Annotated in this window: 43 protein-coding genes; 14 read left to right on the top strand and 29 right to left on the bottom strand. The window is 70.7% G+C overall.

Annotated elements, in window-relative coordinates; translation table 11 throughout:
• Positions 1-143: 143 nt before the first annotated feature.
• The 3 genes from ACFV1J_RS33095 to thyX form a co-directional block, all read right to left on the bottom strand.
• On the bottom strand, positions 144-1829 hold the full coding sequence (locus ACFV1J_RS33095; RefSeq protein WP_385864356.1) for a ribonuclease J: 1686 nt from the start codon (positions 1827-1829) through the stop codon (positions 144-146).
• A 113-nt stretch (positions 1830-1942) separates the two neighbouring features.
• Positions 1943-2842, bottom strand: coding sequence for a 4-hydroxy-tetrahydrodipicolinate synthase (gene dapA, locus ACFV1J_RS33090; RefSeq protein WP_030417239.1), 900 nt, complete (start codon positions 2840-2842; stop codon positions 1943-1945).
• Between the two features lie 197 nt (positions 2843-3039).
• On the bottom strand, positions 3040-3798 hold the full coding sequence (thyX, locus tag ACFV1J_RS33085; RefSeq protein ID WP_385864355.1) for an FAD-dependent thymidylate synthase: 759 nt from the start codon (positions 3796-3798) through the stop codon (positions 3040-3042).
• Positions 3799-4030: 232 nt separating this feature from the next.
• Between thyX and ACFV1J_RS33080 the strand changes: the two genes are divergently transcribed.
• Both ACFV1J_RS33080 and ACFV1J_RS33075 read left to right on the top strand, forming a co-directional pair.
• A complete protein-coding gene (locus tag ACFV1J_RS33080; RefSeq protein WP_261955360.1) occupies positions 4031-4270 on the top strand; it encodes a hypothetical protein in 240 nt (79 codons plus the stop codon).
• Between the two features lie 116 nt (positions 4271-4386).
• Positions 4387-4941 carry a PH domain-containing protein gene (locus ACFV1J_RS33075; RefSeq protein WP_385864352.1) on the top strand — a complete coding sequence of 185 codons (555 nt, stop codon included), beginning with the start codon at positions 4387-4389 and terminating at the stop codon, positions 4939-4941.
• 306 nt (positions 4942-5247) lie between these two features.
• Here the strand turns inward: ACFV1J_RS33075 and ACFV1J_RS33070 are convergent, their stop codons facing one another.
• The 6 genes from ACFV1J_RS33070 to eccD all read right to left on the bottom strand — a co-directional run bounded on the left by ACFV1J_RS33070 (position 5248) and on the right by eccD (position 12336).
• Positions 5248-5697 carry a hypothetical protein gene (locus ACFV1J_RS33070; protein ID WP_385864350.1) on the bottom strand — a complete coding sequence of 150 codons (450 nt, stop codon included), beginning with the start codon at positions 5695-5697 and terminating at the stop codon, positions 5248-5250.
• An 11-nt stretch (positions 5698-5708) separates the two neighbouring features.
• Positions 5709-6461: a 4-hydroxy-tetrahydrodipicolinate reductase gene (gene dapB / locus ACFV1J_RS33065; RefSeq protein WP_261955363.1), complete on the bottom strand. Its 753-nt coding sequence runs from the start codon at positions 6459-6461 to the stop codon at positions 5709-5711.
• A 79-nt stretch (positions 6462-6540) separates the two neighbouring features.
• Positions 6541-7920: a M16 family metallopeptidase gene (locus tag ACFV1J_RS33060; RefSeq protein WP_385864348.1), complete on the bottom strand. Its 1380-nt coding sequence runs from the start codon at positions 7918-7920 to the stop codon at positions 6541-6543.
• Positions 7917-10139: a polyribonucleotide nucleotidyltransferase gene (locus ACFV1J_RS33055; RefSeq protein WP_385864346.1), complete on the bottom strand. Its 2223-nt coding sequence runs from the start codon at positions 10137-10139 to the stop codon at positions 7917-7919. Before ACFV1J_RS33055 ends, ACFV1J_RS33060 begins: the two co-directional genes overlap by 4 nt.
• A 293-nt stretch (positions 10140-10432) precedes the next feature.
• Complete coding sequence (gene rpsO / locus ACFV1J_RS33050; RefSeq protein WP_385864344.1) at positions 10433-10720, bottom strand: 30S ribosomal protein S15; 288 nt, start codon at positions 10718-10720, stop codon at positions 10433-10435.
• A 152-nt stretch (positions 10721-10872) separates the two neighbouring features.
• Positions 10873-12336: a type VII secretion integral membrane protein EccD gene (gene eccD / locus ACFV1J_RS33045; protein ID WP_385864342.1), complete on the bottom strand. Its 1464-nt coding sequence runs from the start codon at positions 12334-12336 to the stop codon at positions 10873-10875.
• A gap of 255 nt (positions 12337-12591) precedes the next feature.
• Between eccD and eccCa the strand changes: the two genes are divergently transcribed.
• The gene (gene eccCa / locus ACFV1J_RS33040; RefSeq protein WP_385864341.1) at positions 12592-16548 is read left to right on the top strand and encodes a type VII secretion protein EccCa; all 3957 of its coding nucleotides are present in this window, start codon (positions 12592-12594) and stop codon (positions 16546-16548) included.
• 154 nt (positions 16549-16702) lie between these two features.
• Here eccCa and ACFV1J_RS33035 read toward each other — a convergent pair whose 3' ends face one another.
• Together ACFV1J_RS33035 and ACFV1J_RS33030 are read right to left on the bottom strand one after the other, a co-directional pair.
• Entirely contained in the window at positions 16703-17443 is a 741-nt protein-coding gene (locus tag ACFV1J_RS33035; RefSeq protein WP_385864338.1) for a WXG100 family type VII secretion target, read from the bottom strand.
• Positions 17440-17772: a hypothetical protein gene (locus ACFV1J_RS33030; protein ID WP_385864337.1), complete on the bottom strand. Its 333-nt coding sequence runs from the start codon at positions 17770-17772 to the stop codon at positions 17440-17442. The genes ACFV1J_RS33035 and ACFV1J_RS33030 overlap by 4 nt, the downstream gene beginning before the upstream one ends.
• 234 nt (positions 17773-18006) lie before the next feature.
• On the opposite strand from ACFV1J_RS33030, the gene ACFV1J_RS33025 reads away from it, so the two are divergent.
• The 3 genes from ACFV1J_RS33025 to ACFV1J_RS33015 all read left to right on the top strand — a co-directional run bounded on the left by ACFV1J_RS33025 (position 18007) and on the right by ACFV1J_RS33015 (position 22580).
• Entirely contained in the window at positions 18007-18408 is a 402-nt protein-coding gene (locus ACFV1J_RS33025; RefSeq protein ID WP_385864336.1) for a hypothetical protein, read from the top strand.
• A gap of 516 nt (positions 18409-18924) precedes the next feature.
• A complete protein-coding gene (locus ACFV1J_RS33020) occupies positions 18925-21249 on the top strand; it encodes an ATP-binding protein (RefSeq protein WP_385864334.1) in 2325 nt (774 codons plus the stop codon).
• The gene (locus ACFV1J_RS33015) at positions 21246-22580 is read left to right on the top strand and encodes an SUKH-4 family immunity protein (protein ID WP_385864332.1); all 1335 of its coding nucleotides are present in this window, start codon (positions 21246-21248) and stop codon (positions 22578-22580) included. Before ACFV1J_RS33020 ends, ACFV1J_RS33015 begins: the two co-directional genes overlap by 4 nt.
• A 247-nt stretch (positions 22581-22827) precedes the next feature.
• On the opposite strand, the gene ACFV1J_RS33010 is transcribed toward ACFV1J_RS33015, so the two are convergent.
• Together ACFV1J_RS33010 and ACFV1J_RS33005 are read right to left on the bottom strand one after the other, a co-directional pair.
• On the bottom strand, positions 22828-23388 hold the full coding sequence (locus ACFV1J_RS33010) for a hypothetical protein (protein WP_385864331.1): 561 nt from the start codon (positions 23386-23388) through the stop codon (positions 22828-22830).
• The gene (locus ACFV1J_RS33005; protein WP_385864329.1) at positions 23366-24040 is read right to left on the bottom strand and encodes a hypothetical protein; all 675 of its coding nucleotides are present in this window, start codon (positions 24038-24040) and stop codon (positions 23366-23368) included. The genes ACFV1J_RS33010 and ACFV1J_RS33005 overlap by 23 nt, the downstream gene beginning before the upstream one ends.
• A 564-nt stretch (positions 24041-24604) precedes the next feature.
• Between ACFV1J_RS33005 and ACFV1J_RS33000 the strand changes: the two genes are divergently transcribed.
• Both ACFV1J_RS33000 and ACFV1J_RS32995 read left to right on the top strand, forming a co-directional pair.
• Positions 24605-24934 (top strand): WXG100 family type VII secretion target, encoded by a 330-nt coding sequence (locus ACFV1J_RS33000; RefSeq protein WP_385864327.1) that lies wholly within the window; start codon positions 24605-24607, stop codon positions 24932-24934.
• Between the two features lie 164 nt (positions 24935-25098).
• Positions 25099-26106, top strand: coding sequence for a PE-PGRS family protein (locus ACFV1J_RS32995; protein WP_385864325.1), 1008 nt, complete (start codon positions 25099-25101; stop codon positions 26104-26106).
• A 236-nt stretch (positions 26107-26342) separates the two neighbouring features.
• Here ACFV1J_RS32995 and ACFV1J_RS32990 read toward each other — a convergent pair whose 3' ends face one another.
• The 7 genes from ACFV1J_RS32990 to ACFV1J_RS32960 form a co-directional block, all read right to left on the bottom strand.
• Positions 26343-27695 (bottom strand): S8 family serine peptidase, encoded by a 1353-nt coding sequence (locus tag ACFV1J_RS32990; protein WP_385864323.1) that lies wholly within the window; start codon positions 27693-27695, stop codon positions 26343-26345.
• An 89-nt stretch (positions 27696-27784) separates the two neighbouring features.
• On the bottom strand, positions 27785-29320 hold the full coding sequence (locus ACFV1J_RS32985) for a WXG100 family type VII secretion target (RefSeq protein ID WP_385864322.1): 1536 nt from the start codon (positions 29318-29320) through the stop codon (positions 27785-27787).
• A 48-nt stretch (positions 29321-29368) separates the two neighbouring features.
• Positions 29369-29677, bottom strand: coding sequence for a hypothetical protein (locus tag ACFV1J_RS32980; RefSeq protein ID WP_385864321.1), 309 nt, complete (start codon positions 29675-29677; stop codon positions 29369-29371).
• Positions 29670-30941, bottom strand: coding sequence for a type VII secretion-associated serine protease mycosin (gene mycP / locus ACFV1J_RS32975; RefSeq protein WP_385864318.1), 1272 nt, complete (start codon positions 30939-30941; stop codon positions 29670-29672). The genes ACFV1J_RS32980 and mycP overlap by 8 nt, the downstream gene beginning before the upstream one ends.
• A gap of 226 nt (positions 30942-31167) precedes the next feature.
• Positions 31168-31461, bottom strand: coding sequence for a WXG100 family type VII secretion target (locus tag ACFV1J_RS32970; protein ID WP_030414182.1), 294 nt, complete (start codon positions 31459-31461; stop codon positions 31168-31170).
• 117 nt (positions 31462-31578) lie between these two features.
• Positions 31579-31902, bottom strand: coding sequence for a WXG100 family type VII secretion target (locus tag ACFV1J_RS32965; protein WP_030414183.1), 324 nt, complete (start codon positions 31900-31902; stop codon positions 31579-31581).
• A gap of 413 nt (positions 31903-32315) precedes the next feature.
• The gene (locus tag ACFV1J_RS32960; RefSeq protein ID WP_385864315.1) at positions 32316-33974 is read right to left on the bottom strand and encodes a type VII secretion protein EccB; all 1659 of its coding nucleotides are present in this window, start codon (positions 33972-33974) and stop codon (positions 32316-32318) included.
• A 350-nt stretch (positions 33975-34324) separates the two neighbouring features.
• On the opposite strand from ACFV1J_RS32960, the gene eccE reads away from it, so the two are divergent.
• The 3 genes from eccE (at position 34325) to ACFV1J_RS32945 (ending at position 39495) form a co-directional block, all read left to right on the top strand.
• Positions 34325-35551, top strand: a complete 1227-nt coding sequence (gene eccE / locus ACFV1J_RS32955; protein WP_385864312.1) for a type VII secretion protein EccE — start codon at positions 34325-34327, stop codon at positions 35549-35551.
• Positions 35551-36405: a hypothetical protein gene (locus ACFV1J_RS32950; RefSeq protein WP_385864310.1), complete on the top strand. Its 855-nt coding sequence runs from the start codon at positions 35551-35553 to the stop codon at positions 36403-36405. Before eccE ends, ACFV1J_RS32950 begins: the two co-directional genes overlap by 1 nt.
• Before the next feature lie 306 nt (positions 36406-36711).
• Positions 36712-39495, top strand: a complete 2784-nt coding sequence (locus ACFV1J_RS32945; protein WP_385864309.1) for an SCO5717 family growth-regulating ATPase — start codon at positions 36712-36714, stop codon at positions 39493-39495.
• 873 nt (positions 39496-40368) lie between these two features.
• Here the strand turns inward: ACFV1J_RS32945 and ACFV1J_RS32940 are convergent.
• From ACFV1J_RS32940 to rimP, 9 genes are all read right to left on the bottom strand, one after another.
• The gene (locus ACFV1J_RS32940; RefSeq protein ID WP_385864307.1) at positions 40369-41316 is read right to left on the bottom strand and encodes a bifunctional riboflavin kinase/FAD synthetase; all 948 of its coding nucleotides are present in this window, start codon (positions 41314-41316) and stop codon (positions 40369-40371) included.
• Between the two features lie 524 nt (positions 41317-41840).
• The gene (locus tag ACFV1J_RS32935; protein ID WP_385864305.1) at positions 41841-46187 is read right to left on the bottom strand and encodes a serine protease; all 4347 of its coding nucleotides are present in this window, start codon (positions 46185-46187) and stop codon (positions 41841-41843) included.
• A gap of 329 nt (positions 46188-46516) precedes the next feature.
• A complete protein-coding gene (gene truB, locus ACFV1J_RS32930) occupies positions 46517-47446 on the bottom strand; it encodes a tRNA pseudouridine(55) synthase TruB (protein ID WP_385864303.1) in 930 nt (309 codons plus the stop codon).
• Between the two features lie 2 nt (positions 47447-47448).
• On the bottom strand, positions 47449-47898 hold the full coding sequence (gene rbfA, locus ACFV1J_RS32925) for a 30S ribosome-binding factor RbfA (RefSeq protein WP_385864301.1): 450 nt from the start codon (positions 47896-47898) through the stop codon (positions 47449-47451).
• Positions 47899-47964: 66 nt separating this feature from the next.
• Positions 47965-48258 (bottom strand): DUF503 domain-containing protein, encoded by a 294-nt coding sequence (locus ACFV1J_RS32920; protein WP_385864300.1) that lies wholly within the window; start codon positions 48256-48258, stop codon positions 47965-47967.
• 149 nt (positions 48259-48407) lie between these two features.
• Positions 48408-51470: a translation initiation factor IF-2 gene (infB, locus tag ACFV1J_RS32915; RefSeq protein ID WP_385864299.1), complete on the bottom strand. Its 3063-nt coding sequence runs from the start codon at positions 51468-51470 to the stop codon at positions 48408-48410.
• Between the two features lie 176 nt (positions 51471-51646).
• Complete coding sequence (locus ACFV1J_RS32910; protein WP_265360860.1) at positions 51647-51925, bottom strand: YlxR family protein; 279 nt, start codon at positions 51923-51925, stop codon at positions 51647-51649.
• A 122-nt stretch (positions 51926-52047) separates the two neighbouring features.
• Positions 52048-53055, bottom strand: coding sequence for a transcription termination factor NusA (nusA, locus tag ACFV1J_RS32905; protein ID WP_385864295.1), 1008 nt, complete (start codon positions 53053-53055; stop codon positions 52048-52050).
• 2 nt (positions 53056-53057) lie between these two features.
• A complete protein-coding gene (rimP, locus tag ACFV1J_RS32900; RefSeq protein WP_385864294.1) occupies positions 53058-53606 on the bottom strand; it encodes a ribosome maturation factor RimP in 549 nt (182 codons plus the stop codon).
• Positions 53607-53766: 160 nt separating this feature from the next.
• On the opposite strand from rimP, the gene ACFV1J_RS32895 reads away from it, so the two are divergent.
• Genes ACFV1J_RS32895 through ACFV1J_RS32885 form a run of 3 tightly spaced genes read left to right on the top strand, consistent with a single transcriptional unit; the run spans position 53767 to position 55737 of the window.
• On the top strand, positions 53767-54270 hold the full coding sequence (locus ACFV1J_RS32895) for a hypothetical protein (protein WP_385864291.1): 504 nt from the start codon (positions 53767-53769) through the stop codon (positions 54268-54270).
• On the top strand, positions 54267-54773 hold the full coding sequence (locus tag ACFV1J_RS32890) for a ferritin-like domain-containing protein (RefSeq protein WP_385864288.1): 507 nt from the start codon (positions 54267-54269) through the stop codon (positions 54771-54773). The genes ACFV1J_RS32895 and ACFV1J_RS32890 overlap by 4 nt, the downstream gene beginning before the upstream one ends.
• A gap of 52 nt (positions 54774-54825) precedes the next feature.
• Entirely contained in the window at positions 54826-55737 is a 912-nt protein-coding gene (locus ACFV1J_RS32885; RefSeq protein WP_385864286.1) for an aminoglycoside phosphotransferase family protein, read from the top strand.
• Positions 55738-55879: the final 142 nt, after the last annotated feature.

Genomic DNA, 55879 nt, shown 5'->3' with positions numbered 1-55879 from the left:
TTTCACCTTGTTGTCTGTTGTTGGGTTTTTTTTCATTCAACCTCATCGCTACCTTCGGGGGCGGGGCCGGCCCCCACCACCCCCCCCCCCCCCCCCCCGCTCCGACTTGAGGCCCTTCGTACGACTTCGTACGGGCCCGTGCGTCAGACCTCGACGACCACGGGGAGGATCATCGGGCGGCGGCGGTAGTTGTCCGACACCCACTTGCCGACCGCACGGCGGACCAGCTGCTGGAGCTGGTGCGGCTCGGCGATGCCGTCCTGGGCGGACTTGGCCAGCGCTTCGTCGATCTTGGGGACCACGCCCGCGAGGGACGCGTCATCGATGCCGGAGCCACGGGCGTGCAGGTCCGGGCCGCCGACGATCTTGCCGGTGCTGGAGTCCACGACCACGAAGACCGAGATGATGCCCTCGTCGCCGAGGATGCGGCGGTCCTTGAGGGAGGTCTCGGTGACATCGCCGACCGACAGGCCGTCGACGTAGACATAGCCGGCCTGGACCTTGCCGGCGATCTTGGCGACGCCGTCGATCAGGTCGACTGCGACACCGTCCTCGGCGATGACGATGCGGTCCTTCGGAACGCCGGTCAGGGCGCCCAGTTCTGCGTTGGCGCGCAGATGGCGCCACTCGCCGTGCACCGGCATGAGGTTCCGGGGCTTGCAGATGTTGTAGAAGTACAGCAGCTCGCCGGCCGAGGCGTGGCCCGAGACGTGGACCTTGGCGTTGCCCTTGTGGACGACGTCGGCGCCCCAGCGGGTGAGGCCGTTGATGACGCGGTAGACCGCGTTCTCGTTCCCGGGGATCAGGGACGAGGCCAGGATGACGGTGTCGCCCTGGACGATGCGGATCTGGTGGTCCCGGTTGGCCATGCGGGAGAGCGCCGCCATCGGCTCGCCCTGGGAGCCGGTGCACACCAGCACGACCTCGTCGTCCGGGAGGTCGTCGAGGGTCTTGACGTCGACGACCAGGCCGGCCGGGACCTTCAGATAGCCCAGCTCGCGGGCGATGCCCATGTTGCGGACCATCGAACGGCCGACGAAGGCGACCCGGCGGCCGTACTCGTGCGCCGCGTCGAGGATCTGCTGGATGCGGTGCACATGGCTGGCGAAGCTGGCGACGATGATGCGCTTCTGGGCGTTGGCGAACACCTGGCGCAGCACGTTGGAGATGTCGCGCTCCGGCGGGACGAAGCCGGGGACCTCGGCGTTCGTGGAGTCCACGAGGAGGAGGTCGATGCCTTCCTCGCCGAGCCGGGCGAACGCCGGGAGGTCGGTGAGGCGGCGGTCCAGCGGGAGCTGGTCCATCTTGAAGTCGCCGGTGTGCACGACCATGCCCGCGGGGGTGCGGATGGCGACGGCCAGGGCGTCCGGGATGGAGTGGTTGACCGCGACGAACTCGCAGTCGAAGGGGCCCAGACGCTCGCGCTCGCCCTCGGCGACCTCGAGCGTGTACGGGCGGATGCGGTGCTCCTGGAGCTTGGCCTCGATCAGGGCCAGGGTCAGCTTGGAGCCGATGAGGGGGATGTCCGGCTTCTCGCGCAGGAGATAGGGGACGCCGCCGATGTGGTCCTCGTGGCCGTGCGTGAGCACGATGCCGTCGATGTCGTCGAGGCGGTCCCTGATGGACGAGAAGTCCGGCAGGATCAGGTCGATTCCGGGCTGCTCCTCCTCGGGGAAGAGCACTCCGCAGTCGACGATCAGCAGCCGGCCGCCGTACTCGAAGACCGTCATGTTGCGGCCGATTTCACCCAGGCCGCCGAGGGGGGTGACGCGCAGGCCGCCCTTGGGAAGCTTCGGCGGGGCGCCGAGCTCAGGATGCGGATGACTCAAAAGACTCTCCTCACCACACGCGCCACGCTGCCGTAGAGGCACGTGGCGCGCATGACATTCGTGCACTTGCTAAAAGGCGGTTGTTGGTCCGTATTCACTTGTGAAGTCTTTGATCAGAGCTGTACCCCGCCGGCGGCGAGATCGCGCGTGAGCTGCTCGGTCTCCTCGGGGGAGAGCTCGACGAGCGGCAGCCGCAGCGGTCCGCCGGGCAGGCCCTGGAGACCGAGGGCGGCCTTGGTCGTGATGACGCCCTGGGTGCGGAACATGCCGGTGAAGACGGGCAGCAGCTTCTGGTGGATCTCGGTGGCCTTGGTGACGTCGCCGTTGAGATGGGCGTCCAGGAGGGCGCGCAGCTCGGGGGTGACGACGTGGCCGACCACGGAGACGAAGCCGATGGCTCCGACCGAGAGCAGCGGGAGGTTGAGCATGTCGTCGCCGCTGTACCAGGCGAGGCCGGAGCGGGCGATGGCCCAGCTGGCGCGGCCGAGGTCGCCCTTGGCGTCCTTGTTGGCGACGATCCGGGGGTGCTCGGCGAGCCGGACGATGGTCTCGGTGTTGATCGGGACGCCGCTGCGGCCGGGGATGTCGTAGAGCATCACCGGCAGGTCGGTGGCGTCCGCGATGGCCGTGAAGTGGCGCAGCAGGCCCTCCTGCGGGGGCTTGCTGTAGTACGGCGTCACGGCGAGCAGGCCGTGGGCGCCGGCGTCCTGGGCGGCGCGGGCCAGTTCCAGGCTGTGGTGGGTGTCGTTCGTACCGGCTCCGGCGACGACGAACGCACGGTCGCCGACTGCATCGACCACGGCGCGGACCAGCTGGGCTTTCTCCGCGTCACTGGTGGTCGGGGACTCACCGGTGGTGCCGTTGACGACGAGGCCGTCATTGCCGGCGTCCACCAGATGGGCGGCGAGCCGCTGCGCGCCGTCGAGATCGAGAGCGCCATCCGCCGTGAACGGCGTGACCATGGCGGTCAGCACCCGCCCGAAGGGGGTCTGCGGTGTGGAAGTCGGAGCCATGGGTCCCACGCTACTCGTAGCTCACCGTGGGATGCGCCTCTGGGGAGCAGGGATGTGGACTCCGGCACTGCCTGCTCGGGGGTTCAAGCAGTGCCGGGTCCGTCTGTTCAGCGTAGATGAAGTTCTCAAAACGCCGCAATCCGGACACCTTGCCCGTCCGGTCCGCGCACCCCGGAATCCGGCCCGCGGCCTGGGCCTTACGGCGCGATCCGGCCGTTCGCATTGAATGCGCCGTACGTGAGCGGCATGAGCTTGGCCCAGTGGGCCTCCATCTGCTCGCCGACCATTTCGATCTCGCGCTGCGGGAAGGAGGGCACCTTCGCCTGCTCGTGTTGCGTCCGCAGCCCGAGGAAGTGCATCAGGGAGCGGGCGTTGCAGGTCGCGTACATGGAGGAGTACAGACCGACCGGGAGGACCGCGCGGGCGACCTCGCGGGCGACGCCGGCGGCGAGCATCTCCTGGTAGGCGACGTACGCCTGGCGGTAGGAGTCCTCCATGACGCGGCTGGTGAGCTCGTACTGCGCGGGGGTGCCGTCGACGAATTCGTACTTGCCCGGGCGGCCCTGCTGGACGAGCTTGCGGGACTCGCCGGGGACGTAGAAGACCGGCTCCAGCTGGCGGTAGCGGCCGGACTCCTCGTTGTACGACCAGCCGACGCGGTGGCGCATGAACTCGCGGAAGACGAAGATCGGCGCGCTGATGAAGAAGGTCATGGAGTTGTGCTCGAACGGGCTGCCGTGCCGGTCCCGCATCAGGAAGTTGATCAGGCCCTTGGAGCGCTCGGGGTCCTTCTGGAGCTCCTCGAGGGACTGCTCGCCGGCCGTGGAGACCCGGGCCGCCCAGAGCACGTCGCTGTCCGCGGCGCTGTGCTTGACCAGCTCGACCGTCACCTCGCTCCGGAAGCTGACGGCTGCAGCCTCGGGGCTCTCAGCGCTCTCGGCGGGGGTGTGCGACACCGGCGGTTCCTTCCGTTCGATCCTCGTGCGCGACCAGCCTACGACCCGCCACTGACAGTCCAGTAAATGCGGCGTGATGCCGCGTTAGCCGCAAAAGGGACGCTCTATAGCAGGGCGTCGCGCGGGAGTTGATATTTTTCACAGAAGTCTTGGAAAACGGGCACCAAACGGGCGGCACAGACGTCTAACCCTGTGACAGTGCCCACTACGAGGTTCCTAGGAGAGCCCCCTCATGTTCCGCCGGCGCGAGCCCGTCCCGTTCGCCTTCGTCGCAGAGGCAGACCGGTTCCGCAGCAATGTCACTCCCCCGCCGCGTGCACGTCTCTCACGTACGCAGCTCGTCGGCCAGTCTCTCATCACGCTGACAGTGGTGGGCGGCCTGGCCGGCGCCCTGCTGTTCGGCGTTCCCGCACTGCAGCAGGACAGCTCGGCCTCCAACCGGGTGCATCAGTCCGAGGCCGCCCACCGCTGAGCGGCAGGGGGCGGGGCGGACCAAGTGGTTCCGCCCCGCAGGGCCCGATAACCTCACCGGTCACAGCTTCCGTCGGTGCGCCCCCCGCGTGCCGCAGCCACCAGTGAGGACCAGCCGTGACCCTGCCCTTCCTGACGGCCGACCGCCACCTCGACAACGGTGCCGCCGAACAGGCCGCACTCCCACACGACGAGCCCGACCACTGGCGCCGTCCCTACCGCCCCGGACCGTGGCGGGTGGGGACGGCGGCGGTGTTTTTGCTGCTCGCGTCGTTCGTGCTGCTGTCCGCGATGATCATCGCGATGGCCGGCTCGCTGCCCGGAGCGGCCGCGGTGGTGGCGATCGGCGCCCTGCTGATCGCGCTCGCGCTGCGGCTGCTGCGGGTGGGCGTGTGGGTCAGCGCCCGGGGCCTGCGCCAGGTGAACCTGCTGCGGACGACCACGGAACCGTGGAGCGCCATCGCGTCGGTCCGTACGGTCCAGCAGCCGGTGCGCTGGCTCGGCCTGCCGCGGACCGTGCAGGGCCAGGCGCTCCTCGTCGAGCGGCGCCGGGGCGAAACACTGCGCACCCTGGTCACGGACCACAACGGCGACTTCCTCGGCCGCCCGGAATCCTTCGTACACGCCACGGACGTCCTGGAGGCCTGGGCGGCGGAGTACCGGCGGGCGTAGGGACGGCGGAGCAGGGAGGGGCGGGGCGGGCGGGGCCTTAGGGGGTGGGGGAACAGATCCCCTAGGGGGCGCGAGCGCCCCCTGCGGGGCCACAACGGGTTGGGGGCTGGGGATATTCCGTCGGAGTGGGGGCGGCGGGAGGCATGCGGCGGGGGCGGGACGGGGCGTTCCGGGCGCAGGGCGGGATTGGGGGCGGGAGGAGTCCGGCGGCGGGCGAGTGCGGGGCCGGGGGCGGGACGACGGGGCGGGCGGGGTTTTGGCGCTGGGGCCGGTTCGTCCCGCCTTGGCGTACCGGGGGTGGCTTTGTCAGGCCGTTGAGCCGGCCTTGTACAGGGTGATCGCGTGTTGCATGGCCTTGCGGGCGCGGGGGGTGTCGCGGGCGTCGTGGTAGGCGACGGCCAGGCGGAACCAGGTGCGCCAGTCGGCGGGGGCGGCTTCGGTTTCGGCCTGGCGGCGGGCGAAGACCGCGTCGGCGGAGTCCCGGTCGATGCGGCCGCCCGGGGTCCGCTTCAGTTCGTCGGCCGGCAGACCGCCCTCCGCCTCCAGGACGGCCGCGAGCCGGTGGGCGCTTCGCGCGAAGCGGGTGTTGTGCCACAGGAACCAGCCGCCGATGCAGGGCAGCACGAAGGCCACCGCGCCCATGCCCATGGCGGCCGGCTCGCCGGTCAGCAGGAGCAGTACGCCCTCCATGGCCACCACGCCGAAGACGAGCACCAACACGGTGGCGAGGAAGAAGTAGGTGATCTTTCCGCCCATGACTGCCGGCCTCAGCCCAGATCGAGGAAGTTTTCCAGGCCCACCGTCAGGCCCGGAGTGGTCACCACGCGGCGGACGCCGAGCAGGATGCCGGGCATGAAGCTGCTGTGGTGGAGGGAGTCGTGGCGGATGGTAAGGGTTTCGCCCTCGCCGCCGAGCAGGACCTCCTGGTGGGCCAACAGGCCGCGCAGGCGGACCGAGTGGACCGGGATGCCGTCGACGTCCGCGCCGCGGGCGCCGTCCAGCGCGGTGGCGGTGGCGTCCGGCTGCGGGGCGCAGCCGGCCTCCTCGCGGGCCTTGGCGATCAGCTGGGCGGTGCGCGCCGCCGTGCCGGAGGGGGCGTCGGCCTTGTTCGGGTGGTGCAGCTCGACGACCTCGACGGATTCGAAGAAACGGGCCGCCTGCTGGGCGAACCGCATGGTCAGCACGGCGCCGATGGAGAAGTTCGGGGCGATCAGCACGCCCGCCTGCGGGGCCGCGGCGAGCGAGGTGCGCAGCTGCGCGAGGCGGTCCTCGGTCCAGCCGGTGGTGCCGACGACGGCGTGGATGCCGTGCCGGACGCAGTAGTCGAGGTTGCCCATGACCGAGGCGGGGTTGGTCAGTTCGACCACGACCTGGGTGTCGTTCTCGACCAGCGTCTCCAGCTTGTCGCCCCGGCCCAGGGCGGCGACCAGCTCCATGTCCTCGGCGGCCTCGACGGCCCGTACGGCCTCGGAGCCGATGCGGCCCCGGGCTCCGAGTACGGCCACGCGCAGCTTGCTCATCGTTTCCTGTCTTTCTCTCGTGGTACGGCGAGGGCTCTCGGTGGTACGGCGGTGGGCGGCCCCGCCCGGCAGTGCGGCCCTAGGCGACGATGTCGTCCAGGCGTGCCGTCTGCCGGTCCTTCAGCGGGCCGATGACGGACAGCGAGGGGCGCCGGCCCAGGACATCGCGGGCCACCTCGCGCACCTCGTCGGGGGTGACGGCCGCTATCCGGGCGAGCATCTCGTCGACCGACATCTGCTCGCCCCAGCACAGCTCGCTCTTGCCGATGCGGTGCATCAGCGCGCCGGTGTCCTCCAGGCCGAGGACGGTGGAGCCGCGCAGCTGGCCGATGGCGCGGTGGATCTCGTCGTCGCTGAGGCCGTGCGCGGCCACCTGGTCGAGTTCGTCGCGGCAGATCTTGAGGACGTCGTCCACCTGGTTGGGGCGGCAGCCCGCGTAGACGCCGAACAGGCCGCAGTCGGCGAAGCCCGAGGTGTAGGAGTACACGCTGTAGGCCAGACCGCGCTTCTCCCGGATCTCCTGGAAGAGGCGGGAGGACATGCCGCCGCCGAGGGCGGTGTTCAGCACGCCCATGGCCCAGCGTCGGTCGTCGGTGCGGGCCATGCCGGGGACGCCGAGGACCACATGGGCCTGCTCGGTCCGGCGGTTGAGCAGTTCGACGCGGCCGGCGGTGCGGATCGCGCGGGCCCCGGAGCGCGGTGCGACCGGGACGGCGTCCGTCCGGTCGAGCGCGCCGGCCTGCTCGAAGGCGCGGCGGACCTGGCGGACGACCTTGGCGTGGTCGATGTTGCCGGCCGCGGTGACGACGAGGTGGGTGGGGTCGTAGTGCTTCCTGTAGAAGCGGCGGATGCGGTCGGCGGTGAGGGCGTTGACGGTGTCGACGGTGCCCAGGACGGGGCGGCCGAGCGGGGTGTCACCGAGCATCGTGTGCGCGAACAGGTCGTGCACGCAGTCGCCCGGGTCGTCCTCGGTCATCGCGATCTCCTCGAGGATGACGCCGCGCTCGGCGTCCACGTCCTCGGCCTCGATCAGCGAGCCGGTGAGCATGTCGCACACCACATCGATGGCGAGCGGCAGGTCGGCGTCGAGCACCCGCGCGTAGTAGCAGGTGTACTCCTTGGCGGTGAAGGCGTTCATCTCGCCGCCGACCGCGTCGATGGCCGAGGAGATGTCCAGCGCGCTGCGCTGCTCGGTGCCCTTGAACAGCAGGTGTTCGAGGTAGTGCGTGGCGCCGTTCAGGCTCGGGGTCTCGTCGCGGGAGCCGACGTGTGCCCAGATGCCGAAGGTGACGGAGCGGACCGAGGGCAGCGTCTCGGTGACGATGCGCAGGCCGCCGGGCAGGGTGGTGCGGCGGACCGTGCCGGCGCCCGCGGTGCCCTTGAGAAGCGTTTGGGTACGGGCGACGGCCCGCCCCTCCGTGGAGGGGCGGGCCGTCGTCCTGTGCGTACGGGACGTCACTTGTCGGCGTCGTCCTTCTTGTCTTCCTTGGCGGCGTCCTCTTCCTCGATCACGGGGATGAGGGAGAGCTTGCCGCGCTGGTCGATCTCGGCGATCTCGACCTGGACCTTGGCGCCGACCGCGAGCACGTCCTCGACGTTCTCCACGCGCTTGCCGCCGGCGAGCTTGCGGATCTGCGAGATGTGCAGCAGGCCGTCCTTGCCCGGGAGCAGGGAGACGAACGCACCGAAGGTGGTGGTCTTGACGACCGTGCCCAGGTAGCGCTCGCCGACCTCCGGCATGGTCGGGTTGGCGATGCCGTTGATCGTGGCGCGGGCGGCCTCGGCGGCCGGGCCGTCGGCGGCACCGATGTAGATGGTGCCGTCGTCCTCGATCGTGATCTCGGCGCCGGTGTCCTCCTGGATCTGGTTGATCATCTTGCCCTTGGGGCCGATGACCTCACCGATCTTGTCCACGGGGATCTTGACGGTGATGATCCGCGGGGCGTTCGGGGACATCTCGTCCGGGGTGTCGATCGCCTCCATCATCACGTCGAGGATGTGCAGACGGGCGTCGCGGGCCTGCTTGAGGGCCGCGGCCAGGACGGACGCCGGGATGCCGTCCAGCTTGGTGTCGAGCTGGAGGGCGGTGACGAACTGCTTGGTGCCGGCGACCTTGAAGTCCATGTCGCCGAAGGCGTCCTCCGCACCGAGGATGTCGGTGAGGGTGACGTAGTGGGTCTCGCCGTCGATCTCCTGGGAGATCAGGCCCATGGCGATACCGGCGACCGGGGCCTTGAGCGGCACACCGGCGTTCAGCAGCGACATGGTGGAGGCGCAGACCGAGCCCATGGACGTCGAACCGTTGGAGCCGAGGGCCTCGGACACCTGGCGGATCGCGTAGGGGAACTCCTCGCGGGTCGGCAGGACCGGCATCAGCGCGCGCTCGGCGAGCGCGCCGTGGCCGATCTCGCGACGCTTGGGGGAGCCGACGCGGCCGGTCTCGCCGGTGGAGTACGGCGGGAAGTTGTAGTTGTGCATGTAGCGCTTGCGGGTCACCGGGGAGAGGGTGTCCAGCTGCTGCTCCATGCGGAGCATGTTGAGGGTGGTGACGCCCAGGATCTGGGTCTCGCCACGCTCGAACAGGGCGGAGCCGTGCACCCGCGGGATGGCCTCGACCTCGGCGGCGAGCGTACGGATGTCCGTGACGCCGCGGCCGTCGATGCGCTTCTTCTCCTTGATGACGCGCTCACGGACCAGGGTCTTGGTCAGCGAGCGGTACGCGGCGGAGATCTCCTTCTCGCGGCCCTCGAACTCCGGCAGCAGCTTCTCGGCGGCCAGGCCCTTGACGCGGTCCAGCTCGGACTCGCGCTCCTGCTTGCCGGCGATGGTCAGCGCCTGGGCGAGCTCGTCCTTGACGGCCTTGGTGAGGGCCTGCAGGACGTCGTCCTGGTAGTCGAGGAAGATCGGGAACTCGCCGGTCGGCTTGGCGGCCTTGGCGGCCAGGTCCGACTGGGCCTTGCACAGGACCTTGATGAACGGCTTGGCGGCCTCCAGGCCGGCGGCGACGACCTCCTCGGTCGGGGCCTCGGCGCCGTCCTTGACCAGCTGGATGGTCTGGTCGGTGGCCTCGGCCTCGACCATCATGATCGCGACGTCGCCGTCCGGGAGGACCCGGCCGGCCACGACCATGTCGAAGACCGCGTCCTCGAGCTCGGTGTGCGTCGGGAAGGCGACCCACTGGCCCTTGATGAGGGCGACGCGGGTGCCGCCGATGGGGCCGGAGAAGGGCAGGCCGGCCAGCTGCGTGGAGCAGGAGGCGGCGTTGATGGCGACCACGTCGTAGAGGTGGTCGGGGTTGAGCGCCATGATCGTCTCGACGATCTGGATCTCGTTGCGCAGGCCCTTCTTGAAGGACGGGCGCAGCGGCCGGTCGATCAGGCGGCAGGTGAGGATGGCGTCCTCGGAGGGGCGGCCCTCACGGCGGAAGAAGGAGCCGGGGATCTTCCCGGCCGAGTACATCCGCTCCTCGACGTCGACGGTCAGCGGGAAGAAGTCCAGCTGGTCCTTCGGGGTCTTGGAGGCGGTGGTGGCCGACAGCACCATGGTGTCGTCGTCCAGGTACGCAACGGCGGAGCCGGCGGCCTGCTTGGCCAGGCGGCCCGTCTCGAAGCGGATGGTGCGGGTGCCGAAGGAACCGTTGTCGATCACGGCTTCGGCGTAGTGGGTCTCGTTCTCCACCAGGAATATCTCCTCGTCAGCGTCTGCTGCCCGTATGGCGGCAGACCGTCTTCGGTGGAGCGCCGGTGCGGGCCGGTCTTCGATCGAAGCACCCGGAGTGATGACGCATGGTGTCCATGGATCGTCCGGGGGCCACTACCGAGGACCGGCGGCCAGGTGGCGCTCCTACCGCGTTCACTTTTGCGATATGGCACCAGAGTACAAAGCTTCCGTCCACCATGAGGTGGCACGGACATCCGGTGCGTACGGCAAAGGGAGCGGCCCCCGGTGGGAACCGCTCCCTTTACGGCGTCTTACTTGGCGCCCGCCGCGCCGCGGCGGATGCCCAGGCGCTCGACCAGCGTACGGAAGCGCGTGATGTCCTTCTTCGCCAGGTACTGCAGCAGGCGACGGCGCTGGCCGACGAGCAGCAGCAGACCACGGCGGGAGTGGTGGTCGTGCTTGTGGGTCTTGAGGTGCTCGGTCAGGTCCGAGATACGGCGCGAGAGCATCGCGACCTGGACCTCGGGGGAACCGGTGTCACCCTCCTTGGTGGCGAACTCGGCCATGATCTGCTTCTTCGTAGCGGCGTCGAGCGACACGCGGTACTCCTCTTGGTTCCGATCCGTGAGCGCCCCTGGTTTGCCTCACAGGGAATCTTGGATGACTCGTCCGGACCGTCACACAGCGTACCAGCTGGAAACGGCCCCCCGACCGGGTGGTCGGGGGGCCGTGGCCGTGAGCGGGGGCCGTGCTAGCTGCCGGTGAGGCCGCGCACGGTGGTGTAGACGTCGAGGACCGCCAGGCACAGCGGCACCAGGGACAGCAGCACCAGGCCGTCGAAGATGTCGAAGATCCGGCCCCAGAAGGGGGTGACGCCCTTGCGGGGGACGACCAGGCCGACGCCGACGAGGATGGCCGCGCCGACCGCGATGCTGCTGGAGAACCAGACGGTGCGGATGTTGAGCGGTCCGGCGTCCTGGTACTGCAGGAGGTCGACGAAGATGTCCTGCGGCGGGTGCAGCGCGATGCCCAGGATGAGCAGGACGACGGTCAGGATGCCGGCGATGGTCAGGCAGGCGACCTGCGCGGTGTAGTCGAAGAGCCGGGCGCGCAGCATGATCGTGATGCCGGCGGCCAGGGCGAGCAGCTGGGCCCACATGTTGTCGGAGAAGCCGAGGACGACACCGGCGGAGCCGACGACGAGGGCGGAGCAGCCGGCGACGAGGCCGAGCAGCAGTTCGTGGCCGCGCTTGGCCTGGTTGCCGATCTTGATGAAGTCGACGGACTCGGTCTCGCCGCCGTTGTCCAGGGAGCCCTTGGCGATCTGGTCCGGGGAGCGGTAGCCGATGGGCAGCCGGGCGAAGCGGGCGGAGAGGCCGGGGAGCCAGGCGACCATGGCGATGGCGACGACGGCGGTGACGGCGGCGACCTCGCGGGGCTCGGCGTCGGTGAGGATCGCGGCGAAGACCGCGAGGGTGCCGATGGCGGAGAGGAAGGCGGCCGCGACGAAGGGGGCGTCACCGCGCGGCAGCAGCACCACCAGCAGGACGGACGCGATGAGGACGGTCACGCAGCCGACGAGGAGGTGCAGTCGGCCGGGGCCGGCGCCGTCGTCGACCGGGAAGATGCCGGAGCCGGCGATCAGCAGGTGCGGCAGCGCGGACAGGCCCAGGGCGATGGAGGAGCCGTGGTCGTCGTAGACCCGGGCGCGGACGCCGGCGAGGGCGACCAGGACGATGCCGACGACGCCGGCGATGATGCCGGGCAGGCGGTGCATGTCGCGGTTGATCGGGTTCGAGAACCACAGGGCGAACGCCATCATGACGAGCAGCAGCACACCGGCGCTGAGGCCGAGGGTGTGCATGAGGTCGTCGCTCCAGCGGTTGCGGTTGCGCTTGACCGCGGAGGCGACGGCGTCGGAGACGTCGTCGAAGACCGGGAGCGGCAGCGATTCGGCGAACGGCTTCAGGAGCAGGAGGTCGCCGTCGAGGATCTGCTGCTGCGCGAGCGACTGCCCGGCGTCGAGGACCGTTCCGTCGCGGCGTACGAGGTGATAGCCGGTGGGCGCGCCCTCCGCCTGGGACTGCCCGGAGAGCCGCAGGATCTCCGGATAAATGTCGACGAGTGCGACGTCCTCCGGCAGTGCCACGTCGATCCGTGCGTCCGGCGCGGCGACCGTGACCCGGCAAAAGCCGGTGCCAGTGCTCGTGCTCACCTGGCGGTTCCCCCTATCCGTTGGGCGTTTTGTCGCTTCGCGCGCCGTATATATAGAGCCGTCTCTGCGGGGCCGTGGCACGCTCGCGAGGCGTCAGCGTACCGTCCAATTCGGCGACCGCCCCACCCACCCCGAGACTTGACGCTTAACAGTAGGATCAACGCCTGGTTCGGGCCAAGGACTTGGCTCGGGGGGACCGTCGAATCCAACGGGGGCGGTCCGAGACTGCGAGATGCATGAAGGACTGATGCCTCGGTGAGCGTTGTCATCGTCAAGCGCCCGCCCCGCGCGCTGCCACCCGAAGTCCCCTCGGAGGAGGTGACACTTGAGGCTCCGCCTGAGCTGCCCCGCGAAGGTGAGCAGGAGAACCTCTTCATGACGTTTATGCCCATGATGGGTATGGCGTCCTCCGCGGGATTCCTGTTCATGGGCAACCAGCCGTTCATGAAAATCATGGGTGGCTTTATGGTGGCGTCCACCCTGGCAATGGCGATCATGCAGATCGTCAAGGCGCGGCAAGGCCCTTCGGGCCAAATGGTCCAAGAGCGCCAGGATTACCTCAAGTACCTGGCGCAGAAGCGGAAAGAGGTGCGGCGGACCGCGCGTAAACAGCGGGATGCGCAGCTTTTCATCCATCCCGATCCGAGCCAGTTGTGGTCGATCGTCGCGGAGGGCAAACGCGTCTGGGAACGGCGGTCGACCGATCCGGACTTCGGGCAGGTACGTCTCGGGCTCGGGCCGCAGCAGCTGGCCACCCCGCTGAGGGCTCCGGAGACCGCCCCGGTCGACGAGCTGGAGCCGCTCACCGCGCATGCGATGAAGGAATTCCTCGACAAGCACGGGCAGTTGGACAACCTGCCGCTCGCGGTCTCGCTGCGCGCCTTCTACCACCTGACCGTCTCCGGTGACCCGGACACCGTCTACGGCTCGGCCCGGTCCATCCTCGCCCAGCTGTGCACCCTGCACTCCCCCGAGGACCTGGTGGTCGCGGTCGTCGCGGCGCCCGGTGCGCAGGCGGAGTGGGAGTGGACGAAGTGGCTGCCGCAGGTGCAGGACAAGACCACGGACGGCGCGGGCAGCCGCCGGCTGGTGGTCGGTGACCTCGGCGAGGTCGAGGAGCTGCTGGCGGACGAGCTGGAGGGCCGCGGGCGGTTCAACCCGCAGGGCACGCCGGTGACCGACACCCCGCACGTCGTCATCGTCCTGGACGGCGGCGAGGTCCCGATGGACTCGGTGATCGCCGGTGCCGAGGGTCTGCAGGGCGTCACCATCATCGAGGTCGTCCCCGGCGACCTGGACGAGATCCGCGGTGGTCTGGCCGTCCAGGTGTGGCCGGGCAAGCTGGTGCTGGAGTCGGCCAGCGGCGCGGTCTACCACGGTGTCTGCGACACCCTGTCGATCGCCGAGTCGGAGGCGCTGGCGCGTCAGCTGGCCCCGCTGCGGGCCGGTTCGGGTGCGGACGGCGAGGAACCGCTGCTGTCCGCCCTGGACTTCACCGATCTGCTCAACATCGGTGACGCCGGGTCCCTGGACGTGTCGCGCACCTGGCGGCCCCGGACGCTGGCCGAGCGGCTGCGCGTCCCGATCGGTGTCGACCGCGACGGCCAGCCGGTCATGCTGGACATCAAGGAAGCCTCGCAGCAGGGCATGGGCCCGCACGGCCTCTGTGTCGGTGCGACCGGTTCCGGTAAGTCCGAGGTGCTGCGCACCCTGGTGCTCGCCCTCGCGGTCACGCACTCCTCCGAGACGCTGAACTTCATCCTCGCGGACTTCAAGGGTGGCGCCACCTTCACCGGCATGTCGGACATGCCGCACGTGGCGGCGGTCATCACCAACCTCGGTGAGGACGTCACGCTGATCGACCGCATGCGCGACTCGATCACCGGTGAACTCCAGCGCCGGCAGGAGCTGCTGCGCTCGGCGGGCAACTACGCCAACATCACCGACTACGAGAAGGCGCGTGCCGCGGGTGCCCCGCTGGACCCGCTGCCCTCGCTGGTGATGATCATCGACGAGTTCTCCGAACTGCTCGCCGCCAAGCCGGACTTCATCGAGATGTTCATCCAGATCGGCCGTATCGGCCGTTCGATGGGTGTGCACATGCTGCTCGCCTCGCAGCGTCTGGAAGAGGGCAAGCTGCGCGGTCTGGACACCTTCCTGTCCTACCGGCTGGGTCTGCGGACGTTCTCCGCGGCCGAGTCGCGGACCGCGATCGGTGTGCCGGACGCCTACCACCTGCCGAACGTCCCCGGTTCCGGCATCCTGAAGTACGACACCGAGACGATGGTGCAGTTCAAGGCCGCGTACGTGTCCGGTACCTACCGCGGTCCGGGTGGCGGCGGCCGGGGCGGCAGCGGCGGCCGGTCGATGCGGATGCCGGTGCCGTTCACCGCGGCCCCGGTCATCGAGCAGATCATCGAGGAGCCCGTCGTCGAGGCGGCGGAGCCGGAGATCGACGACGCGCTCGCCGACACCGTGCTGGACGTCATGGTCCAGCGGATGCAGGGCCAGGGCCCGCCGGCGCACCAGGTGTGGCTGCCCCCGCTGGAGGAGGCGCCGACCGTCAACCAGCTGCTGCCGACGCTCGCGGTCACGCCCGAACGGGGCGTGCACGCGGCGGAGTACACCGCGCTCGGCAAGCTCGTGGTGCCGGTCGCGCTGGTGGACAAGCCGTTCGAGCAGCGGCGTGACGTGATGTACCTGGACTTCTCCGCGGGTGCCGGTCACGGTCTGGTCGTCGGTGGTCCGCAGTCCGGCAAGTCGACCCTGATCCGTTCCGCGATCGCGGCGTTCGCGCTCACCCACACCCCGGCCGAGGTGCAGTTCTACTGCCTCGACTTCGGTGGCGGCGGCATGCTCACGATGGAGGACCTGCCGCACGTCGGCGGGGTCGCCTCGCGTCTGGACGCGGAGAAGGTCCGCCGTACGGTCGCCGAGGTCGTGGGCATCCTCAACGAGCGCGAGGAGTTCTTCCGCGCCAACAACATCGACTCGATCTCGACGTACCGCCAGCGGCGGGCCGCGGGCGCCTTCCCCGACCAGAAGTGGGGCGACGTCTTCCTGATCATCGATGGCTGGGGAACGTTCAAGACGGACTACGAGCAGATGGACCCGGTGGTCCTGGACATCGCCGCCCGCGGTCTCGGTTTCGGTGTCCACCTGATCCTCTCCGCCGCGCGCTACACCGAGGTCCGGCCCGCGCTGCGCGACCAGCTCCTCAACCGCGTCGAGCTGCGCCTGGGTGACCCGATGGAGTCGGAGTTCGACCGCAAGCGCGCGGAGAACGTCCCGATGGGCAAGCCGGGCCGTGGTCTGTCCCCCGAGAAGCTCGACTTCCTGGCGGCGCTGCCGCGGCTGGACGGGATGAGCGACCCGGAGACCATCAGCGACGGGATCGCCAACCTGGTGTCGACGGTCAAGGAGCACTGGCAGGGCGAGCCCGCCCCCGCGGTGCGGATGCTGCCGACGATGCTGCGCGCCACCGACCTGCCCAAGGGCAGCGACTACCCGGAGCACGGCATCGCGATCGGTGTCGACGAGACCACGCTGTCGCCGGCGTTCATCGACTTCGAGACCGACCCGCTGCTGGTCATCTACGGCGAGAGCGAGTCCGGAAAGTCGTCGCTGCTGCGTCTGCTGGCCAAGCAGATCGCCGAGCGGTACCCGTCGGACAAGGCGCTCATGGTGGTCTCCGACTACCGCCGTGCGCTGCTCGGGGAGATCCCCGAGAGCCACATGTACAAGTACTGCGCCGCGGGCCCGCAGCTGCAGGAGGTCATCAGCGGACTGGCCGGTTCGCTGGGCCGCCGGATGCCCGGGCCGGACGTCACGCCGGAGCAGCTGCGCAACCGCAGCTGGTACGACCTGCCGGACGCGTTCGTGATCGTGGACGACTACGACCTGGTGGCGACCAGCAGCGGCAACCCGCTACAGCCGTTGCTGGAGTACCTGCCGTTCGCCCGTGACCTGGGTCTGCGCCTGATCATCGCGCGCAGCTCCTCGGGCGCCGGACGGTCGTCGTTCGAGCCCGTGATGCAGCGTACGAAGGAGCTCGGTGCGCAGGGTCTGATCCTGTCGGCCGACCCGGCGGAGGGCCCGCTGATGGGCAACATCAAGGGCCAGCAACTGACGCCGGGCCGGGCCACGTTCATCACGCGCAAGCGTGGTGCGCAGCTGGTCCAGACTGGCTGGCTGCCGGCCCGCAGCGGGTAACCGGCGAGCACGGCAACGGCGGTGGGGCGTCCCTCTGGGAGGGGCGCCCCACCGCCGTTTCGTATGGGTGCGCGGTACGGATGCGGTGGGTGCGCGGTACGGGTGCGGTGGTGTCGCTACGGACGGGCCGCGCGGGGCGGCGCCGGGCCGTCGCTCAGCCGAACGCGCCGTGCTGGGTGGTGTCCGGGGTGGCGGGCCCGGCGGGCTTCTGCTCCGCAGGGGCCGGTGCGTCCTTCGTGCCGGACGCGCCGGAGGTGGCGGACGTGGCCGGCGTGGCCGGCGTGGCCTTGGGGTCCCGCTCCGCGCCCGGCGCCGGGTCCGGGCCGGCCGGCTGGGTCCGTACGCCCTTGGCCAGGCCCTCGCCACCGCGGGTCGCGGCCTCACCGTCCCGCCCCGGCCCGAACGGGTCCGGTCCGTGCGCGGCCGTGGAGGTCTCCCAGGTGTGCCGTACGGGCGGGACCGAGCTCTGGCCGCCGCCCCGGCCGCCGCGCTTGCCGAACGCGCCGCCGAGCCCGTTGGCGAGCTGGCCGAGCGCCATGAAGCCGTAGGCGACCTGGGGGCCGGACGAGCCCTGGCCGCCGCCCGAGGCACCGTTCGCCTGGGGGGCGCCGTGGCCCTGGTCGTCCTTGTCGTCCTTGTCGTCGGGACGCTGTGCGGCGGCGGTCTCCAGGTCTGCCGCGGCCAGTTCGAAGGCCGGCAGCGCCTCGTCGACGGACCGCTTGAGGCGGTGCCACTCCGCGGCGAACGCCTCGCCCGCCGGGCCGTGCCAGTTGGCCGCGGCCGCGTTACCGACGTGCCGGTCCAGGTCGCGGACCATGCCGTCGAGGTGCCTGCCCATCTCCCGCCAGCCGGCCGCCGCTTCGTGCAGGGCCTCGGGATTGCGTCGTCCGCTCACTTGGCACTCCGCATCTTCTCGACGCTCCGCAGGGTGTCGACCAGCTCGTCCTCGGCCGCCTCCGTGTTGGCGACGGTCTCCTCGATGCCGCTGCTGACCTCGGCGAGCCGCTCCTGCAGCTGGACCAGGGCGTGCTCGGCCTGCTCGTACAGCTCACGGAACGGCCGGGCCGCCTCCTCGTCGCTGCCGAATCCGTCCCGCAGCGCCTCGGCATCGGCCCGCCGTCTGAATGCGACCAGCTGCCGGCTCAGTTCTTCCGCGCGTATCCCGAAGGACGCACCGAGCTTGTGCAACTCCTCCGTACTGAGCCGGACTTCGTCGGACATCATTTCTCCCCGAATTGAATGACAGCTGCCTGCCAACATCGCCTCAGGTCTAGCACACCCGCAATAGCCCCGAAGCCCACTGTGAACCGGTCGGCCGCCCGGCCGCGGAATGCATACGGAGCAATATGCGGCAATACCGACAACCCCCGCCTTGACGACGCGTTCGCCTCCGTCATTAGACTCAGGACGCCGGTGCAGCACACGTGGTTGCTGTGCCATCACGTCTAGGGGGCAGAGATGAGCAACGAGCGGCAGATCCAGGACGAGGACCTGATGGACGTCGCCCAGGATCCGGAGCAGGCGCACCGGCTGCGGAAGGCACTGAAGGTCCTGGCGGACAACCCCAACGTCGGCGGCAAGCTCCAGGAGATGGCCCAGGAGGTGCTCTCCGGCCGCATCGGCATGAAGGACGCCATCCAGACGCCGGGCTACATGGACGCCATCGGTGACCGGCTGACCGAGATGCGGCGGGCCGCGGAGGACCAGACCATGGCCGAGCGCGAGGAGTCGCGCGAGAAGTTCGCCGCCTGGCAGAAGGAACAGGAAGAGAAGGAAGACCAGGAGCGCGCCGAGCGTGACGGCCCGTCGGGCAACATCGTCACCGGCTCGCGGCGCGGCGGTCGCGGCCACCGCGCCTGAACCAGGTCGTCGCTGCGGTCCCGGTATGCCGGCGTCGCTTTTGCCATGTGGCCCCGTCGTTTGCCGTACAGCGACGTCGCGGCGATCGCGTCGTCGTGCCGTATGGCGCCGGCACGCAAAGAGTCCGGGGTGCTCATAGCGAAGGAAGCAGATCAATACCCGGGAATTTCGGGCATTGATCTGCTCCTTTCTCCACAGGACATTCCCAACGCTCGCGCTATCTCCATAACGGGCGACCACTCCCGAACGGGTGGCCCCTCTGGAACGGGCGATCACTCCCGAACGGGACACCACTCCCGGCGGATAGGGCCGCAGCAGCCCCCGCCTTCACCGGCGCCCCACGAGCCAGCGGCATGCCGCCCGCACACCCGCTCCGGCCTGCGTGTTCCAGTTCCGGAACAGCCGGACCCGCGGCGTCCCGGGCACGCGGCCCGGATCATAGGATCGAACCGGTAAGCCGGTACACGCAGGAATCCACGAAGGTGGAGGGCGGGATTGATGGGGGACGAGGAAGCCATGAGCGCCTCAGACGAGGGAAACGCCCGAACAGCCGGATACGCTCCGCATCCGTACATCGGCGGCCGCACCGCTGCGCTGCGCGCCCTGGCGGCCTGGCGCATGCGCTGGCCCGGAGCGCCGCGCGTCATCGTGCTCACCGGAAATCCCGGCAGCGGGCGGTCACGCCTGGTCACCGGCTTCCTGATGATGTGCGATCCCGACTACCGCAAGCAGCTGCCGCTGGACGACATGGACCCGGCCACGGTGCCGCCGGACCTGCCGCCGCCGGCCGTACCGAGCCCCGAGGGCCGGACCGCGGCGCAGGTGCTGTGGCTCATCGCCGACCACTTCGGTCTGCGGGCCGGCCGCACCGAGGACGTCTTCACCGAACTCGCCGCGCGCGAGGAGCCGGTGACGATCGTGGTGCCGGACGTCGACCGGGCCGGTCCGGTCCGCGCCGCCCAGGAACCGGCCCGGCTCATCCGGGAGGTGCTCGCCCCGCTCGCCGCCGTCGAAACGGTTCAGCTGCTGGCCGACGTCCCGCGCGAGCTGGCCGCGGAGCTCGCCGGCGCGCTGCCGTCCGGGCAGGTCCAGGTCATCGACCTCGACGCGCCCGAGTGGGCCGACCCCGCGGGCCTGGTGCTGCACGCCGAGACCGCGCTCGACCCGGACAGCGGCGCGCCGCAACTCCCGTACACCACCGACCCGTCGGCCCGCCGGGCACTCGCCGAGGCACTGGCCGGACGCGCGGCGGGCAGCCGGCTGACCGTGCAGCTGGCACTGCAGTCGCTGATCATGCAGCCCGAGGGCTTCGACCCGGCGGACCCCGCCCAGCTGCCCGGCAGCGTGGGCGAGGCGCTCGATGCGCACGCCCGCCGGCTCGGCGCCGACCCGCAGACGCTGCGGCTGATGCTGGCCCCGCTGGCGTTCGCCGAGGGCGAGGGGCTGCCGGTCGAGCTGCTGGGGACCCTGGCGAACGCCGTCGCCGGACGGGACATGAGCCAGGACATCGCCGACGGCATGCTGCTGGCCGCCCCGTTCATCCAGCCGGTCGAGACCGGTGCGGACGACGACGCGGCGGAGGCGGCGCCGGCGGACGGCGAGGGGAGCGCGGACGGTGAGGGGAGCGCGGACGCCTCCGGTGCCGGGCCCACCCGCACGCTGCTCCGCCTGATGCATCCTGCCCTCGCCGAGGAGATCCGCGCCGGTCTGCCGGACGTCCGGGACGCCCAGACCAAGATCGCCATGGCGTTGCTGGAGGCAGTACCCCAGCAGGACTGGGGGCAGGCCGATCCGTACATCCGCGACCACCTCGCGGCACACACCCTCGAAGCCGGTCTGCTGCCCCAACTCCTCACCGACCCGGGCCTGTTCGCGCACGCCGACCCGGTGGTCCTGCGGGCCGCCATCGAGGCCGTCCCGTTGGAAGCGCTCGGCGCACCGGCCCGTACGTATCTGCGCACGGCCCCGCTGCTCACCCGCTCGCAGGCGCCGGCCGAAATGCGGGCGGCCTTCCTGGAGACCGCGTTCGTCGAGGACGGGCTCCTGCCGTACGCCGAGGCGCTGCACACCCGCGGCTTCCGGCTGCCGTGGCGGACGCTGTGGAGCGCGCCGCTCCCCGGCGTCCGCGCGGTGACGGCCGGCATCCTCCCCCAGGCGAGCGCGGAGGGCGCGGAGGGCGCGGAGGGTCTGGCGGCCGGGGAGAGCGCGGAGGGCATGGCGGGCGCGGAGGGCATGGCGGGCACGCGAGGCGTGAACGCCGCCGCCCCGCGCCCCGTCGTCGCCCTGCTCGTCCCCGCGGGCACCCCCGGATCCCGTACGGTGCCGTCCCCTGCGGAGGCGACCGGGCCCGAGTCGGGTGACGCGGAGAGCAAGGAGAGCGCGGAGAGCGCCGAAATCGCGGAGAGCACGGGCGGGGCGGGGGCAGCGGCCGACGCGGCCGCAGCGGATGCCGGTCCGGGCCCCGGCCGCGGCGACCGCGGCGGCCAGGCCGTCCTCCTGCACGACCTGTGGACCCCCGAGTACCTCGATGCCGACCCCGCGCAAGTGCTGCGCCCCTCGGACGACGAGCGCGCCGCGACGCCCCTCGGACTCAGCCGGGGCGCCGACTACCTGCGGGTCTGGGCCCGGGCAACCCAGGAGGTGGTGGCCGCGCTGGTGTCCGACACCCCGATCACCGCCGCCGACCTCTCCCCGGACGGTGTGCTCGTCGTGGCCACCGAGCGCGGAGTGACCGCCCGGCAGATCCTCGCGGCCGCCCCCGCGGCCCCCACCGTGCCGGCCCAGCGCGCCGGCACCACTGACGCCGACGCTTCCCACGGCCTCGAAGGAGACCACTCGTGATCACCCAGGCGCAGGCACACGCCACCGCCGCCCGCTGGCTCAACCCGGAGGGACACCAGGGCCCGCCGCGTGAGGTGGCCATGCAGGAGTTCGACCTCGGCTGGGTGGTGTGGGCCGTACCGCCGCCCCCGGAGGTCGACCCGGAGACCGGGCAGCGCCGCCCGCCAGCCGAGATCGGCACCGCCTGCGGCGTCGTCGACCGGGCCTCCGGCGAGCTGACGGTCTGGCCGTCCGTACCGGTCGACGAGGTCGTGCGGATGTACCAGCAGAAGCACGGCGGCGGCGCGGCCGGCGCGGCCCCGGCGGAACCCGCCCGGCAGCCGGTCACCGGCCCCGGCAACACCGCCGTCGCCACCTACAACGACCCCGCGACCGGCGAGGAGACCAGCCTCGCCCGCGTCTCGGCCCCCGGCCAGCCGCCCGCGGAGTACCAGCTGTACGAGGAGCTGCGGCGGCTGGGCGTGGACCCGGCGGCCGTCCGCGCGGTCCACACCGACCTGCGCCCGGCCCTGCTGCCCGGCGGCTACCCCGGCGACTTCATCCTCCGCGCGTTCCCCAACGCCTCGTTCTCCTGCACCGAGGGCTACGGCATGCGGCCCGAGGAGCGCGCCGAGGGCGTCGCGGGGCTGCTGCGGCACGTCGAGATGATGCACCAGCTGGCGGGCCAGCAGCCGCCGCCGCGGCCGCACCGGGTGCCGGTGCCGGAACGCGTCGAGCCGGCGCCGCAGATGCGCGACGTGGCCCTCGGCAAGCACCTCGTGGAGGTCTACGGCCCCGAGGGCGTCCGCCGCCCGGACGCCGACGACCTGGCCGCGACCCAGCTGCCCGAGGCCACCAAGAACACCCTGGTCTGGGCCGGACTCCCGTCCCAGGTCCCGTACTTCTTCACGGCCGACCGCGCCGACGCCCCGCCGGCCGGCGGGCTGTTCACGGACGTGGCGACCCACCTCCGGCAGATCGGCACACAGGCCAAGGAGCAGACGCTCGAAACGCTGGCCGGCTACGTCCGGATCGGCACCGACGGCCTCTACACCATCGCCGTCCAGTGCACCGCCCCGGAGACCAACCAGAGCCTGATCGGCACCGTCTGGGCCGTGCAGCCCTCCTCCGGCGGCGGCCGCTTCGTCAACCGCACCCTCTCCGCCTACCTCCGCTCCCTGGCCCTCCTCACCACCACCCGCCAGGAGATGCAGGGTCTGGACCCGACGGCGGCGGGCACGGCGGTGGCGGCCTTCCAGGAACAGATCGCGGCGATCGACTCCTGGGCACTGGACGACCAGGGCAACTGGTGGTCGCTGGTGATCGAGCAGATGTGGCACGGGTTGTTCTGAGAGAGCGGGTTCTCTGAGGAGAGTGAGTTGCTCTGAGGAGAACGAGTCGTTCTGAGAAGAGCGGGTTGCTCTTACGGAAGGGGTGGGACGGGGTTCCGGGGGCCGGAAGTCGGCATGATTGCCATGATTCCGGCCACTGGGGCCCGTCCGCCCTGTTACGGCCCCGAGGCCAATGGAGGGCAAGGCGCCAGTTCGGCCCGTTAGGGCTCCGGGCTTAGGGCTTGGGGCTTGGGATTAGCGCTTAGGGCTACGGCAACAGCAGCCAGTCGGCGGCCAGGGCGGCCGCCAAGCCGATGCCCAGGAGCCAGGTGCCGAGCCGGGTACGCCCGTGCCGGCTGAGTTCGATCACGACACCGCAGAGCACCAGCGCGGCTCCGTACACCCCGACCACCAGCACGGACGTGCGCGAGGCCAGGCGCACCACGAGCACCACCGCCATCGCGGCCATGAGCACCGAGGCCAGGACGATGCGTATCCGCCGCGCCTGACGCGGCGTCAGCCCCGCGCGATTCTCGGCATCCAGATCGTCGAGTTCATCGAACTCGTCGGGCTGGTCGGGCTGGTCGGGCTCATCGGGCTGGGCAAGCTCATCGGCCTTGTCGGACTCGTCGGGCTCGTCGGGCTCGTCGAGGGGGTCGTCAAGGCCCTCTCCATGCGACTCGTCCTGCGACTCGTCATGGGGGCCTTCGTGCGACTCTTCGTGGGGCTCTTCGTGTCGCTCCGCAGCCGGCTTTTCAGCTGACTCTTCAGCCGACTCTTCAGCACAGGGTTCGTCCCTGCGCAGTTCACGCCCCTCGGTTCCATGCACTGACGAATGCCTCCATATGCGTGCGCACCGCGCTGCCGAGCGCGATCCATGACCCGTCGGCGAAGCCGACATCGAACCGTCCCCGGCCGCCCACGGCCTTGGGATGCGGGTCGATCCGAGTGATGTCCGCACGTGACACCGCCACCCCAAAATCCCACCGCGGTGTGGTGTCACGCCAACTCGTGTTGCGGTCCACCAGCAGGAGCAACCGGCGGTCGGTCATCGCCTGCCGCCGTGGGGTACCACCGGCATTCGTCAGGTCGACGAGGAAACGCCCGGCCATGCTGTGCCAGCCGCCGTCCATGACAGTACCCCAGATCGCCTTCTCGACGGCCCGGTCGGCCACGTGATCCAGGGCATCCACCGTGCGCTCGACCCGGTCGCCGACGCGCCCCGCGACCCGGGTGAACGGGTTGTTGACCAAGCGGCTGTTGGTCACCGCCGCCAGCGGACGGGCCACCGCGCCGAGTGCGCTGCCCAGCACACCCCTTACCCGCTCCTCCAACGGTGACGGAGCAGGCGGGGTGGCCGAAGCGCGCAGCTCGGCGGGTATGGAGGGCAGCGCCGCGTTGGCGAAGTAGTCGCAGGCGATGACCAGCCTTTCACCTGGCTGGAGAAAGGGCAGAAAACAGTTGCGGTACTCCGGCTTCATGCAGCGCGGCTCCTCTCGTCGGGCGACCGTCAGCGGAAGGGGGTCACCCGACTGTTCTCGCAACGCAGGTCCGAGCTTTGGGCGGACCTGCGGCAAGGCTTCGTGAGCAGCGGTGAATTGCTCTGCCACAGGTCCCCCGATCTGCGCTGGTCATCCAGTCGAAGACGATCTTAGTCAACACGTCGGACAGCAGTACGGGCCTGCAGCCTGCAGCTCAAGCGCACTGGCATCTCGGCCAGTTGACGGCCGTGCGGTACAGCTGGCACCGCCCCGGGGCAACGCAGGCCGCCACCCCGCCGAAACGTTCACCCCTGCCACTACGCCACTACCACTACGCCGCTACTCCACAATGCTGCTACGCCGCTATGCCGCATCTGCCGCTAATGCCGTAGACCGGCCAATTTTCACGGGACCTCCACGGCATTGAGTAAAGAAATTCCCTTGAACCCACCGCACGATCGCCCACCTTGACACGTCAACGTTCAGTGCACCTAACCTGGGAACGCTAAACTTGCAGTAAGAGTCAGACACTTAGAGCGGACGCACCGGAAAACGGGGGCTGTGGTGGCAGGCAAGGAATTTCACGTAGATCCGGATGTCCTGCGCACGCAGGGCGACGCGTTCGTACACATCGGTGGCGATTTCTCCAAGGCTTCGAAGAAGCTGAAGGCCGACCTGGAGGACCTGGGCAGCCCCTGGGAGAACTGCGACTTCGGCGACATCTTCGAAACGATCTACACGCCCATCAGGGACGGCATGTTCGAGTCCATGGACTCCCTGGGCGAGCGCCTCGAAGGAATCGGCGACAAGCTCCAGCACATGGCGCAGACGTACGCCGAGTCCGACCAGCAGGGCATCCACACCATCAGCGCCGTCGGCCGCCCGGTCATCTAACGGCTCGCCCACCGGACTTGCTTCGGGCCGCACCACCCGGGCCGAGGGCGTGAAAGCTCGCGCTCCACATCCCACCCCTCAGCCCATTTCCTTATCTCTCACTTCCCACCCACCCTTTCCATTGCATTCCGCAATCGGCTACCACTGCACGGGGGACGATCACTGTGTCATTGACGCTGCCAAGCGAGGTCGCCTGGGTCCTGGACCTGCTCGGCTACAGCTGGCCTGACGCCGACGAGGACAAGCTCCACGAATGCGCCCAGGTCTGGCGTAACTTCGCCGAGTCGGTCAACCAAGCAGCTTCCTCGGGCACTTCGGCAGCCAATGAAGTCGTCTCCGCCAACTCCGGCGAAGCGATCGAGGGCTTCACGAATGAATGGGGCACCTTCTCCGGCGGCGGTGACAGCGGGGACAATTACCTCCGCGACGCCGCCGCGGCGGCGGAAGTCATCGCCCTCGCCTTCGATGCCGCCGCCATCGCCGTGCTCGCCGGCAAGGTCGCGGTCATCGTCCAACTCGTGATGCTGGCCGCGGAACTCATCGCCGCACAGGCCGCTGCGCCCTTCACCCTGGGCCTGTCCGAACTCGGCGCGGCCGGCGCCACGCAGGCGACCCGTCTGCTCGTCCGCCAGATCCTCGACAAGATCAAACGCGAGGTCATGGAGGCGGCCACCAAGGCCATGGAGCACGCCACCATGGACGCCATCAAGAAGATGGCGAAGAAGGCCGTGTCCAAGGAAGCCCGCAAGCTGGCGATGGACTACGCCAAGAAGACGGTCAAGGACACGATCAAGGACACGGTCCAGGAAAAGGTTGTCGACGCGGCCAAGGAAAAGGCCAAGGAAGCCGGCACCGAGATGGCCCAGAACGTCGCCCAGCAGGGCATCGAAAGCCACTTCGGCGCCCGCGACGGCATCGACTGGGGAGAAACCGCCGACGTCGGCAAGAAAAAGGCCGGTGAATACATCGATGGCGTCAAGGAAGGCGCCAACGACCTCACCGACCCCAAGACCTACGTCGACCACGCCCGCCAAGACCTCACCGACCGCGGCCTCAACGCGGCCCAACGCCACGCCGACCAGCGCACCGGCGGCGCCGCCACCCGCCACCAGGGCGCCACGGACGCCGTCAGGGAAACGGTCAGCGGCAGCGTCGAGGACGTCTTCGGCTAAGCCCTGCTCTCGCCTTCACCTTCGCCTTCACCGGCAAGCCCGTCCTGTCCTGCAGGGCCGCTGCACCCCGGAATCACCCGGGCCCGCGCGGCCCTGCAGCCATTTCCGAGCTGCCCGGACGGGTATTCACAGTCCGCTACCGAAAACACATTGGGGCCCGCGACCCAAAGGCCACGGACCCCAAATGAACTTCCGTTTTGCTTCCCGCTCTTGCCGCTCTTGCCTACGTCAGAGCATTACCGACCAGGCGGCTGCGTGGGCGGCGCGGGCGGATAGGCCCCGGGCCCACCGGGCTGCTGCTGGTACGAGTTGTTCGGGTTCGGCGGATGCGGCACAAAGCCCCCGGGCCCACCGGGCCCACCGGGCCCACCAAACCCCCCGGGACCACCGGGCGGCGGCCCATTACGCCGCTTCTTCTTGGCCACGAGAACCACGACCAGGATGATGACGAGTACGACGACCACACCGGCAGCGATACCGATGATGGCGCCGGTGCTCATGCCTTTGTCGCTGTTGATCTTGGCCGAGTCATCGTTGCTTCCGGGCGCCTTGGAAGAATTCGGCGACGAGTCACCATCAAGTGCCGGCAGCGGCCCATTCTTCGAGCCCGCGGGGACGTCCTTGGTCAGGGCACTGTAAGGCTTGATGAATCCGTAGCCGTAGTGCGCGTCCGGAAGCTTGATGCTGCTCTTGTCCTCAGGCAGACCAGCGGTCTTGACCAACCGATTGGCGATCTGTCCCGCGGTCAGGTTGGGGAATTTGGAGCGGAGAAGAGCAGCGGCTGCGGAGACGTAGGCGGTGGCGTCAGAGGTTCCGTTGGCGAGGTGGTACGGAGTCTCCGTACCTGCAGACCGGATGTAGGCACCTGGCGCAGTAAGCTTCACCTGGTCACCGTAGTTGGAGTACTTCCAGACGTTGAGGTGTTTGTCTACGGCGCCGACAGCGAGAACACCGGGAGCCGATCCGGGATAGCGAGGCGTCTCCACGCCGTCATTCCCCGTACCTGCTACAAGAAGCACGTCATGTTTCCGGGCGTAGGCAATGGCTTCTCTCTCATCCGGAGAAAGATCCCCACGGCTACTGACGAAGGACATGTTGATAACGCTCGCGCCGTGGTCAACGGCATACCTCAGCGCTTCGGCATACTTCGTCTCTGCGCCCAGTTTCGGGACCGCATCGGTTGACAGGTTGATGGCAACAGGGAGGATCTTGGCATCCGGGGCAAGGCCCTTTACTCCGTCTTCCCCTCCTGGACCGTGGCCGTGAGCAGCAATCAGCGCCGCCATAGACGTGCCATGGTCGCCCTCCGCACCAGACCCCTGATCGGCACGTCCCCCCGTGACGAAGCTCTTACCTGCGAGAACTGTTCCCTTCAGGTCCGGGTGGCTTCCGTTCACAGGACCGTCGATGACAGCTACTGTGACGCCCTTGCCTGTCGACAGCTTCCAAATGTCTTCAGTGCCGAAGGCTTTCAAAGCCCACTGATCGTTTCTGATCTGGTCCGCTAGAGCAACCGGCGCGGCGCCGAAGAGCAGTGCCCCCGCCACTACCGCGCCGCCCACCGCACGCAGCGTCCGCGTGAAGCTCATGCCATAACACCCTTCTTCACAGAGTTGGGGCCCGCAGCCCGAGGGCTGCGGGCCCCAAGCGTCTCTACCGATTGCTTGTCCGGCCGGTACTACTCGATGACCCGGGGAGCCACATTACGCTCCGTCGTCCAGGTCTCCTCGTCTTCCACGAGGTAGTCAGGACGGCTGGAGTCGTTCCCCTTGCCTTCTCCCTTGCCACCGTGCGCACCGTGTGCGCCACCCATCATGCCTGCCGGGCGACGACCGGAGCCGGAATTGGTGCCGGCGGCGGTTCCGCCTCGGCTGCGGTGCAGCCCGGAACCACCTTGACCTCCACCACTGGTCTTGCCGCCGGCCGCACCACCGACAATGCCGCCCTTCTGCCGGGCCATGGCGCCACCGGTGTTGACGCCCGGCTTTCCGCCCATGCCCTTACCCGCGGCACCGCCATGTGCGCCGCCCATACCAGGCATCCCGGCACGGCCGGCGCGGGCACCTCCGGCACCACCAGCACCCGCCGCGCCACCCTTGACGCCGGCTGCGCCACGACCGGCCATACCACCGGTTCCGCCAGCCATGCCGAGGCCGCCGCCTCCGGGAATGTTGACGCCGGCGCCACCGCCGCCACCACCGGGCATGTGAACGCCGCCAGCGCCACCATTCAGCCCGCCGGCGCCGCCACCGCCGGGGATCTTCACCCCGGTGCCGCCGCCACCACCGCCACCGCCGAGGCCATCCAGGCCGGTATTGATGTTGGGAGTCTTCGGCTTCAGCGAACCGAGGCCACCGCTAATCCCAGGCGTCTTCGGCGAATTCGGCGAATTCGGCGTGTTGATGCTGGGAGAGGTCGGCATCTTCGGCGTACTGCCGCCCTTCATGCCGCGCGTCGGAATCTTCACTCCACCGGCGCCGCCCTTGGGGCCGCCTCCCATGCCCATGGGAGTAGCGATGGCACCAACGCCCGCGCCGTCCGTGGGGTCCTTGTGATCGGGAATCTTGTCCTCGATTCCGCCGCCGGGCCCCGGCGGCTTGAGCGAGGAAGACCTCACCACGTAGGCCGTACCCAGGTTTTCCATGGCCACAGCAGCCTCAAGCCGCTTCTTCTGGTGACCAGAAAGGTTATCCTTGTTTGCTTCAAGGATTCCCTGAGTGCTGACGCCCGTCTTCAGCGCGTCATTCAAATCATCGTCGTCGATCTGATCCGACCAGGGCATCTCACCCCAGACGTCATCGCTCCAGTTCCAGCCATCGTCGATTGGCTTGACCTTGTCGATGGCCTTCTGCAGGTCGTTGGCCGTCTGCCCCATGACCTGCGCCGTGTGCGTGGCGTAGGGGGCGCCGGCCCGGAAGTTGTTGCTGATCTTCTGGGCCTGCTTGGCAAACTTCTCTGCCGTGTCGCCGTGCCAGGACTCCAGCACCTTCTTCACGGCATCCTCGAATTGCTTCTGGAGACCGCCGCCACCTTCACCCGGCCCGACCAACTGGTCGTGAAGGTCCTGCCAGTGCTGGGCCACATCGCGAACCTGCTGGACGCTGGCACCGTCCAGCATGCCCTTCAGGCCATCGAGGTCATGCTGATTGAACTTGGTTGTGAACGTCTCCCAGGTGTTCCCACCCGTGGGCGCACCGCTTGCATCTCCACCCATTAGTGGACCCCCTTCTCTCTCACCTACCGGTCAACCGCTTCGCTGCCATCAGTGCATGCTGTTGTCGTGCTCAGCGTCCTCGTAGGCGTCCTTCGTCTGCTTGGACTTCTTGCCGAACTCGTCGATCATCTTCTCGATCAAGTTGACGATGTTGTGCTCGATGTACTGCTTCATCTCGTCGTGCGCCTTATGCATCCGGTCGCGCTCCTCAAAGCCCTTCCCGAGTGCCCCGTCCGGCAAGTAAGTCTGGTTCTTCGCCTTGTCCTTCGGGCCGCCCATGTCCTTCAGGACCTGGTTCAGCTCCTTCACGACCTGGTCGAGGGCGTCGAGATCAACGCCGTATTCCTTGCTAGCCATGCTTGGCCTCCCCGTGTGTTGTCAGTCCGGTCTTGCGGCGCCAGTCGCGGATGGCGACGGAGGAGCCGACGACCGCGGCGACGGCCAGGAGTCCGCCGCCGACAATGTAGATGGCGATGCGGGCACGCCGTTCCTCAGGTGACTCACCGATGGTGATGGCGGCCGGCTGGATGTTGGAGCCGTCAGCCGCGTTGCTGGGCTTGTCCGGCTGGGGTGGGGCGGTGGGTCGGGTGTCGTCCTTGAGGGCGGCCACCGGGTCGACGACGCCCCAGCCGATGCTGTGGTCGGCCTTGCTGCGCACCCGCTCGGCGGTCTGCTCCAGGTGCCAGATCACCTCTCGGGGCGTCCAGCGCCGGCCCTCGTCCTTGTGCTTGGCGATCAGGAGGGCCGCGGCGCCGGCGGCGTACGGGGCCGCGAAGCTGGTGCCCTGGTCGACGCAGTTGCCGCCGTTGGGGACGGTGGAGACCATGTCGACGCCGGGTGCGGCGATGTCGACCCAGGCTCCGGGCTGGGAGAAGGGGGCCCGCTCGTTGTTGCGGTCCGAGGCGGCGACGGACAGGACGTTGTCGAACTCCTGGAAGGCGGCGGGGTACATGTTCTTCTCCGCACCGCTGGCGCCGTCGTTACCCGCCGAGGCCACGATGAGAATGTTGTTGGTGGCCGCTTTCCGGATCGCCGCCTTGAGGATCTCCAGCCTGGCCGGACTGGCCGCCGTACCCTGCGAGATGTTGATGATGTCGACCTTTTGCGAAACCGCGTAATCGATCGCGTCGGCCAGGCTGGCAGCATTGCCCGCCTTCTTTTCGCTGGTCTGTTGCAGGGGAATGACCTTCGCCTCGGGCGCAATTCCGAAGAAGCCGGAGCCGGCCCTCGGTTGCGCCGCGATGATGCCCGCGACCTTGGTGCCGTGGCCGACCGTGTCCTCGTTCGGCTTTCCTCCGACGAAGCTTTTGCCGCCGCTGATGTTGGGCCTGATCTGCGCGTTGCCCGCGTCGATACCGGTGTCGATGACGGCGACCCGGACACCCTTGCCCCTGGTGTCGGCCCACATCTGGTTGGTCAGCAGACGCTGCAGCGACCAGGGGGTCTCTTTGATGTCGTCGGTGCCGAACTTGCACTCACCACTGTTGAGCGGAACGTTCGTGTCCGCCATCGCCGGCGCGGCGGTGGCGCAGGACAGGCCGACGAAGCACGCCGCCGTGACCAGTGCGCCCGCCGCTCGTCGACGGTGCCCGGCTCGGTGACCAATGGCGCGAGATCCCACGGGTTGTCTGCTCTCCATGTGTGGCGAAAGGGGCGGGAACGAAACGAGGGGTGAGAGTGGGGGGAGGTGTGAGAGGGAAGAAGTCGGAGAAGTGGGGGGAGGTGTCGTCCGTGCTGCGGACGGCAGAAGGGCGAGCGCACTGATGCAGCGCGCTCGCCCTCATTGACCACTGTGCGAGCCGTCGGGCTGCTCAGCCGATCGCCATCCGTAGCTGTGCCGACCTGGGTCAGCCGCCCCAGATACCGGCGTTCTTGTGCTCGGTGGACTGGTAGTTCTGAGCGGCGGTGTCCAGAGCCTTGGCGATGGCCTCCAGCGTGGAGTGCAGGGAGGCGGCGCGCTGGTCCCACTCGCGCTGGCGGGCCTGGTAGCCCTCCTGCGCCGCACCTTCCCAGCTGGCGGCGATCTTCTTCACGCCGGCCTCGAGGTCGTCGAGCTGCTGGCGGATGTTGTTGGCCGTACCGCGCACGTCGGAGCTGGCCTGCTGGATCGTCGCAAAATTAACGAGGATCTGGCCTGACATGGTGTCTCCTCAGGAGTTGATGCTGCTGGTCGATTCACATACCGCAGCGGGCCGGCTCACAGGGGCCGGCTCTACTGCGGCGGGTGGCCGTGCGTCGCGGTCAGCGACGCGGCCCCATCATCCGAACGGGGAGGCCGAGGCGGAGATGTGCGAGATCGACTGCGCCTGCTCCTCTTCGGAGGCGGAGTAGTTCTTCGTGGTCTCGTCGATCGCTTCCTTGATCTCACCCAGAAGCTGGTTGAGACGGTTGGCGTCCTCGTTCACCTGCGACTGCAGCTGGTTGTACGAGGAAGCCGCAGCACCCTTCCACCCCGAGGTGATGGTGTCGACGACCGTGTTCAGGCGGGAGATCTCACCCTGGATCGACTGATTGACCGAGGCGATCTTGCCGCTGAACGCGACCATCTCCTCCTCGGTGGTTGTGTACTGCTGACCAGCCATAGTCAACGTCCCCCATGAGACTCGTACGTCGTACCGCGCCGTGCCGCCAACGGGGACCCACGCGGTTGGCATCACCTGCTGACGCCTTTGCCTACTCTAACCACTCCATATGCCCGTTCCCAACAGGGGGGAGACGGTTGTGACGGGATCACAACATTGTCAACTCCCCGTCCATGAAACGCCGTTCAAGGGAAACGGACAGATCCCATGCTATCGGTCGAAGGGCGGAAACGGCCGGGGAACGACGAAGATCACACCGAGAAGTCGCAGACCGGCGCCGTGAATTGCGTGCCACGGGAGCGGTGCGGAATCCGCGCCACCGCAAAAGGCCGCGCCGAATGCCCGGTTCCGGGCGAATTCGGCGCGGCCTTCTGTTCGCGTCGCGGTGAACTACACCGAAGCGATCGACAACATCACGACGACTGCGGCTTCTTGGCGCTGCGGATGTCCAGCACCGGCCCGTTGGAGAGCAGCGAGGACCAGGCCTTCAGGATCAGCGGGGGGTGCGTACCGCCGTATCCGAGGTGGAGCCGCGCCTTGTCGACCTCCTCCTTGTCGCTGCCGGCCTTGGTGGCGCTGTCGTTGTTCCGCGGGATCAGGTAGCGCAGTCCGGTGTCGGTGACCAGGAACAGGCTGCCGTTCTTGGCCTTGGGGGTGGCGACCTCCGTGTAGAGCAGGCCGCTTCCGGGGGTGACGTACGAGCTGGCGCCCGAGGCGATCTTGGCAGGGTAGTCGTCGCCGACCCAGGTCTGCATCTCCGGGACGCCGTTCGGGTAACCGAGCTGCTTCTCCTCGCCGCCCGGGTACTTGCGGTCGGTGCCCTTGTAGACGCTGCAGGCCACCCCGCTCTTGGTGGTGCCGCCCAGACCGCTGGTCTGGGCATCCTGGGTGAAGTCGTTGGCCGCGGTGACGGCCTCGCTCGGCCAGGGCGAGTCGATGCTGGTGCCGGGGACCTTGCCCAGGAACGTCGAGTAACCGTTGCCCGTCACGTCCGGCTTCGGGTGGAAGGAGCCCTTGGCGACCTGTACGACGTCCAGCGCCGCATTGCTGGAGGGGTTCACCTTCTGCGCGTTCGGGCCCTCGCTCAGGAGCTTGGCGACGAAGTTGGTGACCTGCTCGATGCCGTCCTTCTCCACGACGTACTTCTGACCGTCGCTGTCCTCGAGGATCGAACCGACGGTCCTCGCCTTCGCCGGGACCTCGGTGTTGTTGGTCTGGCTGCCGGCCCCTTGGACCATCGGCATGGAGATCGCCATGACGCTGGGGACCTTCAGCAGGGTGTCCATGAACTGCTGGGAGACCTTCTGCGGTTCGGCCTTGGCGCCGAAGATGATGCGCCGCAGGTCGTTGTCGCCCTGCTCCCTGCCGCCCGGCGGCTGCCAACCGGCGGCGGTGGAGTTGAACTCGAAGGCCATGCCGTTGTAGTCGACCAGCCACTTCTTGCCGTCGGGGTCCTCGACGTACAGCGCCTGGCGGAAGTCGAGCTTGCCCTTGCGGGTGTCGTCGACGAGCTGCTTGTCCTTGCCGGCCAGCACGAACACGGCCTGCTGCGGCTTGCTGTCGGCGCCGGTGCCGGGGCGGTTGCAGACGGCCCAGGTCTTCGGCTTGTCCGCGTCGTCCGCGCTGGGCAGCCGGTCGGGGGCGAACGGAATGCCGATGGCGGGGCCGTGCGGGATCTTTCCGTCGAGTTCGGATTCCTTGACCTTGACGACCTGGAACTTCGGGTCGAGAAGCAGGCGGGCGGAGGCGAGGTTCAGGATGGGGTGCAGGAGTTTCTGGTTATTGCCATTGGCGTCCTTGGTGTTCAGGACGATATAGCGGGTGGTGGATTCATCCCCGACGATGACGTTCTTGCCGACCTCGTCCCATCCCGACGGCGCCACCGGCTTGAGAATGCCGCACGCGCCGAATCCCACGAGCATCAGGACGCCCATGATGATGCTGGGCACCACCGCCTTGAGCGGCTTGGGGGCGCTCTCGATCGATCCGTTCGGCAGCGGCTTCAGGAATGCCGCATTCGTGCGCTTTCGGGCAAACGAATACGCATTCAGCTCGTCCCGACGTGATGCCATTATTGCTTTCTCTCCCCGCCTGTTGGATCCACATCGAACCGCCCCCGGCACTCACGCCGTAGCGCCCTCTACTATGCCGTGTATCGATCGACCCGTACGGTACGGGTGCCACCTTCCCACGCACCAGTCTCAGCGGCGGCCGATACGCCTAGAGGCCCACCCACGTCACCAGTAGAGGAGCAGGCCGGGGGATGTCCAGCGCCACCAGGGCTCGACGCCGCAATGGGCGGCAACAGCAGCAACAGCCTTCCGGGGCACCGCAATCCGCGGGAAATGCTGGCCAAAACGGCACAGCTTCGGGCAACAGAGGAAATGGCGGCCGAGGTTCCGCGGCCCGCCCGGCGGGTCCGGTGGCACCGCGGCTGCGCCAGCAGGCCGGCACGATCGGTGGTGTCCGCGTCCAGCAGCTGGCCATCATCGAACTCGCCGCCGCGCTGGTGCTGGTGGGCTGGACGATCCACCCGGCCGCGCTGACCGCGGCCGCCGTCGTCGCGGCCGTGCTGGTCGTCTTCGCGCTCGGCCGGCGGCGCAAGATCCCGCTGCCGGAGTGGATCACGACCGTGCGCGCGATGAAGCGCCGCGGCAAGAACAGCACCACCGCGCTCGCGGCCACCCAGGGCGTCGACCCGGCGATCGCCCCCGTGGTGGAGTGCGAACCGGCCCTGCGCACCTACGAGTACACGACCGAGGCCGATCAGCGGGCCATCGGTTTCGTCGGCGACGGGACGTTCCTGACGGCCATCGTCCAGGTGGACGCGCGCGACGAACCGCTGCGCCCGCAGCGCGGCAGCCACATGCTGCCCCTGGAGGTGCTGCACACCGCCCTGGACATCGAGGACATCCACCTGGAGTCCGTCCAGTTCGTGCAGTACACCCAGCCCGCGCCGGCGCCGCACCTGCCCGAACAGGCCGTGGCGGCCCGCTCGTACGCCCCGCTGCAGGCGCAGGCGCAGACCCCGGCCATCCAGCTGACCTGGATCGCCCTCAAGCTCGACCCGGAGCTGTGCTCGGAGGCCATCGAGGCCCGCGGCGGCGGTCTGGAGGGCGCCAAGCGCTCGCTGCTGCGCGCCGCCGACCAGCTCGTCAGCCGGCTGACCGCGCACGGCGTGCGGGCGCGGGTGCTCAATGAGCGCGAGGTCACGGCCTCGATCGGCACCGCGGTGTGCGTCAGCCCGCGGGCGGCCAACGGTGCCATGGGGCGGGACGGCCGGGCGGTGCGGCGTACGCAGGAGACGACCCGGGCGATGCGCTGCGACGACCGCTGGCACTCCACGTACTGGATCGGCCGGTGGCCCCAACTGGGTCCGGGCGGCGCGCCGTTGGCGGCCGTCACCCAGCTGCTGACCAGCACCAGGGCGATGGCGAGCACCTTCGCGCTGACCGCCACGCACGGCGGTGGCCGCGCCCCGGCCATCTCGGGTTACATCCGCCTCTCCACCCGCAGCGAGAACGAACTCTCCGCGGCTCAGAACGAGTTGGAGCGCCGTTCCGGTTCCGCGAAGGTCGGGCTGGTCCGCCTCGACCGTGAACAGCTGCCCGGCCTGCTGGCCACGCTCCCCCTCGGAGGTACCCGCTGATGGCCTCGCCCACGTATCAGCCCCGCGTCAACACCAGCAGCGACGGCTGGCGCAATCCCCCCTTGTCGGCGGGCGTCAGTGGCGGTGACGGCCGTCGGCTGTCGCACCAGCCGCGTCCGGAGGAGGAGCAGAGCGGACCGAACGGTCCCAAGCCCAGGCCCGGTTACGGCCTGCGCGGCCCGCGGCGCAGCCCGCACGTGCTGACCGCCGAGTCGCTGGCCGCGCTGACCCTGCCGGTCGGCGACGACGGCGTGATCATCGGCATAGACCCGCAGAACCAGCCCGCCGTGCTCAGTCTGCTGCGCCCGACCCCGCTGGAGGTCGTCCTCGTCGGCAGCATGTGGATGGCGCAGGTGCTGGCGCTGCGTACGGTCGCCACCGGCGCCCGGGTCGCGGTCGAGACCGCCCGGCCGCCCGCCTGGGCCCAGATGGCGCAGAACGCCGGCGGCGGCCAGCAGTGCGTGTCCGTCCACGACGTCCGCCAGATCGCGCCCCAGGGCCCGTCGGTTTCCAGCCCCGTGCTGGTCGTACGGGACATGGGCGCGCGGCCGCCGCGCAATCAGCTCGCCCCGAGCCCCTGGCAGTCGGTGCTGACCGTGCTGCCGTTCCTCGGGCCGCGGTCGCCGCAGATGCTCAGCCGCGCCGACCTCGTCGGGCTGCAGCGGCTGTCGCCGGAGGAGGCGGAGGTCGTGACGCGCATCATGCGGCTGCCGGAGCAGGTCGGCGCGGTGCTGCCGACGCTCAGCGACAACGCCATGCTGTGGTGCCGTCGTGACGGTGGTCACCAGTTCGTCATGACCCAGCCCACGGAGGCGGAGACCAACCTGCTGGGCGGCCCGCGTCGTATGGACTGATACCTGAACAGATCACCCACGGCACGGCCGCACGGGCGCATCCACAGGCGTGATCGCCGGGTGCGCCCGTAGGTGTGCCGAAGGGGCTTGAAGACGACATGGCACCGACTGCCGTTATGGGCCGACTCTTGATTAGGCTGTGTGGGAGAGCCGCAGGAGCACGGCACGACGGCAGCCGATACGGGGATGGAGACAGTTAGTGTTGGCGCAACCCCGGGTGGTGTGTTCCGACTTCCGCTACATCCGAACGATCCGCCTGTATCCGGTCCTGCCGTTCAGGTGCGTTGCAGTACACCAGGAGGCACAGTGAACGAGCAGGAGGCTTTCCGTCCGGACGGAAACGATCCTGACGACGACCAGTCCGAGTTCGACCTGACCGGCGAGTTCAAGATCGACTTCGCCGCGCCGGCCTGGTACGCGAGCAACGACACCAGTGGCGGCGCCGGTGCCGCGGCTTCTCCTGCGTCTTCGCCCACCACTCCGTCCGCGGCGGTGCCGCCCGGCCCGCCGACCGGTCAGCCGCTGACCGGACCGGCCCAGGGCGCACCGCCCGTGGACGCGGCACCGCCCGGTTTCCCGACGCTGCGCCCGCAGACCACGGACGGCGCCGCTCCGGTCGCCACTCCCCCGGCCGCGCCGGAGGCTGCCGCGGAACCCGCGCCGGCCGCGAACGATGCGTCCGACGGCGGCAACAAGCGTTCCGGCACGGGTGTCGACCCGTCGGCCTCCCTCTGGGACGACGACGATGACGACACCGAGCCGCAGCCCGAGGCAGCGTCCGAGCCGTCGAACGCGGCCGCTGCCCCGGCACCGCAGCCGGAGGCCGTGGCCCCCAACTCCCCCGCCGAGGGCGCCGCCCCGGCCGTGGAGGCCGCTCCCCCGGCCCAGCAGGCCCAGCCCGCGCAGCCGGTCCAGCCCACCCCCGACGCCGCCGCTCAGGGCGCGCAGCCGGTCCAGCCGCAGGTGCCGCAGCAGGCACAGGCCGCGCCGGTTCAGGGTCAGCCGCAGGCCCAGCAGGGGCAGCCGCAGCACGGCGTGCACCAGGGTGCTCCGCAGCAGCAGGGTGTCCCGCAGCAGGGCGCTCCGTGGGGCGCCGCACCGGACGGTCAGCAGCAGGGCGTCCCGGGGCAGGCCGTTCCCGGGCAGGGTGTCCCTGGACAGGCGGTCCCCGGACAGGCAGTCCCCGGGCAGGCAGTCCCCGGGCAGGGTGGACTGCCGCCGCTGCCGCCGGAGTTCCAGCCCGCCGATCCGCGCATGGCACAGGCGCAGGCCGGTCAGCAGCCGCCGGCCCAGCAGGGTCAGCAGCCGCAGCAGGGCGTGCCCCCGCAGGGCCAGCAGCAGATGCCGGCCCAGCAGCAGCCTGCGCAGGCACAGCACCAGCAGGCCGGTTACCCGCAGCAGGCCCAGCACCAGCAGCAGGCCGGCTACCCGCAACAGGCCCAGGCCGCCCAGCAGCAGGGCGCCTACGGCTATCCGCAACCCGCGTACGGCTACCCGCAGCAGGGCCAGCCGCAGCCGCAGCACCCCAACGCGGCCGCGCAGCAGCCCGCTTACGGCTACCCGCAGACCGCGGCGCAGGGCTACCCCCAGCAGGGCCAGCAGGGCCAGCAGCAGGGATACGACCAGTACCAGGCGGCCCAGGCCCAGCAGGCCGCCCAGGCGCAACAGGCTGCCCAGGCGCAACAGGCTGCCCAGGCACAGCAGGCCGCCCAAGCCCACCAGGCGCAGCAGGCACACCAGGCCCAACACGGGCAGCAGGCCCAACAGGGTCAGCAGACGCCGTATCAGCCGCTGCCCGGTCAGCAGGCGGACCCCAACGCCGCGGCCAACTACGCGACGTACTCGCAGCCCGGTCAGCAGCAGCCGCAGCGGGCGGCCCCGGGCGCACCGCTCGGTTACAGCGCGGCGGTCGAGCTGACCTCCGACCGGCTGCTGCGCAACCAACCCAAGAAGCGCAAGCCGGGCGCCAACGCGCAGCCGTCGAAGTTCAAGCTGGGCGCGAAGAAGGAGCAGGAGGAGCGGCAGCGCAAGCTGGAGCTGATCCGTACGCCGGTGATGTCGTGCTACCGGATCGCGGTGATCAGCCTCAAGGGCGGTGTCGGCAAGACGACGACCACGACGGCGCTGGGCTCCACGCTCGCCTCCGAGCGGCAGGACAAGATCCTGGCGATCGACGCCAACCCGGACGCCGGCACGCTCGGCCGACGGGTGCGCCGCGAGACCGGTGCGACCATCCGTGACCTGGTGCAGTCGATTCCGCATCTGCACAGCTACATGGACATCCGCCGGTTCACCTCGCAGGCCCCGTCGGGGCTGGAGATCCTCGCCAACGACGTCGACCCGGCCGTCTCGACGACCTTCAACGACGACGACTACCGGCGGGCGATCGACGTCCTCGGCAAGCAGTACCCGATCATCCTCACCGACTCGGGTACCGGTCTGCTCTACAGCGCGATGCGTGGAGTCCTCGACCTCGCCGACCAGTTGATCATCATCTCCACCCCGTCCGTGGACGGTGCGAGCAGTGCCAGTACGACCCTGGACTGGCTCTCCGCGCACGGCTACGCCGACCTGGTGCAGCGCGGCATCACGGTCATCTCCGGTGTCCGCGAGACCGGCAAGATGATCAAGATCGACGACATCGTGTCGCACTTCGAGACCCGCTGCCGCGGCGTCGTGGTCGTCCCCTTCGACGAACACCTCGCCGCCGGTGCCGAGGTCGACCTCGACATGATGCGGCCCAAGACCCGCGAGGCGTACTTCAACCTCTCCGCCCTGGTGGCCGAGGACTTCGCGCGGGCGCAGCAGGCGCAGGGGATGTACCCGCAGCAGCAGATGGGCGGCGATCCGTACGCCCAGCAACAGCAGCAGTACGCCGCCCAGCAGGGCCAGCCGCAACAGGGGCAGCCGCAGCAGCACCCGCAGCAGGGCCAGCCGCCGGCCGGCTACCCGCCGCAGCAGGGCGGCTGGACCCAGCAGCCCGCCCAGCCGCCGGCCCACTGGCAGCAGCAACAGCCCGCCCCGGACGCCCCCCAGCCGGACCAGTCCGGCCTGGCCCCGGGCTGGCAGCAGCAGCCGCCACCGCAGTAGCGGGGACGGGCGAGCAGCGGCGGAGCGATACGGGTGGGGCCCGGCACTCTTATGAGTGCCGGGCCCCCACGCGTATGCGACCTCGTAGCCGTCACATCCCTACCGCACACCGACCCGAACGAGTGAACCATCCCCGGTCGAACTCCGTTTATTTCCAGCCGAGTTGGCGTTCGGCACGTCGATCGCACCCGAGCACTACGCCCGCCCGCCGAAGGCGACACCCGAGCGCTGCGCCCAGCCACCGAACCGGATGTACGAGCGCTACGCCCCGGGGCCACGGAACAGGCCACACGAGCGCTACGCCCGGCCACCGAAGACGCCAGCCGTAGGACTCCACCCGCCCTAGGACTCCACCCGCCGTAGGACTACACCCGGCGGGGGCGCGGCAGCGGCAGCACAACATCCGGCTGGAGCACGGCAAACGCGGCACTGCGCTCGCCTCGCACACGGCAAACGCAGCACAACGCCCGCCCAGAGCACGGCAACCGCGGCACTGCGCCCGCGTCGAACACGGCAACCGCAGCACTACACCCGCCCACCCCCCGAAGGGGGGTGGGCGGCGGGGAAAAAACTGGTGCGGCCGGAAATGCGGCGGGGGAGGCTCGCGTTGGCGGGGAAAGCTGGCGTGGGCGGGAAGGCGCCCCTCGATGAGGACGGCTCGCGTCGGCGGGAAGGTGTCCGTCGGCAATGACGGCTCGCGTTGGCAGGGAAAACGTCCGTCAGCGAGGAAGGGCTCCCTCGCCGATCAGCCGACGTCGGCGAGGAGCGTGTTCCCGGGCGAGGAGGTTTCCGTAGGCGAGGAAAGCTCCCGCGGCGAGGAAGGCCTCCGGCCCGGCGGGGAAAGCCTCCCCGGCGCGAAAGTTCCCTCGCCGATCAGCTCGCGTCGGCGATGAGGCCGCGGGCCAGTTTCACGTCGACTGCCATCCGGTCCAGCAGGGCGTCGAGGGTGTCGAACTTCTCCTGGCCGCGGATGTAGGCGAGGAAGTCCACCCCCACGTGCAGCCCGTACAGGTCCAGCCCGACGCGGTCGATCGCGTACGCCTCGACCGTGCGCACCTTGCCGTCGAACTGCGGGTTGGTGCCGACCGAGATGGCCGCCGGCATCGCCTCGCCCTCGACCTGCAGCAGTCCCGCGTAGACACCGTCCGCCGGGATCGCCGTGTGCGGCAGCGTCTCGACGTTGGCCGTCGGGAAGCCCAGTTCACGGCCGCGCTGGGCGCCGCGGACGACCACGCCCTCGACGCGGTGCGGCCGCCCCAGTACCTCCCGCGCACCGGTCACATCGCCCTCGGCGACCAGCCGGCGGGCGAGCGTGGAGGAGAACGGCTCGCCGCCGCCCGCCTCCCCACGCTCGAAGAGGTCGACGACCTCGACGGTGTAGTCGTAGGTGGTCCCGAGTTCGGCGAGCGTCTCGACGTTGCCGGTCGCCTTGTGCCCGAAGCGGAAGTTGGGGCCCTCGACGACGACCTGTGCGTGCAGCTTGTCGACCAGCACCTTGACCACGAAGTCGGCCGGCGACAGCTTCGAGAACTCCTTGGTGAACGGCAGCACCAGAACCGCTTCCACACCCAGCTCGGCCATCAGCTCCGCACGCCGGTGGTGCGGCGCCAGCAGCGGCGGGTGGGTTCCGGGCCGTACGACCTCGCTCGGGTGCGGGTCGAAGGTGACGACCACCGCCGGGATCCCGAGCTCACGGGCGCGCGCGACGGCCTTGCCGATGATCAGTTGGTGACCGCGGTGCACACCGTCGTACGAGCCGATGGTGACGACGCTGCGTCCCCAGCCCTCGGGGATGTCCTCCAAGCCACGCCAGCGCTGCACTCTGCCCGCTCCTCGCCCGAACTCTTGTCAGTCCACTGCGCCACGTCGGCATGGCGCAGGTCTAAGACTGCCATGCCCCGGGTGGTGCTTCGCGCGAAGGGTCGCCGGCGGCCGCCCGGCGGATCTTCCCGGCAGCACCACGGCGACCCCGCACCTGGGCCGGGTACCCGGCCTCGGTCTCCGGGACGCCCCGCGACCGGGACCGTGACCGCGAAAGCTCGATGCCGAACGCCTGCCCGCGGGCGCCTGCCCGTGGACTCCCACCCTCGGACGCCTACCCGCGAACGCCTCCCGTCGGCCGCCCCTCTCGCACGCTCGCCTCGGGCGCCTGCCCACGGACGCCTGCCTACGGACGTCTGACGACGGTTGTTGCACCGCGGACGCCACGCCTGCTCTCTCCAGCGTCTGATCGCCGACAGTCGATCGCGGCGACATACGGGCCCTGAACCCGACTCCCGGCTCCCGACCCTGGCTCCCGACCCCAACTCCTGACCCTGACTCCCGGCCCCGACTTCCGGCTCCGCTCACCCGCTCCGGCTCCCGGCCGCCGTCGTACGGGCGCGGGCCCCCTTCACCGCGCCCCACGCCGTCGCATCCGCCGCCGCCCCTTCCCGGAGCCGGAGGGCGAAGACGGGCAGCCGGCGGCCCAGCTCCGCCAGCTGCTGCTCGAAGCGGGCGGTGCCGCCCGGCGTACGGGCCAGCAGCACACCGGTGCGCTGCACCAGATCACGGGTACGCACCGCGGGCCGGCGTTCGCAGCCCTCGGCGGCCGCGCGGAGCAGCGCCTCCAGCACGCTGGTATCGGCCGTGGCGTCGCCCTCGCCCTGGCCCGGGCCGTACGGGCCCCGCTCCTGCTCCTCCTGCGCCAGCAGGGCCTCCAGCAGGTCACCGCGCAGCGCCTCGGAGGCGCCGGAACCGCCCGCCGCCAGTACGTCGGCCAGCGCACACCGGATCGGCGCCGGGCAGCCGGTGATCAGCTCGCCGGCGAGCGGGCGCAGCGCGGCGCGGGCCGCCGGTCCGCGCTCCAGACGATGGGCGACGAACTCCGCGACCGGGCGCGCGGCGCGGTCCGGGCGGTGCCAGGCGTAGTCACGGACGAGCGAGGCGGCGCGGGCGGCGGGCTCGGGCGCGTCGAGACCGGCGAGCAGCCGCAGCAGCGCGGCGGCGACCGGTGGGCCTTCGCCGTTTGTGAGCCGGATGCGGAAGGCGGCCAGTACCGGCACGGGGTGCTCGGCGAGGGCACCCGCGAACGCCGTGGGCGGCAGCTGCGGGTCTCCCGCGACGAAGTGGGCCAGCGCCCGCGCCAGGTAGCGGGGACGGGTGACGGGGTCGCCGACCAGGAGCGCGAGCGCCGAACCGGTACAGGGACCGTCCACCGGCCCACCCGCAGCCTCGACCGTCGCGTCACCCGTGGCCTCGTCCGTCCCGTCGGGCGGTACGTCGACCACCATCACGTCGTCCGTCCCGTCGACCGGCATGTCGCCCCTCACGTCGTCCGTCGCCTCGCCCGTTGCCTTGCCCCTCGCCCCGTCCGTCGGTTCGGACCGCGGACCGAGCAGATCGAGGGCCGCTTGGCGGAGCAGGGCGCGGTCGGCCTCGGTACGGGCGTGCGGCGCGGCGCGCAGGCCGTAGGACGCGGCGGCCGCGCGGCGGCGCGGACGGGGGTCGCGTGCCCAACGAGCGACGGCCCGGCAGACCGTCGACGGCTCGTCCTCGGCAAGCGCGCCCAGCAGCTCATCGCCCCTGGGGTGCGCGGCCACCACCAGCGCCTCGGTGAGCGCATCGGGTGCCTGCCGGCGGTGGGCGTACAGGAGCGCCTGCGCGGCGGCCGCCACGGTGATCTCGCGCGGCGGCGGCACGGAGGAGTCAAGCAGGGCCGCCGGGTGGGAAGGCGGAGATACGGAGGCGTCACCGGGCAAAGGCGCCGGACCCCGGGGCGGCGGTACGGCACCGTGGGCCGGGCGCCCCGGCAGTCCGGCGCCCAGGAGGCGGGTGTCGTCGAACCACGAGCAGAGGAGGGGCTGGACGCGCTGCGGATCGGCGCGCAGCAGCCCGGCCGCCGCATCCAGAAAGCGCGCGGATACACCCACCCCTTCGTCGGCCACCCGCCCCTCGACCGCCCGCCCGTCGGTCATCCGCCCTTCGACCGCCCGCCCGTCGGCCGGCATCAGTCGCCGCAGCAGGTCCAGCCGGTCCTCGTCCGCCAGGGCCAGCCGCTCCCAGAACCACGGCCCGAACGCGTCCAGGCCCGTGCACGCGAAACCGCCCGCCCGCAGCGACCGTTCGGTGATCCGGTCGGCCAGCAGCCGCAGCACGCCGGTGTACGGCCCGGCGTCGGGCACCCTGAGCAGTACGCCGGCCAGCAGCTGCCGGGCCCACCGGGGGCCGTTCACGGGCCGTGGGGACGCGCCCCGGCGCCCCTCTCCCAGTGCCCCCGGCTCCGTCCCTTCACCCAACGCATCCGACCGCGGCTCCGACCCCGGCTCCGACCCCGGCCCCGACTCCGCCTCCGTTTCCGGCCCCTCCCCCGGGACAATCGGCGCCCACCCTTCCTCCGGAACGGCCAGCGGCGGACCACCCCAAAAGCCACCGCCCCCAACACCACAGTCGCAAGAGTCACCGTCCCCAGCATCCCCAGCACCACAGTCGCAAGAGACGCCGCCGCAAGACTCGCCACCGTCGCAAGACTCGCCGCCCTCGCCGTCACCGTCGCCCTCGCCGCCACCACCGTCGCAAGAGAGCAGCGGCGGCCCCGCTACGTCCCCGCTCGGAGCCGGCAGCACACCGCCCCCGTGGCCGTCCCCGTAGCCGGCCCCGTGGCCGTCCCCCTGGGTCGTCCCGCGCGGTCCCTCGCCGGCCGCCGTCGCCACCGGCACCAACTCGGCCATTCGGAAGGCGAGTTGAACCCGTCCCTCCTGCCGGGCGAGCCGGAGGAGGGCCTCGACGACCGGGGCGGGACGGTGGCCGGGGACGGTCAGCTGGTCGAGATCGACATGGGCGCCCTGCAGCCACTCCCCGAACTCGTCGTGGGCGAAGCGGTATCCGGGGCCGGCCGGCACCAGCAGGCCCTCGGCGAGCACCGCGGTGGACCAGCCGGCCCGGGGCGGGAAGACCTCCTCGAAGGAGGCGCGGTCCAACGCGCCCTCCACGGAGGCGAGACAGCGGCGGGCGGCCTCGTGCACCTGGCCGGCGACCTGGGCGGCCAGCCGGCGCACCGCGGTGCCGCGCGGTGCGGGCCGGTACCCGGCAGCGATGCGTACGGCGATCCGCAGCGCCATCAGGTCCAGGTAGGCGTCGAAGACCTGGTGGCGGTCCGGTGCGCCGAGCAGCGCCCCGCCCGGCCCGACGGCCGGCCGTCCGTCCCCACCCCACGCCCGGTCCCCACCCCACGCCCGGTCCTCGCCTCCCCCGTACAGCGCCTCCCGTACCTCCGACAGCAGCCGCAGGGTCAGTGGATGGCGGGCGTCCGGGGTGGCGGGGGCGCCGGGCGGCAGGCCGTAGCGTTCCCGGGCGCGCTCCGCCGCCGTCTTGGGGAGGTCGCCGATCGCCACGCAATCGGGGAGCGCGGGCACCGCACCGCCCGGCCGCGGCCGGTGCAGCAGCCCCGGCGGGAAGAGCGCTCCGGCCCGTTCCCAGTAGGCGGGGCGGCAGGCGATGACGAGCTGGACGCGGGCGCTGCGCAGCCAGTGGACCGTCGCGGCGGTCCATTCGGCCAGCCGGTCGTGCCGGGCCAGGGCCGGCGGCATCTCCTCCGGGCCGTCGAGGAGCACCAGCAGCGGTCGGTCGGCGTCGGCGGCGAGTGCGGCGACGGTCTCGGGGGTGGCGTCCGTCGGGTCACCCGCCGTACGGCCCGAGGCGACCAGGGTCCGGCCCGCGGAGCGCAGCGCGCGCCCCACCGCGGCGCGTACGCCCTCGTCGCCGGCCCGCAGGTCCGCGCCGCGCAGCCGGACGGTGGGGGCCGGTGCCGCGCCCGCCGCCCGGCGTGCCGCGAGCCGGGCCAGTTCCGTGCTCCGTCCGGTACCCGGCCCGCCCACCAGCGCCAGCACGCGCGCCCCAGCCGCTCCCTCTCCCATGAAGCGGGTGAACTCCCCTTGTACGTCGGGGCGTTCGACCGGTTCGGGGCCCGGGCGGGCGGCGGCGGACGGGCCCGCGGAGAGGGCCGTGAGTCGTAGTACCCCGGCGGGGTTCAGTTCGCTGCCGTACGCGGGGACGGTCGCCGCGTTGCGCGCCAGCAGGGCGGCAAGCGGGCCCCTGGGGGCGGCCTCGGCGACCGTGCGCAGCGGAACGGCGAAGCCACCGGCCCGACGGCCGGCGTGCAGTGCGCTGCCCAGGACGCCGAGGACCACGCCGGTCCGGCCGTCCAGCACCGGCCCGCCGATCGCGGGCCCGCCCAGCCGCAGCGCCTCCCGGCCGCCCGCGCACAGCGTCAGCTCCAGGGTGTGGTCGAGGTGGTGGACGCGGTCGCCGGTGGTGTACGTGACGCCGGAGGCGGGGCCGACGACCGTGCCGTCCAGCCAGCCGCCCGTCCAGAGCCGGGCCGGTGCGCCCGCGTCGGGGCGGGCCGTGCCGATCGGCAGGGGGCTGAGCCGGTCCGGGCGGAAGCCGGTGGTCCGGATGAGCGCGAGCCCGCTTCCGGGGAGCGGGGTGATCTCGCTCGGCTCCACCGGGCGGGTCCATGCGGTGGCCGCCCTGCCGGTGGCCGTAACGGGCCGCATCGGCTGGAGCACCAGCCCGGCCGCGCCGTCCACCGCCTCATGGCTGGTGACCACCGTGCCCTCGTGGTCCGCGAGGAATCCCGTGCCGCGGGTGTGACCTGCCAGATCACGGATCCGCACCAGTGCGGTGTCCGCATCGGCATCCAGCAACGCCATTGCCGATCCTTCCCGCCGGTACCGTCCTCCGACGGTAAGCAGGCCGTGATCGTCCTGGCAGGGTGTGCGGCGAACGCGCCCCCGTCCACGCCTTGGTTCACTCCGAGCGCCTCACCGAATGAGTGAATGCCCGAGGTGCGCTGGATAGAGATCAAGAGGAGGGGGATGGTGGAGCGCGGACCGGCACCCGTGCCTGCCGGACGGCCCGCGTTCCACCACCTCTCCCAAAGCCGGGCTTCCGACTCTCCCGGAAGCCGGGTTTCCGGTCGGTCCCGGTAGCCGGGGGTCCGTCGGTCCCGGAAGCCGGGTTTCCGGTCGGTCCCCCGGGGTCAGATCGCGAAGACCGCCAGGCTCTTGGCCTTGCCGCCCTGGTTCTCCACCAGCGCCAGGAACCGCCCGTCGGGCCCGAAGGCCGCGACCGGCCCGTCGGTCTCGAAGCGCGGCATCGCGATCCGCGCGCCGTTGAGCAGCAGCCGGGCCTGCGCCTCGGTGACGTCCCAGCGGGTGAACGCGGCGTCCGCCGCCTCACCGACCGGCATGATCGGCAGCCCGCCGCCCTCGGGCGCGTCCACCGCCGCCTGCAGCTGCTCCAGGGTGTGCGCCTTGTCCAGCTTGTACGGCCCGACGCGGGTGCGGCGCAGTGCGGTCAGATGGCCGCCGACGCCGAGCCCGGCGCCCAGATCCCGGGCCAGGGCGCGGATGTACGTACCGGAGGAGCACTCGACGGAGACCAGCAGGTCGGTCACCGGCGTGCCGTCCTCCGCCTCGGTCTCGTGCGCGGAGTGCACCACGAACGAGGAGACGGTGACCGGGCGGGCCGGGATCTCCACGTCCTCGCCGTCGCGCACCCGGGAGTACGACCGCTTGCCGTTGATCTTGATGGCGCTGACCTTCGACGGCACCTGCATGATCGCGCCGGACAGCCGCGCGACCCCGGCGTCGATGTCCTCGCGGGCGAGGCCGTGCGCCGCCTTGGACGCGGTGATCTCGCCCTCGGCGTCGTCGGTGATCGTGGTCTGGCCCAGCCGGACGGTGCCGACGTACTCCTTCTCCGTCAGCGCCAGGTGGCCGAGGAGTTTGGTGGCCCGCTCCAGGCCCAGCACGAGCACACCGGTGGCCATCGGGTCGAGGGTGCCGGCATGGCCGACCCGGCGGGTGCGGGCCATACCGCGCATCTTCGCCACCACGTCGTGCGAAGTGAAGCCGGCCGGCTTGTCGACGATGACCAGGCCGCCCGGCTTGTTGCTCTCACGCTTCATTCTTACGCGGTGCCCTCGTCATCCTCGTCGTCGCCGGGCTTGCGGTACGGATCGGCCTCGCCGGCGTACTGGGCGCCCGAGGAGGCCTCACGCACCTTGGCGTCCTCGGCCCGTGCCTTGGCGAGCAGGTCGTCGATCGTCTTGGCGTTCTCCGGCAGGGCGTCCGCGACGAACGCCAGGGTCGGCGTGAACTTCGTACCGGCCGCGGCACCGACCGCGGAGCGCAGCATGCCCTTGGCGCTCTCCAGGCCGGCGGCGGCGCTGGCCCGGTCCTCGTCATCGCCGTAGACCGTGTAGAAGACCGTAGCCTCCCGCAGGTCGCCGGTGACCCGGGTGTCCGTGATGGTCACGTGCGAGCCGAGCCGCGGGTCCTTGATGCCGCGCTGCAGCTTCTGGGCGACCACCTCCCGGATGAGGTCCGCCAGCTTCTTCGCCCGCGCATTGTCGGCCACTGGTCCGTCTCCTTCTTGTCTTCCACAATTGTGCTTCCACCGGCGACGGCCTGCCCCGTCATCAGGTCAGTCGTCGTCGCCGTGCAGCTGTCGGCGTACCGACAGCAGCTCCACTTCGGGCCGTGCGGCGACCAGGCGCTCGCAGCGGTCCATGACATCGGTGAGATGCCCGACGTCCCCGGACACCACCGCCAGGCCGATGCTGGCCCTGCGGTACAGATCCTGGTCCCCGACCTCCGCCACGCTCACCGCGAATCTGCGGTGGAGTTCGGAGACGATCGGGCGGACGACGGAGCGCTTCTCCTTCAGCGACCGTACGTCGCCGAGAAGCAGGTCGAAGGACAGCGTCCCTACGTACATGCAAGCCGGGTCAAGCCACCCGTGGGGCCTTCGGGGCACCCTCCGGCATGGGCCGGGGGCGTACGTGTCAGTTCGAACCGTACACGCAACGGCCGGGGCCGATCGACGGAGTTTCGTCCGCCGACCGGCCCCGGGGGGTCACTGCGTGATCAGCCGCGCGGCTTCTCGCGCATCTCGTACGTCGCGATGACGTCGTCGACCTTGATGTCGTTGAAGTTCCCGAGGTTGATACCACCCTCGAAGCCTTCGCGGATCTCGGTGACGTCGTCCTTGAAGCGGCGCAGACCGTCGATGTTGAGGTTCTCCGCGACCACCTTGCCGTCGCGGATGAGGCGGGCCTTGGTGTTCCGCTTGACCTCGCCGGAGCGGATGAGAACACCCGCGATGTTGCCCAGCTTGGACGACTTGAAGACCTCGCGGATCTCCGCCGTACCGAGCTCGACCTCTTCGTACTCCGGCTTGAGCATGCCCTTGAGGGCCGCCTCGATCTCCTCGATCGCCTGGTAGATGACCGAGTAGTACCGGACGTCGACGCCCTCGCGCTCGGCCATCTGCGTGGCGCGGCCCTCGGCCCGCACGTTGAAGCCGATGACGATCGCGTCGGAGCCGGACGCCAGGTTGATGTCGGTCTCCGTGACCGCACCGACGCCGCGGTGCAGCACCCGGATGTCGACCTCTTCGCCGACGTCGAGCTGGAGCAGCGAGGACTCCAGGGCCTCGACGGAACCAGAAGCGTCACCCTTGATGATGAGGTTGAGCTGCTGGACCTCGCCGGCCTTGAGCACCTTGTCCAGGTCCTCCAGGGAGACCCTGCGGGTGCGCTTGGCGAAGGCCGCGTTGCGCTCGCGCGCCGCGCGCTTCTCGGCGATCTGACGGGCCGTGCGGTCCTCGTCGACCACCAGGAAGTTGTCGCCGGCACCCGGGACGTTGGTCAGACCCAGGACCAGGACGGGGGTCGACGGACCCGCTTCCTCGACGTTGTTGCCCTTGTCGTCGAACATCGCACGGACCCGGCCGTACGCGTCGCCGGCGACCATCGTGTCACCGACGCGGAGGGTACCGCGCTGGACGAGGACGGTGGCGACGGCGCCGCGGCCGCGGTCGAGGTGCGCCTCGATCGCAATACCCTGCGCGTCCTGCTCCGCGTTGGCCCGCAGGTCGAGCGCGGCGTCCGCGGTCAGGACCACGGCCTCCAGCAGGTTCTCGATGTGCAGACCCTGCTTGGCGGAGATGTCGACGAACATGGTGTCGCCGCCGTACTCCTCGGCCACCAGGCCGTACTCGGTCAGCTGACCGCGCACCTTGGTCGGGTCGGCGCCCTCGACGTCGATCTTGTTGACCGCGACCACGATCGGCACGTCGGCCGCCTTGGCGTGGTTCAGGGCCTCGATCGTCTGCGGCATGACACCGTCGTTGGCCGCCACCACGAGGATCGCGATGTCGGTCGACTTGGCACCACGGGCACGCATGGCGGTGAACGCCTCGTGACCGGGGGTGTCGATGAAGGTGATGCGCCGCTCTTCGTCGTTGACCTCGGTCGCGACCTGGTAGGCACCGATGTGCTGGGTGATGCCGCCGGCCTCGCCCGCGATGACGTTCGTCTTGCGGATCGCGTCGAGCAGTCGGGTCTTACCGTGGTCGACGTGACCCATGACGGTCACCACCGGCGGACGGGAGACGAGCATCTCCTCGCCGCCCTCGTTCTCGCCGAACTCGATGTCGAAGGACTCGAGCAGCTCGCGGTCCTCCTCCTCCGGGCTGACGATCTCGACGACGTAGTTCATCTCGTCGGCGAGCAGCTGGAGCGTCTCGTCGGAGACCGACTGGGTCGCGGTGACCATCTCGCCCAGGTTCAGCATGACCTGGACCAGCGACGCCGGGTTGGCGTTGATCTTCTCCGCGAAGTCCGTCAGCGAGGCACCGCGCGACAGGCGAACCGTCGCGCCGTTGCCGCGCGGCAGCATGATGCCGCCGACCGACGGGGCCTGCATGGCCTCGTACTCCTGACGCCTCTGGCGCTTCGACTTGCGGCCACGACGCGCCGGACCGCCGGGACGGCCGAACGCACCCTGCGTGCCACCACGGCCACCGGGGCCGCCGGGACGACCGGCGAAGCCGGGACGACCGCCGAAGCCGCCGCCACCACCGCCGGGGCCACCGCCACCGGGACGACCGGCGAAACCACCGCCGGCACCCGGACGACCGCCGCCGCCACCGCCGGGACGACCGGCGAAGCCGCCGCCGCCACCGGGACGACCGCCGCCACCGGGACGACCGGCACCGCCGGGACCGCGACCGCCGCCGCCACCGGGACCGGGACGCGGGCCGGCAGCCGGACGCTGCGGCATCATGCCCGGGTTCGGGCGGTTACCGCCGCCGGGACGCGGGCCCGCACCGGGCGCGGCGCCCTGCGGACGGGGCATACCACCGGGGGTCGGACGTGCGCCGCCCTGGCCCTGGGGACGGGGGCCGCCCTGGCCGCCGCCCTGCGGACGCGGGCCGCCGGGGCCGCCCTGACCACCGGGACGCGGGGCGCCACCGGGACGGGGGGCCTGCGGACGGGCCATGCCCGTGGAGCCACCGGAGGTGAAGGGGTTGTTACCCGGACGCGGGCCGGACGGACGACCGCCGCCGGGACGCTGGGCCGGACGCTCGGCGCCGGGGCGCGGGGCGTTGCCACGGCCCTGACCACCCTGGCCGGGACCGGGCGCCGGACGGGACGGGCGCGGGCCGGGGGCGGCACTGGGACGGGGGGCCGACGGGGCGGCCGGGGGCGCCTGGAACTCGGGCTGCGCGGGCGCGGCCGGGGCAGGCTTGGGTGCTGCGGGGCGCGCCGGTGCGGGGCGCGGGCCCGGAGCGGGGGTGGTGCTCTTGGGGGCCGCGGGGGCCGGCGCCTCGGAGGCGGCCGGTGCCGGGGCCGCGGGGCCCGGCTTGGGGGCGCCCGGCTTCGGGGCAGCAGGACGAGCCGCCTGCGCCGGAGAGGGCGCCGACGGCTTCGCGGGGGCCGACTTGCGCGGCGCCGCGGGCTTACCGGCGGCGCGGCCGTTGCCACTGCCTGCCTGGAAAGCGTCGGTCAACTTGCGAACAACCGGCGCCTCGATCGTCGAGGACGCCGAACGGACGAATTCACCAAGTTCTTGGAGCTTGGCCATGACGACCTTGCTCTCCACGCCGAACTCCTTGGCGAGTTCGTATACCCGGACCTTAGCCACTTCGCTCCTTCTAGGTCCGGGGTGTCCACCGGACCGTCGCTACTTCATGGGCGTACTCATCGCGTACTCATCGAGTGCTCATCGCAATCTCGACCTACTTCCGACTCGCGAGGTACCTGACCGCACGGTTTTCCGTGCGCTGTGCGTTCTTGCTGTGCTCATTGCAGTGGGCGGCTTCAACCGGCGCGCCGTTCGAGGAACCGACGCACGTCCGTCGTGTCGAACGGCCCCCGGCCCCGAAAGGCCCGGGGAAACGCCCGGCGGCGGACCGCCAGGTCGAGGCAGACCAGTGTCGGGTGCACGTAGGCACCCCGGCCGGGCAGCGTACCGCGAGGATCAGGGGCACACTCACCCTCGATCTCCACGATGCGCAGCAAATCGCCCTTGACCGCTCGCTCCCGACATCCCAGACAGGTGCGCTCAGGGCATGCGCGGGCATGCGTGCGGCCAGACACTGCTTAAGTCTACCTCCCCGCGCCGGCCGCACCCCGATGGGGTAAAGGCCGAACGGCTGCTCAGAATTCCCGTCGGAGTGCCGCGGCGCCACCGAATTTTCCGTGGGCCGCGGCTCCGGCGGCTACGACGTGCGATCCGCCGACTGCGATGCGTGCTGCTCGGTGTCCGGACGGATGTCGATCCGCCATCCGGTGAGCCGCGCCGCGAGACGGGCGTTCTGTCCTTCCTTGCCGATCGCCAGCGACAGCTGGTAGTCGGGCACCGTGACCCGGGCGGAACGCGCCGCCAGGTCCACGACCTCGACCTTGCTGACCCTGGCCGGCGACAGCGCGTTGGCGACCAGATCGGCGGGGTCGTCCGACCAGTCCACGATGTCGATCTTCTCGCCGTTGAGCTCGGCCATCACGGCCCGCACCCGTCCGCCCATGGGGCCGATGCACGCGCCCTTGGCGTTCAGCCCCGACCGCGTGGAGCGCACGGCGATCTTCGTACGGTGGCCGGCCTCGCGGGCGATGGCGGCGATCTCCACCGAACCGTCCGCGATCTCCGGCACCTCCATGGCGAAGAGCTTCTTCACCAGGTTGGGGTGGGTGCGCGACAGCGTCACCGACGGGCCGCGCACGCCCTTGACCACCCGGACGACGTACGACCGCAGGCGGGTGCCGTGGGTGTACTCCTCACCGGGGACCTGTTCCTGCACCGGCAGGATGGCCTCCAGCTTGCCGATGTCGACCAGGACGTTCTTGGGGTCCTTGCCCTGCTGGACGACGCCGGTGACGACGTCGCCCTCCCGCCCGGCGTACTCGCCGAACGTGATCTCCTCCTCGGCGTCCCGCAGCCGCTGCAGGATGACCTGCTTGGCGGTGGTCGCCGCGATCCGCCCGAAGCCGGAGGGGGTGTCGTCGAACTCGCGCGGCTCGGCCCCCTCCTCCAGGTCCTCGGGGTCCTCCTTCGCCCACACGGTCACATGGCCGGTGTTGCGGTCCAGCTCCACCCGCGCCCGGCGGCGGCTGCCCTCGGTGCGGTGGTAAGCGATGAGGAGGGCCGACTCGATCGCCTCGACCAGCAGGTCGAACGAGATCTCCTTCTCCCGCACCAGCCCCCGCAGGGCACTCATGTCGATGTCCACGGCTACGCCTCCTCCTTGTTCTCGTCGATCTTCTCTTCGTGCTGCGCGTCGCGCTTGTCCGCCTTCTCCGGCTTCTTGAATTCCAGCTCGACGCGCGCCTTGGCGATCTCGTCGAACAAGACCCGGCGGGCCGTCGGCTTGCGCCCCTTCACACCCGGCACCTCCAGATCGAGGCCGTCCTCGTCGACGCCGGTGATCCGGGCGACCAGCTCCCCGGACCCTGCGGCGTCGGTCAGTTGGGCCTTGATGAGGCGGCCGAGGGCGCGGTGGTAGTGGCGCAGTTCGGTCAGCGGGCGGTCGGCGCCCGGGGAGGTCACCTCAAGGGTGTAGGGCGCGCCGCCCATCACATCGGTGTCGTCCAGGACCTGGGAGGCCTCGCGGCTCAGCTCGGCGCACTCGTCCAGCTGGACGCCCTCGTCGGAATCGACCACGATCCGCAGCACTCGGCGCTTCCCGGCCGGTGTCACCTCGATCTCTTCCAGATCCAGGTCTCGCGCGGCGACGAGCGGTTCAAGCAGTCCGCGCAGCCTCTCGCTCTGGGTGGTGCTCATCCGGGTGACTCCTCGGCCGCGTGTGCTGTTGTGGGTGGATCGCGTGTCGGGTCAAAGCCTATCGGTTCCGGCGGGGTACTGACGATTCGGTGGGTGGTCACGGATACTCTCGCCTGCGGTGATCACGACGAAAGACCCCGGGAAGTGCAACGTGCCGAAAGTGGCGCTCACACGCAGAAGAACCCTGCTGGCCGGCGCCGCCCTGGGGGGCGCGGCGCTGCTCGCCGGCTGTTCCGAGGACGACTCCCCCGACCGGGACGAGCACTCCTCCGCCGCCGACCGGCTGCGCACGGCCGCGGCCCATGACAGTACGGCGCTGCTCGCGCGCTACGACGCGACGCTCGCCGCGCACCCGGCGCTGGAGCCGCGGCTGCGCCCGCTGCGCTCCGAAGTGGCCCGGCACGTCGAGGCGTTCACGACCGGGGACGCCGCCCCCTCCCCCTCCGGCGCCGCCCGCCGGGGCCGTCCGCACAAGGCCGCCGCGCCCCCGGTGCCCGGGGACGAGAAGGCCGCCCAGGGCGCCCTGGCCACCGCGGAACGCAAGCTCGCCGACGACCGGACCACCACGCTGCTGACCGCGCCGCCCGAACTGGCCCGGCTGCTCGCCTCGGTGGCCGCGGCCGGCGCGGCGCACGCCTATCTGCTGACGGAGCCGCCCCGATGACCTCCCGGAAGAAGAGCGACGAGCAGCGTGACGACGGCCGCGAGGAGCTGACCGCCGTGCAGGCCGCGCTGGCCGCCGAGCACGCCGCGGTCTACGGCTACGGTGTGGTCGGCGGCCGGATCTCCCGCGACCGGCGCACCGAGGCCCAGGCCGCCTACGACGCCCACCGCGCCCGCCGGGACGCGCTGCGCCGTGAGGTGCTGGCGCTGGGCGGCCGGCCCGAGGCCGCGGCCGCCGCGTACGAACTGCCGTTCCCGGTGCCCGACCCGGCCGCCGCGGTACGGCTGGCGGCGGAGCTGGAGGACCGGCTGGCCGCCGTCTACGCGGACCTCGTACGGGCCGGCGGCCGGGCCCGGCGGCGGGAGGCGGCCGCCGCGCTGCGGGAGGCGGCGGTGCGGGCGGTGCGCTGGCGCGGCGGCGGCGTAGCCTTCCCTGGGCTCACGGAGCGGGCCTCGGCCCCCGCTCCGTCCGGCTCCGCGAGCGCGTCCGCGGGCGCGCTCTGAACGACCGGCGGTCACCGCCCCGGAAAGGCCCCAGGAAAGGGACAGCGCAGGCATGGCAACGGCACCCATCGAACCGCCGCAGCGTTTGGTGAGTTCGGTGAGCGGCGACCCGGACAGCCCGGTACGCAAGTGGCTCGACGCGCTGCCGACGCTGGTTCAGCAGCGGCTGGACGACTGGGAGCTGACGCTGGAGCGGGTGCACGCCCCCGGGGGCCGCAGCAGTCTGCTGGCGCTCGTACGGCAGGCGGACGGTACGCCGGCGGCGCTGAAGTTGCCGGTGCCGGGGCGCCGGGCCGGGCACGAGGCGGTGGCGCTTGCGACCTGGAACGGCTGGGGGGCGGTGCGGCTGCTGCGGTCCGACGCGGCGAGCGGGGCGCTGCTGCTGGAGCGGCTGCAGAGCGGGGTGTCGCTGCGCTCGCTGCCGGAGGCCAAGGCCTTTCTGGAGGCGGCCGGTACGGTCCGCCGGCTGTGGGTGGAGCCACCGGCGGACCACCCGTTCGAGACGCTGGCCGGCCGCACCGAGGAGGAGGTGGAGTCGCTGGCCGTGGTGGGTGCGCTGAGCCGGGCGGCCGAACCGCTGGTGGAGGAGGCCCAGGAGCTGCGCCGCGGTCTGCCGGCCACGTCCGAGGAGCGGTTCCTGCTGCACGGGGCGTTCCGCCAGGGCAAGGTGCTGGCCGGTGAGCGGACGCCGTGGCTGGCGATCGGCCCGTCGCCGGTGGTCGGCGAGCGGGCGTATGACCTGGCGGCGTTGGTGCTGGACCGCTTCGAGGACCTGGTGGCCGGGTCGGGCGCGGCCGCCGCGGTCCGCCGCCGGGTGGCCAAGCTGGCCGACTCCCTGGAGATGGACCGGGGACGGCTGCGCGACTGGACGCTGTACCGGGCGGTGGACGCCGGGGTGCGGGAGGCGGCGGTGGGCGACCGCCAGCGCGGCGAGCTGCTGCTGGAGTTCGCGGCCTGGCTCTAGACCCGCCGCAGGTGCGCCGCGGGGCGCCGGGGGTGGGGGGGCGGGGGGCCCGGCGCGCGTGGGGGGGGGGGGGGGACCCGCGGGGGACGCCGGCCTCCGGGGGGCCGCCCCCGGGCACGCCAGCAGCCCAGCGCACCCCCCG

It is taken from the genome of Streptomyces sp. NPDC059649 (assembly GCF_042734445.1).
GTDB lineage: Bacteria > Actinomycetota > Actinomycetes > Streptomycetales > Streptomycetaceae > Streptomyces.
This window is presented reverse-complemented; position numbering and strand designations above follow the sequence as displayed.

Coding starts and splice junctions, on each gene's coding strand:
- ACFV1J_RS33080 (WP_261955360.1), top strand. CDS start 4,031: ATGTTCCGCCGGCGCGAGCCCGTCCCGTTCGCCTTCGTCGCAGAGGCA.
- ACFV1J_RS32950 (WP_385864310.1), top strand. CDS start 35,551: ATGGCCTCGCCCACGTATCAGCCCCGCGTCAACACCAGCAGCGACGGC.
- ACFV1J_RS33030 (WP_385864337.1), bottom strand. CDS start 17,772: ATGATGTCCGACGAAGTCCGGCTCAGTACGGAGGAGTTGCACAAGCTC.
- ACFV1J_RS32990 (WP_385864323.1), bottom strand. CDS start 27,695: ATGAGCTTCACGCGGACGCTGCGTGCGGTGGGCGGCGCGGTAGTGGCG.
- ACFV1J_RS32935 (WP_385864305.1), bottom strand. CDS start 46,187: ATGGCGTTGCTGGATGCCGATGCGGACACCGCACTGGTGCGGATCCGT.
- ACFV1J_RS32890 (WP_385864288.1), top strand. CDS start 54,267: ATGACCTCCCGGAAGAAGAGCGACGAGCAGCGTGACGACGGCCGCGAG.
- ACFV1J_RS33020 (WP_385864334.1), top strand. CDS start 18,925: ATGAGCGCCTCAGACGAGGGAAACGCCCGAACAGCCGGATACGCTCCG.
- ACFV1J_RS32980 (WP_385864321.1), bottom strand. CDS start 29,677: ATGGCTAGCAAGGAATACGGCGTTGATCTCGACGCCCTCGACCAGGTC.
- ACFV1J_RS33005 (WP_385864329.1), bottom strand. CDS start 24,040: ATGAAGCCGGAGTACCGCAACTGTTTTCTGCCCTTTCTCCAGCCAGGT.
- ACFV1J_RS32960 (WP_385864315.1), bottom strand. CDS start 33,974: ATGGCATCACGTCGGGACGAGCTGAATGCGTATTCGTTTGCCCGAAAG.
- ACFV1J_RS32970 (WP_030414182.1), bottom strand. CDS start 31,461: ATGTCAGGCCAGATCCTCGTTAATTTTGCGACGATCCAGCAGGCCAGC.
- ACFV1J_RS32965 (WP_030414183.1), bottom strand. CDS start 31,902: ATGGCTGGTCAGCAGTACACAACCACCGAGGAGGAGATGGTCGCGTTC.
- dapB (WP_261955363.1), bottom strand. CDS start 6,461: ATGAGCAAGCTGCGCGTGGCCGTACTCGGAGCCCGGGGCCGCATCGGC.
- ACFV1J_RS32885 (WP_385864286.1), top strand. CDS start 54,826: ATGGCAACGGCACCCATCGAACCGCCGCAGCGTTTGGTGAGTTCGGTG.
- truB (WP_385864303.1), bottom strand. CDS start 47,446: ATGAAGCGTGAGAGCAACAAGCCGGGCGGCCTGGTCATCGTCGACAAG.
- ACFV1J_RS33070 (WP_385864350.1), bottom strand. CDS start 5,697: ATGGGCGGAAAGATCACCTACTTCTTCCTCGCCACCGTGTTGGTGCTC.
- ACFV1J_RS32985 (WP_385864322.1), bottom strand. CDS start 29,320: ATGGGTGGAGATGCAAGCGGTGCGCCCACGGGTGGGAACACCTGGGAG.
- ACFV1J_RS33025 (WP_385864336.1), top strand. CDS start 18,007: ATGAGCAACGAGCGGCAGATCCAGGACGAGGACCTGATGGACGTCGCC.
- ACFV1J_RS32920 (WP_385864300.1), bottom strand. CDS start 48,258: ATGTACGTAGGGACGCTGTCCTTCGACCTGCTTCTCGGCGACGTACGG.
- rimP (WP_385864294.1), bottom strand. CDS start 53,606: ATGAGCACCACCCAGAGCGAGAGGCTGCGCGGACTGCTTGAACCGCTC.
- dapA (WP_030417239.1), bottom strand. CDS start 2,842: ATGGCTCCGACTTCCACACCGCAGACCCCCTTCGGGCGGGTGCTGACC.